This window comes from Amycolatopsis sp. NPDC051903 (assembly GCF_044452505.1).
Lineage (GTDB): Bacteria > Actinomycetota > Actinomycetes > Mycobacteriales > Pseudonocardiaceae > Amycolatopsis.
In genome coordinates, this window is the sequence record NZ_JBITBT010000024.1 from 110,839 (window position 1) to 152,365 (window position 41,527).

Sequence of the window (41,527 nt, forward strand, 5' to 3'; positions counted from 1 at the left end):
ATCGGACGTTCGCGGCTTCGCGGCCCGTCGTCGGAGTGGGAGGTGGGCTACCGCCTGGAAGACAAGGTGACCGGCGGGATCGCGGTCTACGCACCGACGCTGCCGAAGTGGGACGAGAAGTTCGCCGAGCAGGTGGCGTCGGCCGATTGCGTCTTCGTGGACGGCACCTTCTGGACGGACGACGAAATGGCCGCCCGGGGTGCGGGAAGCCGGACCGGGCGCTCCATGGGGCACATGCCGGTCAGCGGCGACGACGGTTCGGCCCGGGCACTGGCTGCGCTCCCGGCGAAGCGAAAGATCTACACCCACATCAACAACACGAACCCGATGCTCGACGAAGAGTCCCCGGAGCGGCGCCTTGTGACGGACTTGGGCATCGAGATCGGTCGAGCCGGCTTGGAGGTGGAAGTATGAACGCTAGGTCTGCTGAGGAGTTCGAGGCGCACCTGCGGTCCATCGGAGAAAAGCGGTACCACCATCTGCACCCGTTCAACGAACGGATGCACATGGGCACGCTGTCCGAGGACGAGTTCCGGGGATGGGTGCGGAACCGCTTCTACTACCAGATGAACTTGCCGAAGAAGGACGCGTTCATCCTGACCAAGCTCCCCGGCCGCGAGGACCGGCGCCAGTGGATCCAGCGCATCATCGACCACGACGGGCGGACGGGCGACGAAGGCGGTCTCGAGAAGTGGATCCGCCTCGGCGCCGCGGTCGGCTTGAGCCGCGAAGAACTGTTCGACGTCGACACGGTGCTGCCCGGTGTGCGGTTCGCCGTGGACGCCTACGTGGACTTCTGCCGCCAGAAGCCGTGGCTCGAAGCCGTGGCCTCGGCGCTCACCGAACTGTTCGCGCCGGACCTGCTCAGCCGGCGGATCACCGACGTCCAGCACCACTACCCGTGGATCGCCTCGGAAGGCCTGGAGTACTTCCGGGCGCGGCTCACCCAGCAGCCCAAGGACATCGCGCACTTGCTCGACCTGGTGATCAACCACGCGAAGACCCGGGAACAGCAAGACGCGTGCGCGCGGGCGCTGGAGTTCAAGTGCGACGTCCTCTGGAGCCTGCTGGATGCCGTGGAACTCGCGTACAGCAAGAGTTCGTGATGGACGAATCCGATTTGACGGCCATTCCCCGGCTGGCGACCAAGGCGATGCTCAAGCACGACAACGTGCGGAACGTGGAGCTGCTGCTGTTGCCCGAACGGGTCGTGCTCCTGAACACGTCCGGGGCCGCGATCTTGGGGTTGTGCGACGGCAGCCGGACGGTGCAGGACGTGGTGGCGCAGCTCGAGCAGGATTTCGAAACGGCTGATCTCGCGGGCGACGTGATGAAGTTCCTCGAGGACGCGTGCGGACGGGGTTGGGTGGTGGTCACATGAGCGGGATGCCGCAGCCGTACGGCCTGCTGGCCGAAGTCACGCACCAGTGCCCGTTGCACTGCGTGTATTGCTCGAACCCGTTGACGCTGCTGGACCGCGAGGACGAACTCGGCACCGAGGACTGGTTGCGGGTGATCCGCGACGCGGTCGGGCTCGGTGTCGTGCAGGTGCACTTTTCCGGCGGCGAACCGCTCGTCCGCGGCGATCTCGAGACGCTGGTCGCCGAGTGCCGTCAGCTCGGCCTGTACACGAACCTGATCACCAGCGGCCTCGGGCTCACCGAGAGCCGGGCGAAATCGCTCGTGTCGGCGGGGCTCAACAGCGCCCAGCTGAGCATCCAGGGCGACGCCGCCGAGTCGACGAACCTGGTTGCGGCGAGCAAGCGCTTCGACAAGAAGGAAGAAGCCGCGCGCATCATCCGCGAAGCCGGGCTGCCGTTGAACATGAACGTGGTCCTGCACCGGATGAACCTGTCCCGGTTGGACGCGATCATCGACGTCTGCGAGTCGTGGGGCGCCGAGCGGCTGGAGCTCGCCAACAGCCAGTACTACGGCTGGGCCCTGCGCAACCGCGAGCTGCTGATGCCGAGCAAGGCCCAGCTCGACGAGGCGGTGGGCGTTTACGAACGCCGGAAGGCGGAGCTGGGCGACCACATGGAAATCCTCTGGATCCTCCCGGACTACTACGAGCCGTACCCGAAGCCGTGCATGGGCGGGTGGGCGCAGAACGCGCTGACCGTCGCACCGGACGGCACCGTGTACCCGTGTCCGGTGGCCGCGGAGATCACGACGATGGAGTTCGATTCGGTGCGCGAGCACGACCTCGCGTGGATCTGGTCGAATTCCGAGGCGTTCCAAGCGTTCCGGGGCACGGAGTGGATGCCCGACCCGTGCCGCAGCTGCCCGCGCAAGGAGATCGACTTCGGTGGCTGCCGGTGCCAGGCCTTCGCGTTGACCGGCGACGCGGCGCGCACCGACCCGGTGTGCATGCACTCGCCCGACCACCACCTGGTGCAGGACGCTCTCGTCGCCGCCAACCAGGAGGACGTGGTCACCGACGGCGAACTGTTGCGGGACAAGCTGGTCTACCGCCGCCCGCACACGCCGGCGAGTCGCTGAGGGATGCCACTCGAAGGTCGTGTCGCCTCCGGGAGCAAGCTGACGGAGCGTGAGGCGGCAGCGCGTTCGGCCGAGATCTCCGACGTCCAGTACGCGGTGGAGCTCGACTTGACCGTCGGTGAGCGGGAGTTCGCGACGAGCACGGTCGTGTGCTTCCGGGCCCGCTCCGGCGAGGCGCCCGTTTTCCTCGACTTCGCGGGGACGGTCGAGTCGGTCGAGTGCAACGGCCGCGAGCTGGGGCCGGACGCGCACGACGGGACGCGCGTCCGGCTCGACGTGCGGCCCGGCGGGAACACGGTTCGAGTGGTCGGGTTCGCGGCGTATTCGCGAACGGGTGAGGGGCTGCACCGGTTCCGCGATCCGCTCGACGGCCAGGTGTACGTGCACACCAAATTCGAACCCTTCGCGGCGCACACGGTGTTCGCCTGTTTCGACCAGCCCGACCTGAAGGCGACGGTCGACCTGACCGTCACCGCCGACGCCGGCTGGGTCGTGGTTGCCAACACCGACCACGAGGAGCCGCTGCCGCCGGGGGGCGACGAGCGTTCGACGTGGCGCTTCGGCCGTACGCCGCCGCTGCCGCCGTACTTGGTTGCCTTCGCCGCCGGCCCGTTCCACCGGCTGCGCGCCGGCCACCGCGGAGTGCCGATGACGCTGTACGCGCGGGGTTCGCTCTTCCAGGACCTCGCCGGCTGCGCAGGCGAACTCTTCGACGTGATCAGCCGCGGCCTCGACTTCTACAGCCGGCTGTTCGACCTGCCGTACCCGTTCACCAAGTACGACCACGTGTTCGCGCCCGAGTACGCGTTCGGCGGAATGGAACACCCGGGCTGCGTGACGCTCAACGAACGGCTCCTGTTCCGGCACCGGGCCACGGAGGAAGCCCGGCGAAGACGGGCGGAAATCCTGCTGCACGAGATGGCGCACATGTGGTTCGGCGACTTCGTCACGATGCGCTGGTGGGACGACTTGTGGCTGAACGAGTCCTTCGCGACGATGATGGCGGTCGTCGCGCAGGCCGAAGCGACGCCGTACGGGGAGGGCTGGAGCGCCTTCGCGCACCACGCTCTACCGGTCGCTCGACACGCTGATCAGTTGCCCACCAGCCACGCGATCCGGGTCGAGACCGCCGACACCGACGCCGCGCGGTCGAACCTCGGCCCGATCGTCTACTTGAGAGGCGCGGCGGTGCTCCACGAGCTCGCCGAACGCGTCGGCTGGGAAACTTTCGTCGACGGCGTGCGGACCTTCCTGCGGGCGCACGCGTGGGGGAACGCCGGCCTCGCGGACTTCGTGGCGGCGCTGCGCCAGGTCTCGAACGAAGACGTGGACCGGTGGGTGGCCGAATGGTTGCTGCACAGGGGAGTCAACACCGTCGCGGTGTCTCGCCACGGGGCTGGAATCCGGGCGGAGCAGCTCCGCGATCCCGCTGTACCGCCGCGCCACCTGAAGCTGCGGCTCGCCGCGTTCGACGACCGCGAGGCCGGGCTGGTGCTCCGGCACCGCGCGCACGTGTCGCTCGGTCCCCGCGGGTGCGAGGGTGAACTCGCCGCGTTCGGCAGCCCGGATCTGCTGGTGCCCAACGACGATGCGGTGACCCACGTCAAGATCAGGCTGGACCCGCGATCGAGACGGACGGCGTTGCGCAGACTGTCCACACTGGACGATCGAAGAACGCGGGCAGTCGTCTGGGGAGCGTTATGGGACGACGTGCTCGACGCGCGCTTGCCCGCGCGCCGCTACGCTTCGGCGGTTCTCACGCACGGAGTGCTGGAGAGCGAAGCCGGTGTCCTGGAAGTACTCCTGGAGCGCGCGGTGCAGGCGGTGCGGGTCTACGCGGACCCGTCGAGCAGGTGCCGGACGCTCGGGTTCTTGGCGCGGCGAGTGCGTGAGCAATTGGCCGCCGCCGATCCGGGGAGTGATCGCCAGCTGGTCCTCGCCCGCACCCTCGTCGGCGTGGTCCAGGCCGACGGTCACGATCTGCTGAGCGAGCTGGTGCACGGGCGATCTCCGTGGGAACAACTGGAAGCGGATCGGGATCTGCGGTGGCGGGCCTTGCTCCGCCTCGCTTCGACCGGGGCCGAGATCGACGGGCTCCTGGACGTCGCGGTGGCAGCTGATCCGGGGGACCGCGCCCGCCGCAACGCCTTGACGGCAGAAGCCGCACGCCCCACCCGGGCCGCCAAGGAACAAGCGTGGACGCGGTTGTTCAGCGCCCGCTTTTCGCTCGCTGAACGGAAAGCCGTGATGGCGGGGCTGCGGCAGCCGGGGCAGGAGGTGGTGCTCACCCCCTACGCGGACCGCTACTTGCGCGAGCTGGAGAGCATGGCGGGAGCGGCTCAGACCGAGTTCGCGGTGGCGTTCGCCCGCGCCCTCTACCCGCGGTTCACCACCGCCGAGCCGAGCGTGCTGGCTGGTACGGACGACCTGCTGGAGACCAAGCAGCTTCCCGAAACGGTGCTGAAGGTCGTCAGGGATGAACGCACCGAGCTCGTGATCATGCGGGCGGCGCGGGCGTGCGACGCGGAGCACGGAACGCACTGACGCGGTCTGAACCGGAGAACCCGGTGGAGGGCGCAAGGCCCCGGTGCTCGGGGGCATCCCGGGGCCTTGCGCCGGCAGGGGGATCGGTCACCGGCCGCGGCCACGAAATGGGCAGCACGATGACGGAAATACGCATTTTCGAGAACGGGGCGGCGGCCCGGTCGCCGGGAAATTCACCGCTCGGTCGCAAACTATCCGCGATGCGCGGGAAGTGCGGCAACGTGGGTCGAACGAGCGGGGGTGAATGGGGGACGAACGGCGCCCGTGGTGTTACGAAGGGCGGTTTGGCGGCCGGCTGAGCGCAGATCGAGCCGGTGAACTCGAGGCGGCCGTTTCTCAGTACCGCCGTCCGATTTCGGAACCGGCCCGCAGGTGGCGCTGTGGCCGCCGTTCATGCCCGCACGGCGCGCGTTCGTGTCCAACAGATTGACCACGCGCACAGCTCCCGGGCAGTCTCATTACGCACCGCGAGTCACCGGTGTAGTCCACAACTGCCATCCGGCACCCTTCGCAAACCGAGCATTTCGACCGCAGATCACAGTAGGACCCAGTCTGGAGCGAGAGGTGAAATCGTGGTTCTTCCGTCAAAGATGCCTCAGCTCGCCGACCTCGATTTGCTGCTGTCGGTCGAAAGCTACGGCAGCGTGGGAAAGGCGGCTCAAGCGCACAGCCTGTCGCAGCCGGCCGCCAGCATCCGGATCAGCGCGATGGAACGTCGCCTGGGTCTCCGGCTGCTGGAGCGTTCTCCTACCGGTTCGAAGCTGACCGAGGAAGGGGAAATGCTGGCGAAGTACGCCCGCAACGTGATGCAGGCCGCGCGCGAGCTGCTGGAGTTCGGCTCCGGCTCGCAATCCGCTGATGCGAAACGACTTCGGGTTGCGGGCAGCCCGGCCATCTCGGAGCACTTGATCCCCGAATGGCTGAACCGGTCGGGGTTCTCGTTCGGCGAGGCCCGGGTGGAGGTGCAGACCGGGAGCGTCGACGAGCTCCGTCAGCTGATCCGGGCGAGCCACGTGGACCTCGCGTTCATCGACGGCTGGTGCCAGGCCGGAAGCCAGGTGCAGAAACAATTCGGCGACGACATGGTCACCCGGTACATCTGCGACGACCGGCTCGCCGTGGTGGTCGGCTCGAAGCACCCGTGGGCCCGGCGGCCCACAGCCGTCAGCGTGCGCGAGCTGGCAGGCTCCCAGCTCGTCCTGCGCGAGCGCGGCTCGGGGCTGCGGGAGTTCACGGACGACCTGCTGGGCACCGCTCGGGCCCCGCGGAGCTACGTCGAATTCCCGTCCAGCGCAGCGATCAAGCAAGCGGTCGCGACCAGCAAGCGGGTGACGGTGCTGAACCTCTCCACCGTGCGGTCCGAACTCGCGGAAGGCCGGCTGCACCTGGTGCCCGTCGACCAGGAGATGCCGGCGAAACCCATTTACGCGGCGTGGAGCGAGCGCCGGGATCTCCCGGAGTACGCGCAGGAACTGGTCGAGATCGCCGCGTCGAAGGGCAGTCCGATGCCGGTTGTCGTGCCCGGGCGGAAACTCCGGACCAGCCGGCTCGTGGAGGCGAAAACCACCACGAAGAACATCGCATGACGGTCGACGCCAGTTGTGCCCGAAGACCTGAACGCCGAACAGTCGCGAACAGCCCACACCGTCCGGTGTCGAGCGCGGGAGGATAACGATCGATGTCTGCTCTGAATAAAATTGCGCGAACCCTCGTCTCCAACAGGCGCGGAATCCTTGCTGCCGACGAGAGCATCGGAACGATGTCTTCCCGGCTGGAGAAGGTGGGCGTCGAGCCGACCGAGGAAAACCGCCGGGTCTACCGGGAGCTGATCGTCACGACGCCCCGGCTCGCGGAATCGATCAGCGGCGTGATCCTCGCGGACGAGACGTTCCACCAGAAGCTGAGCAACGGGCGCACGTTCCCGGAGTTCCTGGACGACCTCGGGATCCTCGCCGGGATCAAGGTCGACACCGGAGCGAAGGTGCTGGCGGGCGCCTCGGACGAGAAGATCACCGAGGGTCTCGACGGGCTGCGCGAACGCGTGGCGAACTACGAGCGCCTCGGAGCCACGTTCGCCAAGTGGCGTGCGGTGATCACGATTGGTGACAACCTTCCGTCGGACCGGGCGGTGCGGGCGAACGCGCACGCGCTGGCGCGGTACGCCGGCCTCTGCCAGGAAGGTGGCCTGGTGCCGATCGTCGAGCCCGAGGTGCTGATGGACGGCTCCCACTCGCTGGCGCAGTGCCGGCAGGTGACGGCTTCCGTGCTGGAGGTCGTGTTCGAGGAGCTCGACCTGATGCAGGTGCAGCTCGACGGCATCGTCCTCAAGCCCAACATGGTGGTCGCCGGAACCGGCAGCTCGGAGCAGCCCTCGGTGACGGACGTCGCCCGGGCCACGGTCGAAGCCCTGCGGGAGACCGTGCCGGCGTCCGTGCCGGGCATCGCCTTCCTCTCCGGTGGCCAGCACCCGGAAGTGGCTACGAAGCACCTCGGGGCGATGCAGAAGCTCGACCCGCTGCCCTGGGAGCTCACGTACTCCTTCGGCCGCGCGCTCGTCGGGCCGGCTCTGGAGACCTGGCGTGGCGACGAGGGCAAGCGGGCTGCGGCTCAGAAGGTGCTCTCCGATCGCGCCGTCGCGAACGCGGCCGCCCGCTGAGTGCTCGAGCTGGGGCCCGGCCGCGGTGCCGGCGGCCGGTGTCTCGATGAAGGGGCGACCGGATCGGCGAGCTGGGTTGCCGGTCCGGTCGCCTTTCGGTTCGGCGTCCGCGTCGCCGGCCGGCCACCCGGTCACGTGCCATCGTTCGTTCGAGGGGATAGATGTCGATGACAGCTCAGGAATGGGGCACCCGCGGGGTTTCCGGCCGCCACGCGGCGGAGGACCGCACCGATGGTGCGTTCGCGCCCGATCACAGCCTCGCTCTCGAACTGGTGCGGGTCACCGAGGCGGCCGCGATCGCGGCCGGCCGGTGGGTCGGGCACGGCGACGAGAACAGCGGCAAGACCGCCGCGGTCGACGCGATGCACCAAGTCGTCATGTCGGTGTCGATGCGCGGCGTCGTGGTGATCGGTGAGGGTGCGAAGCGGGATGCGCCGTTCCTGTTCACCGGTGAGGACGTCGGTGACGGCGAGGGGCCGTTCTGCGACGTCGGCATCAGCGCGGGCCACGGCACCCTGTCGAAGGCCGGGGACGTGCCCCACGCGATCGCGGCGATCGCGGTGGCCGAACGCGGCGCGATGTACGACCCGTCGCCGGTCCGGTCCATGGAGAAGCTGGCCGTCGGCCCCGAATGCGTCGACGTCGTCGACATCAGCCGCCCGGTGGCGGAGAACCTGCGGGCGGTCGCCACGGCCAAGGACATCCGGGTTTCGGACGTCGTCGTCGCCGTCCTCAACCGGCCCCGGCACCGCGAGCTCGTGCACGAAATCCGCGAAGCCGGCGCGCGCGTCCACTTGATCGAGGGCGGCGACCTCGCGGGTGCGCTCGCCGTGGCGCGTCCCGAGAGCCCGGTGGACCTGTTGATGGGCACCGGGGGAGCGGCGGAAGGGGTCATCGCCGCGGCCGGCCTGTCGTGTCTGGGCGGGGCGTTGCAGGCGCGCCTGCGGCCCGGCGATCCCGAGGACGGCGCGAACTCCGGCGACGTCGGGGAAGTCCTCCACACCGAGGACCTGGTGCGCGGGGAGAGCGTGTTGTTCTGCGCCACCGGGGTGACCGGCAGCGAGCTCCTGCGCGGCGTCCAGAACCACGCGGGCCGCACGACCACCCAGTCCATCGTGATGTGCTCGAAGCCGGACACGGTGCGGATCGTCAGGTCCGAACGCCGCCAGGCCAGGTGGCGCGAGCACCTCGGCATCGACTTCGAGTGAGCGGGAAACGGCTGAGTGCATGAGTGAGATCACCACGACGTCCGTCCGGACCGAGCCGCTCATCGCGCGTTATCGGGGCCTGATCTGCGATCTCGACGGCGTGGTCTACCGCGGTCCCCGTGCGGTTCCCCACGCGGTCGAGACCTTGAACCGGGTGACGGCGGACGACGTGCCGGTCGTGTTCGCGACCAACAACGCCTCCCGCCCGCCGGAGGACGTGGGCGATCACCTGCGGAGGCTGGGCGTCGCGCAGCGGGGCTGGTCGGTGGTCACGAGTTCTCAGGCGGCCGCGGCGCACCTGGCGCAGCGGCTGGCTCCCGGCGCGCCCGTGTGCGCGGTCGGCGGGCCGGGTGTCGCGCACGCGCTCGCCGAAGCCGGGTTGACGCCGGTCCGCGTCGCGGAGCTCGACGGCACCCCGGTCGAGGCGGTCGTGCAGGGACTGGGGTTCGACATCACGTGGCGCGAGCTCGCGGCGGTCGGCTACCTCGCCGAGGCCGGAGCCAGCTGGGTGGCCACGAACGTCGACCTCACGCTGCCCACGCCGTACGGGCGAGCGCCCGGCAACGGCGCGCTGGTCGCGCTGGTGCAGACCGCGACCAGCGCCTCGCCGCACGTCGTCGGCAAGCCGCAGCCCGCCTTGTTCGACCTGGCCCGAGCGCGGCTCGGCACCGAGCACTCGGACACCCTGGTGTGCGGCGATCTGCTGGGCACCGACATCGAGGGCGCCAATTCGGCCGGCCTCGACTCACTGTTCGTCCTGAGCGGGGCTTCGCGGCTGCGGGACCTGGCGTTCGCGGAACGGCCCGCGCGTCCGACGTATGTCGCCGCCGACCTGAGCGGACTGCTCGCGCCCGGGCTGCCGCTGCACGTCACCTCGTCCGAGCACCTCGTCGAACTCGGGCCGGACGCGGTACCCCGCATACCGAGCGAAGGGGACAACGGCAAGCTGCTGCAGTCCGTCGTCACCACGACGTGGGCCGCTCGCGACGGCGGTCGTGCGGTCTCCGACGACGCCGGCCTGTGGGAAGGGATCGAACGACAGCTCGGGCTCGGCGAGTCGGACCAAGACTCGCACTGAGGCCGTCTTTGTGAGTGGCTGCACCGGTTTTCGCTCCGGCGCAGCCACTCGCGGACGAGGGCTATTCGCCGGGCAGCGCGGGCGGCTCGCCGGTGCGCTCGTAGTCCGACAGCAGGTCGATCCGGCGCTGGTGGCGGCCGCCCTCGAACTCGGTGGTGAGGAACGCGTCCGCGATGCGCTCGGCCTCCTCGACCGTGTGCATCCGGGCGCCGATGCCGGCCAGCTGTGCGTTGTTGTGCTGACGCGCCAGCTTGGCCGTGTCCACGTTCCAGGTCAGCGCGGCGCGGGCGCCGGGCACCTTGTTCGCGGCGATCTGTTCGCCGTTCCCGGAACCGCCGATGACGAGGCCGAGGCTGCCGTCGTCGGCGACGACGCGCCGCGCCGCCTCGACGCAGAACGGTGGGTAGTCGTCGTTCGCGTCATAAGCGGCGGGGCCGACGTCGATCACTTCGTGACCGAGCTCGGTGAGCCGTTTGACGAAGTGGTTCTTGAGTTCGAGTCCGGCGTGATCGGAGCCCAGGTAGATTCGCACTCGAACAGTCTAATCCGGGATTCGTGAATTGGTGGCCGGCGTTCGCTGGGTGGGCATTTGAATATTTTATAGGCTCGGATAATCGGAGGCCTGATTCATTTTCTTGCGGGGTCGCCGTCTGGTGCCGGCGGTCTCGGGAACGGCGGTGCCGATCCGCCGTTCGAGGCGGTTGACGACGCGATCCGGCTGGCGCACCGGGTCACGCGCCGACGGCCACGGGGCCCCGCCGGGACCGTGCACAGCTGCCCGGCCAACGCGGTGTCCCCGGGCGATCTGACCGGAAAAACCACTGGTCAGAGCGGGGCGGGCCACTGGAACCGTTGACGTCGTCGCCCGCGGACTCGTACTGTGCCTTTGAGGCATGTCCGGGGAACGGGCCGCGACGCTGCGGGGCCCGCCGGCGGGAGCGAGGCGGTCTCCGCCGTCGCGCGGAACCGGTTCCCGTGGCTCGTCGCCGAGCCCTCCGTCTCCACGTTTTCCCAGGTCAGCCCTGGTTTCTGGGTCGGGCCGGTAGGTGGTCCCCGTGCCGTCGGTGACCGTGCCTCCCCCACTCGTAGGCCGCAGGGTGCCGTTCGGCACTGGTTCCCGACCACTGGTTCAAGGTCAGTTGCAACAACTGCGTTAAATCGAAGATGCTCGTTCATGACCGCGAAATTTCGGGATGCAGTCCTCGAAATTGCGCGGATCGCGAATGTCCGGTTTTCGCCCAGTCGCCGGGCGCAGCCAACAGCTAGGAGGAAAATATGAAGTGGGAAACTCCGGAGTACACGGTCGTCGAGGTGTGTGCTGAGGCCACGGGCTACTTCTACCGGGGCTGACAGCGGGGCTCCACGGCCCGTGTTGCTCGATTTCTCGTAGTCGCGGCAGATGGCTGAAATCTGCGACCGGACTACGTCTGCGTTGGCGCAAGGCCCCCGATCGAGTGAATCGACCGCGCAGGGGCCTTGCGTCACACGCTGAAAATTGTTCCGCCGGGTCGCGCGAAGGAAATCACCGGCGGGCCACGCCGAGTGGAATCACGCGCGAGTTCATCAGGACGGAACCGAGGCCGCGCCGGCGGATCGCCGGTAGGGGCCCCGATCGGCCGGGGCATCGAATCTTCGACGCCGGATCGCTCAGTACCGGCGATCGTCGTCACGGAAGCGCAGGACTCCAACAGGGAGGTCTGGTGAGGAGCCGGGAACGGCGAGATCCCGGCCGGGAATCGCGAATCCGCGCGAGCGGTGAGTCCTGACCACCCGAGAACCGACTCGTCTTCAAGTCTCCCTCCCCGTGAACCCTGGTAAATCTGTTGAGGTGGTTCAGGTGTCCCTTGAATTCCTTCCCCTGATCGCGCTCGCCTTCGGTCTCAGTCTCGACAACTTCCGCTCGTCGATCGCCATCGGAACCATTCCCTTCGGGTGGCGCCGGGCTCTGCAGGTCGCCCTCGTCTTCGGAGTGTGGGACGCCGTGAGTCCGCTGCTGGGCGGGTTGATCGGGCACTTCCTGGGTGACTTCCTCGGGGACTGGGCGGACTACGTCGGGGCGGCCGCGCTGGGGCTGTACGGCATCTACTTCATCGTCGGCGCCATCCGGCACCCGGAGCCGGAAGAGGAAGACCTGGACCACCCGTGGGTGACGCTCTTCGGTATGCCGCTTTCGCTGAGCATCGACAACTTCGTCGCCGGTGCCGGCCTGGGGATCGCCGGGTTCTCCCTCATCGTCCCGATGGCGACCTTCGGCATCATGACGGTGATCATGTCGTTCGCCGGGCTCTTCGTCGGGAAGATGGCCGCCAAGGTCATCCGGATCCGCGCCGACCTGCTCTGCGGCATCTCGCTCCTCGGCGCAGCGATCGTGCTGCCGCTGGTCTTCGACTGATCGGCGGGCGTCGTGAAGGCCGAATTCACAAGCAGCGCAAGGCTTCGGGCGATTCGGCAACGTTCGCCAGGCACTCTTTCGCGGGCTTCCTGCGGGTGCGGCGTCGCGGTATGCTTGGCCTGAGCCAGATCCTCGAGGTCGAGCTCCCGCGACAAGGGCGAATCGCAGTGGCCCCGGCGCATGCGGCCCGGCGCTCGAAATCTCAGGCTCGGCAACACCTGGGAGGTCACCTTTGCCCGAGAATCCCGACACCCACGTCTACCGCACCTACGACAAGGTCCTGGGTGAGATGCAGCCGGCGCGGCGGCGGAATCCTCCGGTGGCGAGCGGCAATCCCAACGATTGGTGGCCGCACCGGATCGATCTGAAGGTGTTGCGCCGGCACCAGCCCGCGGACAACCCGCTGGGCGCGGACTTCGACTACGCCGCGCACTTCGCGACGGTGGATCTCGACGAACTCGCGCGCGACGTCGACGAGGTGCTGACCACCTCGCAGGAGTGGTGGCCCGCCGATTTCGGCCACTACGGTCCCCTTGTGCTGCGCATGGCCTGGCACGCCGCGGGTACCTACCGCGTCCGCGACGGCCGCGGCGGCGCCAGCGCCGGCATGCAACGGTTCGCCCCGTTGAACAGCTGGCCGGACAACCGCAACCTGGACAAGGCGCGGCGCTTGCTCTGGCCGGTCAAGAAGAAGTACGGGCGCCGGATCTCCTGGGCGGACCTGATGGTCTTCGCGGGCAACCGCGCGCTGGAGTCCATGGGCTTCAAGACGTTCGGGTTCGGCGGCGGTCGCGCCGACGTGTGGGAGGCCGACGAAACGTACTGGGGTCCCGAACGCAAGTGGCTGTCCGACGAACGCTACAGCGGCCTGCGCGACCTCGACGAACCGCTGGCGGCTACCGAGATGGGGCTGATCTACGTCGATCCGCAGGGCCCGGCCACCAACCCCGACCCGCGACTCGCGGCCCGCGACATCCGGGCGACGTTCAAGCGGATGGGGCTGGACGACGAGGAAACGGTGGCGCTCATCGCCGGCGGGCACACCTTCGGCAAGACGCACGGCCCGGCGGATCCGAACGTGACGGCCGGCCCCGATCCCGAGGCCGCGCCGCTCACCGCGCAGGGCCTGGGCTGGGCCGGCGGGTACGGCAGCGGCATCGGGCCGGACGTGGTCACCACCGGGCTGGAAGGCATGTGGACGCGCACACCGGTCGATTGGGACCACACGTTCTTCGAAACGCTGTTCCAGTACAAGTGGGACGTCGAGCTCAGCCCGGCGGGCCTGTGGCAGTGGATCCCGAGCGGCGGCGAGGGCGAGGACACCGTGCCGGATCCCTTCGACCCGGACACGAAACACCACCCGGTCATGCTCACGACCGACCTGTCGTTGCAGGAGGACCGGCACTACGAGGTGATCTCGCGGCGGTTCCTCGAGCACCCGGACCAGTTCGAGGACGCGTTCGCGCGGGCCTGGTTCAAGCTGACGCACATCGACATGGGCCCGGTCCGGCGTTACCTGGGGCCGCTGGTCCCGGCCGAACGGCTGATCTGGCAAGACCCGGTGCCGGAGCCGGACCACGCACTCGTCGACACCGAAGACGTCGCCGCCCTCAAGCGCGAGATCCTCAGTTCGGGCTTGACGGTCGCGCAACTCGTCGCAACTGCGTGGGCGTCGGCTTCGACGTACCGCAACAGCGACAAACGCGGTGGGGCGAACGGGGCGCGGATCCGGCTCGAACCGCAGTGCGGCTGGTCGGTCAACGAGCCCGAGCAACTGGGCGCCGTCCTGCCCGTGCTGGAGGAGATCCAGCAGCGGTTCAACGCCGCCCAGCAGGGGGACAAGCGGATCTCGCTGGCCGACGTGATCGTGCTCGGCGGGTGTGCGGCGGTGGAACGGGCCGCCGCGGCAGCCGGCCACGTCCTCGAAGTTCCGTTCCACCCCGGGCGCACCGACGCGACCCAGGAGTGGACCGACGTCGAGTGGTTCGGCGCGTTGGAACCCGTGGCCGACGGCTTCCGCAACTACCTGGGCGACGGTTTTTGGATGACACCGGAGCACCTCCTGGTCGACCGCGCGAACCTGCTGACGTTGAGCGCGCCAGAGATGACCGTGCTGGTCGGCGGGCTGCGGGTGCTCGGGGCCAACCACCGGCGTTCGCCGCTGGGTGCGCTGACCTCGGCGCCGGGGTCGTTGACGAACGACTTCTTCGTCAACTTGCTGGACCTGGGGACGGAGTGGGTACCGAGGAAGAGCCCGGACCTCTGGACGACGGTCTACGAGGGCCGCGACCGGGCCACCGGTGAAGTCACGTGGATCGCGAGCCGGGTCGACCTCATCTTCGGGTCGAACTCCGAACTCAGGGCGCTCGCGGAGGTCTACGCGAGCGAGGACGCGGGTGGCAAGTTCGTCCGGGACTTCGTATCCGCATGGGTGAAAGTCATGGAACTCGACCGGTTCGACTTGCCCTGACCCCCGTCGTCTTACTCAGCCGCGAAGACCGCGCTCGAGCCGGTCTCCGCGGCTGATTTTTTGTTGCGCGGCTTGGGTTTCCGCGCGGAACGTCCGGTTCCCGGCGGGCGGCGGCCGGCCCACAACCTTAGCCACGCCAAGGATTCCCCCAAAACCCAGGCGCAGCAACAACATCAACTAACCCCACCACGGAGTGCAAGTTGCAGATTTGGCCTGGTCAGCATGACCGGCGTCTCAGTCCGGCCGGGCGCGAGCCCGCACGAACGGTACCTCTCGCCGGGGGAACGGCGGGGTCGGGCCCGTCGGTGGCGACGGATATCGGAATGGCTCACCCGCGTGTAGAGTCCAAACTCGTTACAGGATCAGAAATCGGTGCCGGGCAGTACATGTGAGATTGATCCGCACCTGTAATGGGGAGCGCCACGTCAAGCCCGGCTGTCGCGTAGCGCTTGGGAAAGTATGCGATTTCGTCGTCGTCGACGGCGCTGTCGTGTTCGTGATGTGTTCCGCGAAAATCTGTCAGAACGTTCATTTTTGCTGACGAGGAGGTGAAGTCCGATGACGATTGCCCAGGACCGAGAGGATCTCCTGGCCGAGCTCGGCGGACAGAACAAGGCAACCATCGGTGCCGTGCTCGGGACCGGCTCCATCGGCAAGGCGACCGAGCGGCCCGACGGGACGATGGAAGCCACCATCCGGATCCCTGAGGACGCGATGGCGTGGGAGCCGTCGATCTTGATCCTGCCGCACGCCGGCGTGGTCGAGCTGACGATCATCAACGACGACAAGAACACCCACGCCTGCCTGCTGCCGAGCAACGGCGACAAGCAGTTCATCGGTCTGCTGAACCACTCGAAGGGCAGCGCGACGCTCGAGCTGGACGGTCCCGGCTGCTACTGGTACGGCTCGCCGGCCGGTAACGACGAGGGGCGTGGCCTGACCGGCGCCATCGTCGTGACGGGCGAGGTGCCGCCGGAAGCCAAACTCGACCGACCCGCCCAGCCGCGGCCGTAGCAAGGGAGCTACCACCATGACCATCGAATACGTCGATGCCGGCAAGGCGTTCAACCACAACGAACTTTCGAACATGCCGCACAGCGCTCCGGACGTGACGAGCGGCATCAACTACGAGCGCATCCTCCAGGCCCGCAGCGAGTCGCAGAACTGGATCACGTACTACGGCGACTACGACGGCAAGCGGCACAGTCTGCTCGACCAGATCAACGTCGACAACGTGAAGAACCTGAAGGTCGCCTGGATCCACCAGGCGAGCTCCACCGGTCTGATCGCCTCCACCTCGACCTACGCGTTCGAGGCCTGCCCGATCGTCGTCGACGGCGTCGCGTTCGTCACCGGCTGGGACGGCTGGCTCTGGGCGCTCGACGCGAAGACCGGCGAGCAGCTGTGGCGTTACAAGCACGCGGTGCCGTTCGACGTGACCCTGTGCTGCGCCAACGTCAACCGCGGCTGCGCGGTGGCGAACGGCAAGGTCTACATGGTGACCCAGAACGCCCAGCTGGTGGCGATCGACGCCACCAACGGGCGCAAGGTCTGGCAGAAGACCATCGGCGACGTGCGCGCGGGTGAGAGCGCCTCGATCGCTCCGCTGGTCGTCAAGGACACGCTCATCACCGGTTCCGCCGGCGGCGAGTACGGCGTCCGCGGTCACATCGACTGCTGGGACCTGGAGACCGGCGAGCAGCGCTGGCGCACCTACACCGTGCCGAAGCCGGGCGAGCCCGGCGCCGAGACCTGGCCCGCCGACGGTGAGGCCTGGCAGCGCGGCGGTGCGAACCACTGGGTTACCGGCACCTTCGACCCGGAGCTGAACCTGTACTACGCGGGCACCGGTAACCCGGCTCCCGACTTCGACGGCGAGGTCCGTGAAGGGGACAACCTCTACACCGACAGCGTGGTCGCGCTGGACGTCGACACGGGCGAGATCCGGTGGCACTACCAGTTCACGCCGCACGACCTGTGGGACTACGACTCCACGATGGAGATGACCCTGTTCGAGCGGGACGGCAAGAAGCTGCTGGCCCACTTCGACAAGAACGGGTACATGTTCGTCATCGACCGCACCAACGGCGAGCTGCAGCACGCGACGCCGTTCGTCGACCGGATCGACTGGGGCACCATCTCCCGTGACGGCAAGTTCATGCCGCGGAAGTACCCGGACAAGGAAGGCGAGCCCTGCCACTTCTACCCCGGCCCCGCCGGTGCGAAGGAGTGGACGCACGCCTCGTACAACCCGAACCACGACCTGTTCTACGTGCCGGTCGCCGACGTGGGCGCCACCGCCACCCGGCGTCGCCGCGAGTTCAAGGAAGGCATGCCCTACTGGGGTGCCGCCGTCGAGGTCGACGTCGACAACATGGCCGGGTCGGTCAGCGCGTTCGACTCCCACGGTGAAGAGAAGTGGCGCTACCGGCTCCCCTTCCCGATGGCCGCGTCGACCCTCAGCACCGAGGGCAACCTGGTGTTCGCCGGCACGCCGGCGGGCGAGTTCATGGCGCTGCACGCCGAGACCGGCGAGAAGCTGTGGAGCTTCAACTGCGGTAGCGGTCACCACAGCAGCCCGTCGACCTACTTCCTCGACGGCAAGCAGTACATCACGGTGCCGGTCGGCTGGGGTGGCTGGCTGGAAGGCATCATCCCCGGGATGTCCGGTCAGGGCCACGGTGCCGCGCTGATCACGTTCTCCCTGTGACGGGGCAGCGCCACTGACGTGGTGCTGACGCGAGATTCGCGGTAGTTTTTCCACCCGCTCGGTGGTCGAGCCGTCCCGGCGACGGCTCGACCACCGGGCGGGTTCTTTTGCGTGGAAAGGCGAAGAGAGTCAGGACTTCGTACCCCGTGGCCCGGTCGGCGGTGGGTATTCCGGCCCCCGCGCTGGTACCTTTCCAGGAGCACCTCGGTCATGGGGAAGCGAGTGACGAAAACAAAAGGGTGATGTGATGAGCCAGTCGTCGGTGCCCCAGCAGGACAAGGGATTCGAGCGGCTGCCCTGCCTCTACTGCGGGGAGGCCTACGAGCCCGAAGACCACGAGCGGCACACCGAACCGGTGCACTGCGGGCCGTGTATCACGTGCGTCGACAAGCCCGCGTGCTTCGACTGCCGGCTCATGTACTGCGTCTGCGACGTGCACCGGTACCGCGGCTGACGAGCCGGGTTCACCGTCGCGAAATCCGCTTCCCGGCGTCGAAGTCGTTGTGCCGCAACGATGTCTGGCCACGCCGCCACGAGCCTTCGTGGCCCGTGGCGGCGGAGCGGTATGTGGTGCGAAAGCGAACAGTCCGGTGTGGACGAAGTCCACGCGCCGGTTTCCGGGTCCTCGAACGAGGCTGTCAGATCTCCAGCGCTCGGCGCACCGCCGGCGTGTTCCGCCGGGAAACCGGCACCATCGTCTTCGCCTTGTCGTCCATGACCAGGAACAATTCGCCTTTGTACCGGCGCTCGACTTCCCGGATGCGGCTGAGGTTCACCACGTACTGGCGGTGCACCCGCAGGAAACCGGAGTCGCACAGCTCGTTCTCGAGCTTGTCGAGGCCGGGCGAAGCGGATCGCAACCGCCCCTGATCGGTGGACAGCCACACGTCGTTGCCGTCCGATTGTGCGAACGAAACTTCGGGGAGCCGCAGCAGCACCATGCGGTTTTCGCGCGTCGCGACCATTCGGTGCGGCTGCGACCCGAGCGTGCTGTCCCCATTCGTCCGCGGAAGTGGATCCCCTTCGGAGACGCCGAACGAGACGATGTTGCCGACGAGGTGCCCGGAAAGGAACACCGGCCGGATGCTGATCGACGTCGGTTCGTTCGCGAGCCGGGTGAAGATCTGCGTCGAGCCGACCCAGTCGGGATTGCGCGCGGCCTGCTTGGCGGCGTACTTGGTGGCGCGGATGAATTCCGGCAGTTCCGGCTTCCACCGCACCGCGGGTTCGGACGCCGGCGTGGAGCCGGGGACGCCGAGGAGCACGCCCGCCGTGTCGTCGGCGAGTACGACCCGGCCCGCGGGGTCCACGGCCGCGAGCGCCCCGGTGAAGCGCGACCTGGCGTGGTTGAAGGCCGCGACCAGTTCGGCTCCGTCGTCCTGGGCGCGGCGCCTCAGGATGCGCTGCGTCATGGTGGCGGCGTTGCTCAGCCAAGCACCCGCGGTCGCGGGAAGCTCGCTGCGCCAGCACGAGATGTTGAGCACCGCGACCGGTTCCCGGGTCACCACGTCCCGTACCGCCACGCCGGCGCAGGTCCAGTCGTGAAAGGCCTGGCACCAGTGCTCGGCCCCGCGGATCAGCACGGGGGTGTAGGACTTCAGCGCGGTCCCCATGCCGTTCGTCCCGGTGGCGCCCTCGGCCCAGCAGAACCACGGCGCCAGATTGGCCTTTTCGGCGACGGTGCGCGTGGCCTGGTCGCCCCATTGGGCCAGCACCCGGCCGCTGGCGTCGGTGATGGTCACGATGCCGCCGAGGTTGCTGACTTCGTGCGCCAGCGAAGCGGCGCGGAAGCCCAGTTCGGCGATCACGACGTCGTGTTCCAGCGCGTGGTCGACCTCCGCCACGGCGACCGGAGCTTCGGTGAGGTACGGGTCGACCCCGTACTGGTCCCGGCACCGTTGCCAGGAAATCGCTATCTCGGGCCGTACGCCCCGGAGGTCGTCCTCGCCCCGCACGAACCGCTCCCAGGCCCCGTACACCGTCGCCTCGCCTCGGTGGGGAGAGGTCGCGTCGAGCCGGCGTAGTTCTGCCATATAAGACCGCCTTTGGTCTGTTGCCAACCCTGACGGCACCCGAGCGCTCGGTGCCGATGACCGCTCGGGTGCTGCCTGATGTATCGGGCCTGGTCGCGTCGCTGGGCCGTCGACGAACCTAAGCTCTTCCTCGTTTTGAGGGCAAGCGGAGAGGGATGGATGCGGGCGAACGACCTACGAACGGTCGTGAAGCGACCATTATCGGTCGCCATCCGCCCACCAGCGGTCACGCCTGCCGGGACCCGGTGATCGCGGACCGTGGCGAACGCCAAGATCATTTACGGTCTTTCGCCCGAAAGGCGCAACGCGGCTAGGTTGTGGATTTCCACAATCTGGGCAGACGAAACCAGTTTCCCCCAGCGCCGGCCCGCTCACCAGGGCCGACTGGCCCAACTGGGTCGCGCGGAACCCGTTCGGGGGCACGGCTTTCGGCCCACTCGACTTGACCACGGTGGCGTTGTGCTGGACCATGCTTGCGCAATTGGCCACGTGTTATCCGAGTTAACCGCTCTGGCCTGCTGTTTGGCCGGATTGCACTGTTTTTCGGCGTCGGCAGGCCAGTCCTGTATGTCTACAGGCAAGTGGCTGAACGACGCGGAGATGTCTTGAAAAGTCGCGCAGCATCGGGTTACTTTGTAACTTCTGTCACTGCCCGGTGGTCCCAGAGAACCCCGGTGCGCCCGGCGACAAGGAGGTCGCGATGACCGGGAGAGTGCCGCCGCTGGCGATCGCACCGAGCAGGCCCAGCGGAAGTGGCCAGGTGACGAACGGCGCCCTGGTGGCTACCTCGTCGGCAAAAGAGGTGGCTCGTGCGTGGGAGAGCTTCGCCGCGGGCGAGGACATCGAAACGGGCGTGCGGCCCGAGATCCTGGCTTCGTGGTACCGCTGCCGCGATCGGTACGAAGTGGACCGGACGCTGGACGTCGCACCGGGGGCCCGGGGCGACGAGGCCCAGCGCATCGACAACGGCGTGATCTTCACGTCGCTCGGCGGCCTCGGCGCGCTGGCCGGCCAGGAAGTGGAACGGGACGGCGCCGTCGTCACCGTCACGGACGGCGACGGGCGAGTCCTCGGGGCGTGGGGCGACCCCTCCGCGCAGCGACGGGCCGAGCTGCACAACCTCGCACCGTGGTCGTCGTGGTCGGAGGACAGCACCGGCACGAACGGGATGGGCACCTCGCTCGAGGTGTCCGGCCCGGTGACGGTGACGGGGCCGGAGCACTGGTGCGAGGCCTTCCACCAGTGGGCCTGCGCGGGCATCTCCATCCGCGACGTGGTGACCGGCTCGCCGGTCGCGTCGATCAACATCTCGCGGTGGAACGCGTCGCTGTCGAAGCTCGTGCCGGCGTGGCTGACGAAGGCGGTCGCGTGCGTCGAGCAGGAGATCTACCGGCGAGCCGTCTACGAGGCGGACAAGGTGATCTCCGAGTTCAACAAGAAGTGCACGCAGTCCAGCGGTCCGTTCATGGCGATGGACCGCGGCGGGAACGTGATCGCCGCGAACGAAGCGGCTGCCACCTTGCTCGGGCTGACCGGCGAGGCGCCCATCATCGCGGGCGCGATCGAACCGGCGGAACGCTGGATGCCGGACATCTCCGGACTGCCCGACGTGGTGCGGTGGGCCAAGGAGCGGGCGCAGGGAACCTCACAGTGGAGCGGCTACGCGTGCCTGCCGGTGAGCCCGGGGGAGGACGCCACTCCGCTGACCATGCGGCCCGTGGTCGACTCCAACCACGTGGTGGGCATGCTGTGCGTGTTCGGGGTGCAAGAGGGGGAACCCTACGAGAGCACTTCGGAAGCGGAGGTCGGTCCGCTGCCCCGCCGCGTCATCGGCATGCGCAACGACCGGCTGGTCCTGCTCGCTCCGTCGGAGATCCGCTACGCCGAGGCCGACCGCAACATCGTCTGGCTGGTCACGGAACGCGGTCGGATCCAGGCGGCGACCCGTGGCCTGGAGAACGTCGAGCGGTTGCTGACGCCCTACGGGTTCCGCCGGGTGCACCGGCGTTTTCTGGTCAACCTGCGCCGGGTGGCGGAACTGGAACGCGGCATCAAGGGGGAGCTTTTCCTGATCATGGATTCGCGGTCCCACGAGTTCGTTCCGGTTTCCCGGCGCCACGCCCCGGATCTGCGGCGAATGCTCGGAGTGTGATCGGTGCGGACCGGCCGGATTCTGCCGAACGCTGAAGTGCGGCAGAATCCGGCCGGTCTGAACGAAATCGAGCGGTTCGGCGAGGATCAATCCTCGGTGCGCGCGGAAAGGGCTTCCACCTGTCCGCGCAGCCCCTCCACGGCAGCGGCCGGATCCTGGGCGGCGTAGACGGCCGATCCCGCCACGAAGCAGTCGACGCCGGCCTCGGCGGCCTGTTCGATCGTGTCGGTGTTGATGCCGCCGTCGATCTCCACGACCAGGTTCAGGTGGCCGGTGTCGACCATCCTCCGGGCCCTGCGCACCTTGTCGAGCACCTCGGCGATGAACTTCTGTCCGCCGAAACCGGGCTCGACGGACATCACCAGCAGGGTGTCGTAGTGCTTGAGCACTTCGACGTAGGGCTCCAGCGGCGTCTTCGGCTTGATCGCCAGCCCCGCCTTCGCGCCGGCGGCCCGCAGGTCCTTCGCGAGCATGACCGGATCGTTGGCGGCCTCGACGTGCACGGTGACGTTGTAGGCACCCGCCTCCGCGTAATCGGTTGCCCAGCGATCCGGGTTCTCGATCATCAGGTGGCAGTCCAGCGGTAGGTCGGTGGTCGCCAGCAGCGATTGCACGACCGGCAGGCCCAGGGTCAGGTTCGGCACGAAATGCGCGTCCATGACGTCCACGTGCAGCCAATCTGCTCCCCGGCCCGGCTGCCCTTGCACGGCAGCCACTTCGTCGGCGAGCCGGGCGAAGTCGGCGGAGAGGATGGACGGAGCGATCATCGGCTGATTCGACACGAAGCCAAGCGTAATGCGGGCCGCGGTGGTGGGTGGGTATTTGTTGTGCGCATCGGGGGATTGTGGTTTTGCATGTGCTGGCTATTGCTGAATTTCGGCTGGGTCAGGAATTGTTGTAGGGGTTGATGGCTGGTCTGGTGTTGCCGGTGTGTGGGTGCCGCCGGTGGCGGGCCGCCGTGGTGATCGTTTCGACCTCGAGGAGATTCTGGTGAAGTTGCAGGTGGCGTTGGATGTGCTGGACCTTCCCGCGGCGTTGACGTTGGCGAATCAGGTGGCCGAGCATGTGGACATTCTGGAGTTGGGGACGCCGTTGGTGAAGTCGGCGGGGATTGCGGCGGTGTCGGCGATCAAGGCGGCGCATCCGGACAAGCTGGTGTTCGTGGATTTGAAGACGGCGGATGCGGGTGAGCTGGAGGCGGCGCTGGCGTTCGAGGCTGGTGCGGATCTGGTGACGGTGATGGGTGCGGCTGATGATGACACGGTGCGGGGTGCGGTCGCGGCGGGTCGTAAGTACGGCAAGCAGGTTGTGGCGGACATGATCACCGTGGTGGATGGTCGTGTGGCGCGGATTCGTGAGGTGTCGAAGCTGGGTGTGTCGTTCGTGGAGATCCACGCCGGGTTGGATGAGCAGGCTCGTCCGGGGTATTCGATCAACCAGTTGCTCGAGGACGGTCGTCAGGCCGGGGTGCCGTTCTCCATCGCCGGTGGCGTGAAGATCGACACCATCGCCTCGGTGCGGGACGCCGGTGCGACCGTCGCCGTGGCGGGTGGGGCGATCTACAACGCCAGCGACCCCGGCGCCGCCGCCAAGGAACTCAAAAAGCGCGCCACCGCCTGAAAAACAATTCCCGGCCGGAATCAACCGAAACCATCAGGAGTGCGCGCCCATGGCACCGAACGAATCACCTGACGAGGTCGTTCGCTTGACCACCAAGCGGCTCCCCGGAGACTGGACCGAGTTGGACCAGCGCGCGGTCGACACCGCCCGCGTGCTGGCCGCCGACGCCGTCGAGCACTGCGGGAGCGGACACCCCGGCACGGCCATGAGCCTCGCGCCCGTCGCCTACGCGCTGTTCCAGCGGGTCATGCGGCACGACCCCGCCGACGCGCAGTGGATCGGCCGGGACCGGTTCGTGCTTTCGGCTGGGCATTCGAGCCTCACCCTGTACATCCAGCTGTTCCTCTCGGGGTACGGGCTGGAGCTCGACGACCTGAAGGCCCTGCGCAAGTGGGATTCGCTGACCCCCGGTCACCCCGAGTACGGGCACACCAAGGGCGTGGAGACCACCACCGGCCCGCTCGGCCAGGGCCTGGCCAACGCGGTCGGGATGGCCATGGCCGCCCGCCGCGAGCGCGGCCTGTTCGACCCGGACGCCGAGCAGGGCAAGAGCGTGTTCGACCACCAGGTCTACGTGATCGCCTCGGACGGCGACATCGAGGAGGGCGTCACCTCCGAGGCGTCGTCGCTGGCCGGCACGCAGCAGCTCGGCAACCTCACGGTGATCTACGACAGCAACGAGATCTCCATCGAGGACGACACCCGCATCGCGCTGTCGGAGGACACCGCCAAGCGCTACGAAGCGTATGGCTGGCACGTCCTCACGGTCGACGGCGGTGAGAACGTGGCCGGGTTCCTGGACGCGATCGCGCAGGCCAAAGCCGAGACCGCCCGCCCGACGCTGATCGTGCTGCGCACGGTGATCGGCTTCCCGGCGCCGACCAAGATGAACACCGGCAAGGCACACGGTGCCGCGCTCGGCGCCGAGGAGCTCGCGGCGGTCAAGCGCGCCGTCGGCCTCGACCCGGAGCAGCACTTCCAGGTCGACGACGAGGTCCTGCGCCACGCCCGCGAGGTGGCCGGGCGCGGCCGGGCCGACCGCGAGAAGTGGCAGCTCGAGTTCGACGCCTGGGCGCAGGCCAACCCCGAGCGCAAGGCGCTGCTGGACCGCCTCAGCAAGCGCGCGCTGCCCGCCGGCTGGGCCGACGGGCTACCGAAGTGGGAGGCGGACGGCAGCGCGGTCGCCACCCGCAAGGCGTCGGCCGCGGTGCTGGCCGAGCTCGGCAAGGTGCTGCCCGAGCTCTGGGGCGGGTCCGCGGACCTGGCCGAGAGCAACAACACCACGATCAAGGGCGCGGACTCCTTCGGGCCGGCCGAGATCTCCACCGACGCCTGGCAGGCCAACCCGTACGGGCGCACGCTGCACTTCGGGATCCGCGAGCACGCGATGGGGTCGATCCTCAACGGCATCGCGCTGCACGGCGGAACCCGCCCGTACGGCGGCACCTTCCTGATCTTCAGCGACTACATGCGCCCGGCCGTGCGCCTGGCCGCGCTGATGAAGCTGCCGACCATCTACGTGTGGACGCACGACTCGATCGGCCTCGGCGAGGACGGTCCGACCCACCAGCCGGTGGAGCAGCTGGCCTCGCTGCGCGTCATCCCGGGGATGTCGGTGGTGCGCCCGGCCGACGCGAACGAGACCGCGCACGCCTGGAAAGCCGTGCTGGAGGACACCAGCGGCCCGGCCGGGCTGGCGCTGAGCCGCCAGAACCTGCCGACCCTGGAGGGCACGTCCGCCGACGGCGTGGCGCGCGGTGGCTACGTACTCGCCGAGGCGTCCTCGGGCAGTCCCGAGGTGGTGCTCATCGGCACGGGTTCCGAGGTCCAGCTGGCCGTGGAGGCCAGGAAGGTCCTCGAGTCCGAGGGGGTCGCCACCCGGGTGGTGTCGATGCCGTGCGTGGAGTGGTTCGACCGGCAGGACCGGTCCTACCGGGAACAGGTGCTGCCGCCTTCGGTGCGCGCCCGGGTGGTCGTCGAAGCGGGGACGGCGCAGCCGTGGCACCGGTTCGCCGGCGACGCGGGTGAGATCGTGTCGTTGGAGCACTTCGGTGCTTCGGCGGACTTCAAGACGCTGTTCAAGCAGTTCGGGATCACCACCGAGGCTGTGGTCGAAGCCGCCCGGCGGAGCGTGCAGTCCGCGCGTTGATCCGCGCCCGCCGGCGGATCAGTCCGTCGGCGGTGGCCGTTGGCACCGGCGGCCCCGGCGAACAGCCGGGGCCGCCTTCTCGTGCTTTCGATCCGTATTCGTTATCCCAATCACGGGATAGTGTTTCCCAATGTCGTAAGCCTTGCTGGTCAGCACGCAGGTGGACAATCATTTTGAGCTGAGTGGCTTATCGGAGCCACTGCGAAGATCCGGGATGGCTGTGTTCACCGCACCGGACAAAGTGACCAACGAATGCCATCCGCCCCGTGAGTGGAGGAAGATCTCGTTGACGCAGACGACTTCGAAGAAACTGGATGCCAGTCATTTCTCGACCGCGACCCGCACGGTTGTCGGCGAGGTGGACCGGGTGAGCGCGGCGGTGCAGTCGCCGGCCTGGGTCCGGGCCGGCGGGTTGCTGCTCAAGGCACCGGCGGTGTTCACCATCGGCACCGGGCGCAGCGGGCTCGCGCTGCAGATGGCCGCGATGCGGTTCATGCACCTCGGACTCCCCACCCACGTCGTCGGTGAGGTGACCGCTCCGGCGATCGGCGCGGGCGACGTACTGGTGGCGGCTTCGGGCTCGGGGTCGACGGCCCGGGTGGTGCGGGCCGCGCAGACCGCTCGTGACCAGGACGCGAACGTGATCGCGCTGACCACGAACCCCGACTCCGCGCTGGCCAAGATCGCGACCGAGGTGCTTGTCATCCCGGCCGCGGACAAGCAGGACTTCGACGGCAACGCCTCCGTGCAGTACGCGGGCAGCCTGTTCGAGCAGTCCGTGCTGCTGACCACCGACGCGTTGTTCCACACGCTGTGGCAGAGCAGCGGGTCGCAGGCCCGCGAGCTGTGGCGCCTGCACGCGAATCTCGAGTAACCGCAGGCGGAGTGCCGCGATCTCACTGTCCTGATGCTACAGACGAGAAGGGAAACCCGAGATGCAGTATCAGAGTGAGGTCGCGCCGCGGACTTCTACCGACATCCACACGTTGGAGGCGGTGGCGCTGGCCGCTACGCGCCGGGCCGCGGTGGCCAGTTTCGCCTGGGTCGGCCGCAACGACCAGAAGGGCGCCGACGCGGCGGCGACGGCGGCCATGCGGGAGGCGCTGGCCGACGCGCCCGGGCGGGGGAAAGTGGTCATCGGGGAAGGCGAAAAGGACGACGCCCCGATGTTGTTCAACGGCGAGATCGTGGGCACCGGCCACGGCCCGGACTTCGACATCGCCGTCGACCCCCTCGAAGGAACCTCGTTCTGCGCGCACGACCTGCCCGGCTCACTGGCGACGATCGCGTTCGCCGAATCGGGCACCTTCTGGTCACCCGGGCCCGGGTTCTACATGGACAAGATCGTGGTGGGACCGCAGGCGAAGGACGTCATCGACCTCGACGACCCGGCCGAGGAAACCTTGGCCAAGGTCGCCAAGGCGCTCGGCAAGCAGGTCAGCGAGCTGCGCGTGATGATCATGGACAAGCCGCGGCACAAGGAGCTGATCGCCCGGGTGGTGCGGGCGGGCGCGGCCGTGCAGACGCCGGCGGGCGGCGACGTCGGGGGCAGCCTGGCGGTGCTGCTGCCGACGCTCGACATCGACCTGCTCATCGGGGTCGGCGGCACGCCCGAGGGCGTGATGACCGCGGCGGCGGTCCGGGCACTGGGCGGCGGCATGCTGGGCCGGCTGGCTCCTCAGCGCAAAGAGGAAGCGGACAACATCCTGGCCGCGGGGATGTCCCTCGACCGCATCTACACCTGTGACGAACTCGTGTCCGGCGATGCGTTCTTCGTCGCCTCGGGTGTCAACGGCGGGCCTCTCGTCGGGCGTCCGCGGAAACACCAGGGCGCGACGATCACCGAATCGCTCCTGATCTCCCGGGGCGAGATCCGCCACATCACCCACACCACTTTCGACTAAATTCCCCCGATGGTTCGCGCTCGCGAATTCCGATCCTCCCCGGTGGCAATCCTCGAGCGGCTCCATCACGATCAAGGAGATTCGGTGACGTTGCACCTGGACGACCTCCGCGTTCGCCGTCTCGGCGAATGCCGTTACGATTCGCCGCTCTCCGAGATGCTCTCCACCAAGCAGACCTCTCCGCACTACGTCGCGGAGGGCGACCGGGTGCTGCTCGAGGACACCGTCTCGATGCTCGCCGAGCACGGTCTCCCGCCCGGTCAGGTGCCGAGCTTCGAATCCGCCGGACCCCGCCGGAAGATCTACTTCGACCCCGCCCGCGTGACCGCCGGTATCGTCACGTGCGGGGGGTTGTGCCCCGGCCTCAACAACGTCATCCGCGGTCTCGTCCAAGAACTTTCCGTGCACTACCAGGTCAAGCGGATCCTGGGCTTCCGCAACGGGCTCCAGGGGCTGACGGCCGAACACCGCCACGACACCATCGAACTGACGCCCGAGCGCGTCCGCGACATCCACAACTCCGGCGGCACCATCCTGGGCAGCTCCCGCGGCGGTCAGGACGCCGACGAAATGGTCGACAGCCTCGTGATGCGCGGCGTCGACATCATGTTCGTCATCGGTGGCGACGGCGGGATGCGCGCCGCGACGTTCCTCAGCAAGGCGATCAGGGCGCGCGGTCTCGACATCGCCGTCATCGGGGTCCCGAAGACGATCGACAACGACCTGCCCTTCACCGACCAGTCGTTCGGGTTCCAGAGCGCGTTCGCGCGGGCCACCGACTTCATCTCGGCGGTCTCCGTGGAAGCCGCGGCCAGCCCGAACGGCGTCGGGATCGTGAAGCTGATGGGCCGGCACTCCGGTTTCATCGCCAGCTACGCCGCGTTGGCCGCCAACGCCGCGGACATCGTCTTGATCCCCGAGATCCCGTTCGCCCTCGGGGGAGCGGACGGGCTGCTGGCGCACGTCGAGCAACGCGTGCGAGCGAAGGGTTACGTGGTCATCGTCCTCGCCGAGGGCGCGGGCCAGGACCTGCTCGAGGAACAAGGCCTGCCGCAGCAGAACGGCCGCGGCACCGACGCCTCGGGCAACGTCAAGCTCGGCAACATCGGCGAGCTGCTCAACGAGCGCATCGCGACGCACCTGTCCGCGGCCGGCCTCGCCCCCACGATGCGCTACATCGACCCGAGCTACTCGGTCCGCAGCATCGCCGCCAACGCGTACGACAGCGTCTACTGCCTGCGGCTGGCCCACGCCGCGGTCCACGCCGCCATGGCGGGCCACACCGAAGCCGCCGTCGCCCGCTGGCGCCGCCGCTTCGTCCACGTCCCGCTTTCACTGATGACCAGCCGCCGCAACCAGGTCGACCCCGACGGCGACCTGTGGATGTCCGTGCTCGAAACCACCTGCCAACCGGCGGAGTTCGGCCCGGCCCCGGTCCGTGAGCGAGTCTCGACGGGGTTTTGCTGAACCCCGGGACACCGACCACGTCTGATTGCGACGGCAACACCGGGAAACCCGCCGGAGACGGCGGGTTTCTCGGTGTCCGGGGTCCGTTGTGGACGTTCTGCGGTAGCGGGCCGGTGACCGGCGCGTCAGGCGACGCGTTCGAACAGGGCGGCGATGCCCTGGCCGCCGCCGATGCACATGGTTTCCAGGCCGTAGCGGGCTTCGCGACGGGCGAGTTCGCGGCTGAGCGTGGTGAGGATCCGGGTGCCGGTGGCGCCGACGGGGTGGCCGAGCGAGATGCCGGAGCCGTGCACGTTGACGCGGTCGAGGTCGTCGTCGGTGAGCTTCCACTCGCGCAGGCACGCGAGGACCTGCACGGCGAAGGCCTCGTTGATCTCGATCAGGTCCACGTCGGCCAGGTCGAGGCCCGCCCGCGCGAGCACGGCCGCGGTGGCGGGCACGGGCCCGATGCCCATGGTCTCCGGGGCGACCCCGGCCACCGCCCAGGTCACGAGGCGGACGAGCGGCGTGAGGCCGTGGGCTTCGGCTTGTTCGGGGGTGCAGACGATGCACAGGGCGGCGCCGTCGTTCTGCCCGCTGGAGTTGCCGGCGGTCACGGTCGCGTCGGGATCGTCCTTGCGCAGCACCGGTTTCAGCGCGGCGAGGGCCTCGGCGGTGGTGTCCGGGCGCGGGTGTTCGTCGACGTCGACGACCTGCTCGCCCCGCCGGGTGCGCACCGGCACCGGCACGATCTCGTCGGCGAACACGCCCGAACGCAGCGCGGCCGCGGCGCGGTGCTGGGAGCGCAGGGCGAACGCGTCCTGTTCCGCGCGGCCGATGCCGTACTCGCGGCGCAGGTTCTCCGCCGTCTCGAGCATCCCGCCCGGCACGGGGTGGTCGCGCCCGCCGGCGGTGACGCGGCCGCGGGCCAGCGAATCGTGCAGCGTGACGCCGGAACCCTTGACGCCCCAGCGCATCCCGGTCGCGTAGAACGGGGCGTCGCTCATGTTCTCGGCGCCTCCCGCGATCACCAGGTCGCTGATGCCGGTCTGCACCTGCATGGCCGCGTGCAGCACGGACTGCAGCCCGGAGCCGCAGCGGCGGTCGAGCTGGAGACCTCCGGTGCGCAGGCCCAGACCACCGTCGAGCGCGACCACGCGGCCGAGCGCCGGCGCCTCCGACGTGGGGTAGGCCTGTCCGAGCACGACGTCGTCGACGGCTTCCGGGTCGAGCCCGGTGCGCTCGAGCAGCGCACGCAGCACGGTCGAGGCGAGGTCGGCGGCGCTCACCCCCGCGAGCGCGCCGCCGAAGCGGCCGACGGGGGTGCGGAGGGGTGAGCAGATGAGGGCGGGGCGAAGCTCCATGACGGGTCCTCCCGGGGAACGTTCAGTCGGTGCCGGCGCGAAGCCTTCCGGCGTGCCGGATGTGGGCCGACATCAGCGCACCCGCCTGTTCGGCCTGGCCGGCGCGGATGGCGTCGATGATGTCGGCGTGGTCGGAGTCCAGCGCGGCCGCGTTGTGCTCCGTGTCCCACAGCGTCACGCTGGTCGGGAAGCGCGACCAGAGGCTGGCGATGTGGTCGAGCAGCACGGCGGCGCCGCCCTCGTAGATGGTGTAGTGCAGGTCCTTGTTGAGCCGCGAGAGGTCGGTGCCGTCGGCGCCCGCGGATTTCGCGGCCCGCAGCGCGGCGTGGGCCGCCTCGATCTTCTCCAGGCGGTCGGGCGTCAGGCGTTCGACGGCGATCTCCGTGGCGAGCCCTTCGACCGCGGCGCGAAGCCGGTACAGGTGCGTCGCCGTTTCCGGGTCGACGTCGCGGACGGTCGCGCCGCGGTGCGGGGAGTAGGCGATGGTGCCGTCGGCTTCGAGGATGCGCAACGCCTCCCGCACCGGGGTCACGCTGACGCCGTAGCGCTGCGCGATCTGCACCTGCCGCAACGCCTGCCCCGGCCGCAGGGTCCCGTTGGCGACCTCCTGCTTCAACCGCGTCACGACGTACTCGGTGCGGCTCTGCGGAGGTGCCGGAGTGCCGTCCGCGATCTCCGGTGCGCGTGCCATGGGCCAGCTCCCTCGATGCTTCACATTGTGCAAAGTGCAGACTACCTGCGCGTCGCCCGCGCCAAGCGCGAACGCGCCTCGTCGCTCTCGAAGCACAGCGCCTGCAGTGCGGCGTCGGCGATCCGCCGGTGGTCGCCGGGAGCGTGGACCGCCTCCTTCGCGTAGCGCACCGCCGTCATCGAGGCCTTGCCGAGTTCGTCGAGCAGCCGGTCGACCGCGGCGTCGAGGTCGTCGGCGACCTCGTCGACGAGCCCGATCGCCAGCGCCTCGTCCGCGCCGATCCGCTTGCCCGTGAAGATCAGCCGCTTGGCGGCGGACCACCCGACGACGCGGGGCAGGCGGAAGAGCCCGCCCGCGGACGGGATGATGCCGAGCCGGACTTCGGGCAGGCCCCACGTCGCCGTGGTCGACGAGAGCCGGAAGTCGCACGCCAGCGCGATCTCGCAGCCGCCGCCGAGCGCGTGTCCGCCGACGACCGCGATGGTCGGCCACGGGTACTCCTCGAGCGCGGTGAAGAGCCGGTGGTTCACGCGCTGCAGAGCTTCGCGCCGGGTGCGCTGAGCGAGTTCGGTCAGATCCGCGCCCGAGACGAACGTGCCCGGCACCGCGCTGCGGAGCACGAGCGGGCGCGCACTGTCCGCGAAACCGGCCAGCGCGCGGTCGATCCCGGCGCTCATCTCGAGGTCGAGCGCGTTGAGCTTGCCCGGCCGGTCGAGCCAGATCGTCGCCGCGCGGCCGGTGAGTTCGGTGCGCACGCTCATCGCGGGTTCTCCGATCCCGGGATCCGCGTGCCGTCCTCGGCGTAGCGGTAGACCCCCTGGCCGGTCTTGCGCCCGAGCCGGCCCGCCTGCACGAGGCTGACCAGCAGCGGGTCAGGGCGGAACCGCTCGCCCAGTGACGTGTGCAGCCCGCGCAGCACCGACAGCCGGGTGTCGAGCCCCACGAGATCGACCAGCTCGAACGGCCCCATCGGGTGGTTGAGCCCGTGCTTGAGGGCGAGGTCGATCTCGTCGGCGCTCGCGACTCCTTCGGACAGCATGTGGAACGCCTCGTTGCCGATGATCACGTTGACCCGGCTGGTCACGAACCCCGGCCGGTCGGCCACCCGCACCACGACCTTGCCCGCCGACTCGCACAGCTCACGAGCGGCCGCCTCGGTGGCGGGCGAGGTCTGCAGCCCGCAGACCATCTCGACCAGCCGCATCCGGTGCACGGGGTTGAAGAAGTGCAGGCCGACCACGCGCTGCGGGCCGGGCACCCCCGCGGCGATCGCGGTGATCGGCAGGGCCGAGGTGTTGCTCGCGAGCACCGCGTCCGGCCCGGTCACCGCGGCCACGTCGGTGAGCATCCGGTGCTTGAGCTCGAGGTCCTCGGGCACGGCTTCCACCACGAGATCGTTGCCCGCGAAGGCAGCCAGGTCCGCGGTCGCCGTGATCCGGTCGACGGTTTCGCCGACGGCGCCCGGCGTGCCCGCGCGCCGGGCCGCCCGTTCCAGTCCGGCGCGGATCGAGGCGCGCCCGCGTTCGGCCGTCTCCTGGTCGACGTCGCACAGGACCACCGGGTGCCCGGCGGCGGCGAAGACCTGGGCGATGCCCCGGCCCATGATCCCCGCGCCGAGCACCCCGACTGTCGAGTTCATCCGGTTCCTCCGATCTTCGGTGACGGATGCTCAGCGTATTGCATAGACAGCATTTTATAAAATGTGTAACCTCCGTCGCCAGGTGATCCCGCGAGGAAGCTGGAGGTACCGCGATGGACGACCAGGCGGCGGACTGGGTGTGCGCGCTGAGCGCCGTCTCCCCGGCTGACCTCGTGGAACGCGAGCGGCGGGCGGTCGAGGTGCTCATCGCCGACGCGCTCGGCACCGCGGCCGCGGGCCGGACCGCTCCGGGGGTCGGGGATGCGCTGTCCGGCTGGGAAGGTGATTTCGGCGAAGGGCCGGTGCGGCTGCCGTGGACGCGCGCGAGCCTGCCCGCCCCCGCGGCCGCGGCAGCCCTGTCCGCGCTGATCCACGCCTGGGACTTCGACGACACCCACGATTCCGCGGTGGTGCACACGAGTTGCGTCGCGCTGCCCGCGGCGCTGGCGGTGGCGTCGGCGCACGCCCGGTCCGGGCCGGACGTGTTCGCGGGTGTGCTCGTCGGGGTCCAGGTGCTGGCGAGGGTGTCGGCGGCCATCGGCGCGCAACGCGGCGTGATCCGCACCGCGGGTCTCGGTGCGCTGGGTGCGGCCGCCGCGGCGGCGAGAACGCTGGGCCTGCCGCCGGATCGGTTCGCCCACGCGCTCGGTCTCGCGCTGACCGCGACGGGTTCGGCGATGACCCGTCAGGTCGTCGCCGAGGGCTCGCCGGCCAAGCGGCTGCAGCCGTCGTTCGCCGTGCAGGCCGGGGTTTCCGCCGCGCTGCTGGCGGCGCGCGGAGTCCACGGGCCGGTCGGCTGGCTCGACGGCGAGTACGGCGTGCTCGCCCTGCGCGCGGACGGCGACCCGGCCGGCGCGCTGGCCGAGATCCGCGCGCCCGGCTGGGAAGTGACGGAGCTTTCGCTCAAGCCCTACCCCGCCTGCCGGTACACGCACGCCGCGATCGACGCGGTGGCCGGGGCGCGCGCCGGGGACCTCGACCGCGTGGTCGTGCACGTGCCGGCCGGGCCGGCCTACGCCTTGGTGGCGCGGCCGTTCCGGTGGCGCGGACAGCCGGTGGCCGACGTCCAGTTCTCGATCCCGTGGCTGGTGGCCGCCGCGCTGCGCACCGGCACCGTCGACCTCGCCAGCCTGCGTGAGCCCGTGCTCGGTGATCCCGGGATCGAACGGCTCGCCGCCCGGGTCCACGTGGCGCAGGACCTGCCGGCCCAGGTCGGCATGGCGCCCGCCGAGGTCGAGCTGATCCGCACCGACGGTTCGGTCGAGCGCCGCCGGGCCGACCTGCCCGGCTCGCCCGCCCACCCGTTGACGCTGGCGCAGGTCGAACAGAAAACCGCGGCGTGCGTGCGCGCCGGCGGTGGTGACCGCGGGGCCGTCCGCCGGATTTCGAGCTTCAGCACCGCACTCGCCGGGCCGGCCGCCGTGGACGTCCGCGCGGCACTGGCCACGATCGACACAGAGGAGAGTTGATGGATTTCTCGCTCACCCCCGAACAGCAGGCGCTGCGGGATTCGGCGGTCACGCTCGCCCGGCGCGAGTTCAGCGCCCGGGCCTTCCAGCACGATTCGTTCGCGTGGGACAGCCTGAAAACATTGGCGGACAACGGGTTCACGGGCCTGACCATCACGGAGGCCGACGGCGGCCAGGGGGCGTCGCTCCTCGAGGCGGTGCTGGTCATGCAGGCCGTCACCAAGGTGTGCCCGCACAGCGGCGACGCGGTGCAGGCGAGCAACTTCGGCGCGATCCGCCAGATCGCGAACTTCGGCACGAAGCGCGTCAAGGACGAGGTGCTGACCAAACTGCTGAAGGGCGAGGGCCTGGTCAGCGCGGGCATGAGCGAGCCGGAGGCGGGCTCGGCGCTCACCGACCTGCGCACCACCGCGCGCTACGACGGTGATTCGGTGGTCCTCAACGGACAGAAGTGCTGGAACTCGCACGGCCCGGAGATCACGCACTCCGTCGTGTGGTGCCGGTTCGGCCCGCGGACGCGCGACATCGGCGCCGTCGTCGTGCCCGTGGACGCGCCGGGGTTCAGCAAGGGCCGTCCCGAGCGCTACATGTCCGGGGAACAGCACTGCACGCTCACCTTCGACGACTGCCGCGTGCCGCGTGACTACGTGCTGGCCGACGCGGACGCGGTGAAGAACATGCTGTCGATCTTCGGCGTCGAGCGGCTCGGCAACGCTTCGCGTGCGCTGGCGCTCGCCGAAACGGCGTACGAGCGGGCTGTGGAGCACGTCAAGCAGCGCAAGCAGTTCGGCCGTCCGCTGATGGAGTTCCAGGGCCTGCAGTGGAAGTTCGCGGACATGCGCATCAAGCTGGACTCGGCGAAGCTGCTCATCTTCCGCGCGGTCGCGAACGCGGCGGGCGAGGCACCGGACCCCATCGAGGCCGCGATCGCGAAGGCGCACACCAACGAGGTCGCCTTCGCCGTCGCCAACGACGCCCTCCAGGCGTTCGGCGCCGCGGGCTATTCGACCGACCTGCCGATGGAGTACTTCGTGCGCCGCATCCGCGGCTGGATGATCGCGGGCGGCTCGGTGGAGATCCTGCGCAACACCATCGCCCAGGACGTGTTCGGCACGCGGTTCAGCCAGCGCCGCCCCGAGGCGGTGCGCTGATGGCCACTGCGGAGATCGCGGCCTGGGCCGCGCGGCACCGGGACGAGCCGCTGCCCGCCGAGGTCGAAACCCACGTCAAACGCCTGCTGCTGGACCACCTGGGCGGCGTCATCGCCGCCGCGCGGTTCCCGGTGGCGAAGCTGGTGGCCGGCTACGCCGCGGTCGCCAACCCCGGTGCGGAGGCGACGGCCGTCGGGTTCGGCTGGCTGTCCGCCGACGGTGCCGCGCTGGTCAACGGCACCGCCGCGCACAGCCTCGAGGTCGACGACGGCTACACGCCGGGCAGCGTGCACCCGAGCGCGGTCGCGTTCCCAGCGGTGCTGGCGGCGGCGCAGCGCCACGGCGCGCCGCCCGGACGGCTGCTCGCCGGCGCCGCGGTCGCACTGGAGCTGACCTGCCGGCTCGCCGCGGCCGGGCACCCCGCGACGTGGCGCAACGGTTTCCACAACACCCCGCTCGCCGGTGTCGTCGCCGCGGCCGCCGGAGTGTCCACGGTGCTGGGTTCCGACGCCGCGCAGACCGAGCACGCCCTCGGCATTGCCGCTTCCCACGCGGGCGGGCTGTTCGCGTTCCTCGGCCAGGACGCCGAGGTGAAGCGGCTCCACGCCGGAAAAGCCGCGCGCGACGCGTTGGCCAGCGCGGAGCTCGCCGCGCGCGGGCTCACCGGGCCGTCCGGGGTGCTGGAAGGGAAGAAGGGCTACTTCGAGGCCTTCGCGCACAACGACCACGACCCCCGCGTTGTCGTCGACGGCCTGGGCAGCGACTGGGCGTTGCTGCGCACGTACGTCAAGCCGTACCCGTGCTGCCGGCACCTGCACGGCCCGATCGACGCGGCGCTGGAGCTGCGCGCGGAACCCGGGTTCGACGCCGCGCGGATCACCCGGGTCACCGTCGGCACCTACGCGGTCGCGGCGCACCACAACGCGACCACAGTGGACAGTTTTCTCGGCGCGCAGATGAGCATTCCGCACGCCGTCGCGGTCGCGCTGCTGCGGGGCGAGGTCGGCCTGACCGAGTTCGAGGCCGCGGCCTATTCCCGGGAGGACGTCCGCGCGCTGGCGGCCAAGGTCGAGGTCGGGCCCGACCCCGAGGCCGAGGCGGTGTACCCGGTGGAACGCCCGGCGCGCGTGACGATCGAACTCGACGGCGCCGAGCCGCTGAGCCTGCGCGTCGCCCAGCCCTACGGCGAGCCGGACAACCCCGTCTCCGACGCGGCGCTGGAGGAGAAGTTCCGCCGGCTGTCCACGCCGTCGCTCGGTGCGGACCGGACGGCGAAGATCATCGCTGCCGTCCGTGCCCTCGACGACCTGTCGTTCCTGCAGGAGCTGGCGTGAAACCGTTGCGAGGACAGCGCGTCGTGGAGGTGGCGACGTACGTCGCGGCGCCGTCGGGCGGGCTCGCGCTCGCGCGGCTCGGTGCCGACGTCATCCGGGTCGACCCGCTCGGCGGGGGGGGGGCCCCCCCCCCCCCGGCCCCCCCCCCCCCCCCCCGCCGCCCGGGGGGGGGGCCGGGGCCCCCCAGCCCCACAACCCCCACCCCCGGCCCGCCCGCCCGCCCCGGCCGCCCGACGCGGAGCGGCGGGCGGGCGCCCGCGGGGCGCGGGGCCGCCGCAACCGGGGTCGCCCCGCCGGGCGGCGCGCCCCACCCCCCCGGGGGGCCGCCCGCCCCCGGCGGCGGCAGCTTGTACTGGACCGGGCTCAACAAGGGCAAGAAATCCGTCACCGTGGACCTCCGTTCGCCCCGGGGACAAGAGCTCGTGACGGCGCTCGTCACGGAACGCGGCACGTTGCTGGACAACACCGTCGGCTGGGACTGGCTCGCCGACGAACGGCTGCGGGCGCTGCGCCCCGACCTCGTGCACGTCCGCGTGCAGGGCCGGCCGGACGGTGGCCCGGCTCTCGACTACACGGTCAACGCCGCGGTCGGCGTCCCGCAGCTGACCGGGCCCGCCGGACTCGACGGGCCCGTGAACCACCAGCTCCCGGCGTGGGACCTGCTCACCGGCAGCCAGGCCGTGAACGCCGTGCTCGCCGGCCTCCTGCACCGCGCCACGACGGGCGAAGGCAGCTACGCGGAGGTCGCGCTGTCCGACGTGGCGCTCGGCGCGGTCGCCGATCTCGGGTGGCTGGGTGAGGCGCGGTTGACCGGGCGGGACCGGCCCAAGCAGGGCAACCACATCTACGGCAGCTTCGGCACCTCGTTCCGCACCGCCGACGGCCGCCACGTGATCGTGGTGGCGATGACGCGGCGGCAGTGGCGGGCGCTGCAGGAGGCGACCGGCACGACCGAGCAGCTGTCCCGCCTCGGCGAGCGCGCCGGGATCGACCTCGACGTCGAGGAGAACCGGTACCGGCTGCGGGAAGAGCTGGTCGCGGTGCTGGCGCCCTGGTTCGCCGAGCGGGACGTCGAAACCGTCACCATGGCCTTCGCGGACACGCCGGTGCTGTGGCAGCGCTACCGCTCGCTCACCGAAGTAGCCGCCGACGGTGGTGAGCCGTTGCTCGACGAAGTCGACCAGCCCGGCATCGGGCCGGTGCCGGCCGCTCGCAGCGCGGTGCGCTGGGCGAGCGCGCCGGCCGAAGCCGTCGAGCCCGCGCCGGCGCTCGGCGCGGACACCGAGGCGGTGCTGACCGGTGAGCTCGGGCTCGGGCAGAAGGAGCTCGCGGCTCTCGTGGACGAGGGAGTGATCCGCTGATGACGGTGACCACCGGTGAACTGGCCGGAGCGCTCCTGTGGCCGCGCAGCATCGCGCTGGTCGGTGCGTCCGACGATCCCGCGAAGACGAGCTCCCGCCCGCTGCGGTACCTGCGTTCGGCCGGCTTCACGGGCCGGGTTTACCCGGTGAACCCGCGCCGCGAGCAGGTGGGCGGCGAACGGGCGTGGCCTTCGCTCGCGGACCTGCCCGAAGTCCCCGACCACGTCTACGTGATGACCGGTGCCGAGCAGGCGATCGAGGCGGTGGGCGAATGCGGGCGCCTCGGCGTGCCCGTCGCGACGGTGCTCGCGAGTGGCTTCGGCGAAGAAGGAGAGCAGGGACGGGAGCGGGAAGCGCGGCTGCGCGCGGCGGCGGGCCCGACGCGCGTGCTCGGCCCGAGCAGCCTGGGGGTGGTCAACCCCCGCAACGGGCTGCTGCTCACCGCCAACGCGGCGTTCGCCGAAACCGACCTCGCGCCCGGTGGCGTGTTCGTCGCCTCCCACTCCGGCAGCGTCATCGGCGCGCTGGTCTCCCGGGGCAAGCAGCGCGGGATCTCCTTCGCGGGGCTGGTGTCCACGGGCGGGGAGGCCAACCTGAGCCTCGGTGAGATCTGTCTATCCACAGTGGACGACGACGGGATCGCTTCGTACGCGTTGTTCCTGGAGTCCCTGCACCACAGCGATCAGCTCGCCGAGTTCGCGCTGGCCGCGGCCGAACGCGGCAAGCCCGTGGTGGTCTACAAGCTCGGCCGCTCGGCGCAGGGCGCGCAGCTCTCGGTGTCGCACACGGGTGCGCTCGCCGGCTCCGACGAGGAGGCCGACGCCTTCTTCCGGGCGTGCCGCATCAGCCGGGTCGACAACCTGGAGGCGCTGATCGAGGCTCCCGCGCTGCTGGAGCGCGTGCCGGCCGGCAAGGGCGCCGCGGACTTCTCCGTCGCCGTGCTCACCACGACGGGTGGCGGCGCGGCGCTCATCGTCGACCAGCTGGGCTTGCGGGGCATCGGGGTGCGGGCGCCGTCGGCGCCGCTGCGGCAGCGGATCCAGGCGCTGGGTGCGCCGATCACCGACAGCATCGTCCTGGACCTCACCCTCGCCGGGGCGAAGCACGAGATCGTCAGCGGTGCGCTCGACGAGCTGCAACGCAGCGGCGAGTTCGACCTCGTGGTGATGGTGGTCGGCTCGTCGGCCCGGTTCCACCCCGAGCTCGCGGTGCGGGCGGTGGCCGAGCGCGCCGGCGGCCCGACGCCGCTGGCCGCGTTCGCGGTGCCGGACGCGCCCGAGGCGCTCGCCGCGCTCGCCGAAGCCGGGGTGCCGGCCTTCCGCACGCCGGAGGCGATCGTGGAGGCCATCACCGCGGCGGCTTCGCGGCCGGGAGCACTGGCGTACCGGCCGTCGACCGGCGGCCCTCGAGGCACCCCGAAGGTGCTCGACGAGCTCGACTCCTACCGGGTGCTGCGGGAGGTGGGCATCTCCGCGCCGCCCGCTGTCGAGGTGCCGGTCGACGAGGTGCTGCGCGGTCGGGTGCCCGCCGGGCTCCCGTATCCGGTGGCGGTCAAGGTGCTTTCGGCCGAGATCGCGCACAAGACCGACGCCGGCGGTGTCGTGCTCGGCGTTTCCGGCGAAGCGGAGCTCGTCGAAGCCGCCCGGGCGATCGCCTCGGCCGTGGGCCGATCCGGTGGTGTGGCCGAGCGTCTGCTGGTGACCGGGATGGCACCGTCCGGAGTGGACGCGCTGGTCGGCTACCGGGTCAGCGCCGAGGTCGGACCGCTGGTCGTGGTGGCGGCCGGTGGCCTCACCGCCGAGCTGTACCGCGATTCGAGCCTGCGGCTCGCGCCGGTGGACCTCCCCACCGCGCACGAGATGATCCGCGAGGTCAAGGGGCTCGCCCCGGTGGTCGGGTACCGCGGGTCCAGCGGCGACGTGGCCGCGCTCGCCGCGGCCGTCGTCGCACTGTCCACATTGGCCGAATCGGCACCGGAGGTGCTGGAAGCCGAGGTCAACCCGTTGCGCGTCTTCGGCCCGGGCGAGGGTGCCACGGCGCTCGACGCCCTGGTGTGCGTCACCGGACGGGGCTAGCCCGGTCCGCAGTTCTCCCACGTGTCTCAACGTCGAGCCGGAGGTAAGTTCGTGATGTCCGATTCCCGTCGTGGCCCCACCCCCGTCGGTGTTCACCTCGACCGCGCCCGGGTGGGGCGCCCGCACCTGAAACAGCTGGCTCTGCTCGGCGGGGGCGGCTTCTTCGACGCCTTCGACATCTACCTGTCGGGTTCCGTGCTGGCCGCCATGCTCGCCACGAAGTTCTCGACGGTGGGCCAGAACGCCCTCCTGCTTTCGGCGACGTCGTTCGGCCTGCTGGTCGGCACCCTGGTCGCCGGCTACCTCGGTGACCGGTTCGGCCGGCGCTCGACCTACCTGTACTCGCTGGCGCTCTACAGCCTGGCCACCCTGCTCACCGCGATCGCGCCCAGCCACGGGCTGATCACGGTGCTGCGCGTGGCCACGGGACTCGGGCTCGGGGCCGTGCTGATCACGGGTTACGGCACGTGGAACGAGTTCGTGCCCCACCGCCGGCGAGCTTCGTGGGCCGGGGTGCTCGCGATGGTCGTGAACCTCGCGCTGCCGGCGTCGGCGATCGCCGGCCTGCTGGTGATCCCGTCGCTGGGCTGGCGGGCCATGTTCGTGGTGTGCGGTGTGCCCGCGGCGCTGATCTGGGTGCTGCAGGTGAAGTTCCTCGACGAATCGCCTCGCTGGCTCGAGTCCCGGGGCCGCCACGAAGAGGCTTACCGGATCGCCCGCAAGTACAACCCCGACCTGCCCGAGCAGCCGCCGGCCGGCTTCCCCGATCCGCGGCCGGTGTCGGCGCGGCCCGACTTCCGCGCCCTGTTCCGGAAACCGCTGGGCCGGATCACGGCGGCGTGCATCCTGATCGCCGTGTGCAACCAGATCGCGTTCTACACGTTCCAGTCGTGGGTGCCGACGTACCTGGTCGGCCAGGGACTATCGGTGGAGAAGAGCCTCACCATCACGGTGTTCATGCAGCTGGGTGCCGTTCCCGGCTGCCTGATCGGCGGACTCGTGGGCGACCGGCTCGGGCGCAAGTGGATCAACGCGGTGCTGTTCGTCGTCATGGGGCTGGTCGGGATCTGGTACGGCTACTCGCGGTCGACCACCGAGCTGATCGTCTCGGGGATCGCGTGGGTCTTCCTCGCGAGCTTCGCGATCTCCGTGCAGATCGCGAGTTACATCCCCGAGCTGTTCCCGACCGAGCTGCGCATCCAAGGCTCGGCACTGGCCAACGCCTGTGCGCGCGGCGCTGTGATCGTCACGCCGTTCCTCGTCAGCTCCACCTTCTCCGGGGCCGGCGTGCAGGGGGTGTTCCTCGGGGTGCTCGGGGTCTGCCTGATCGGCGCGATCGCCGTGGTGGTGCTCGCGCCGGAGACGCGGCGGCGCAGCCTCGAGGACATCGCGCAGACCACTACCGGCCAGGTGGCCGGGGCCGAACTGGAAAGGAAGCTGTCGTGACCCGTCTGGCTCAGACCGCAGGTTTGACCGATGTGCAGTCGGAGATTTTGGCGACGGTGCGGTCGTTCGTGGATCGGGAGGTGATTCCGCATGCGCAGGCGCTGGAGCGTGCGGATGTGTATCCGGTGGAGATCGT

At 69.8% G+C, this 41,527-nt stretch carries 34 protein-coding genes (1 of these 34 cut by a window edge); 27 read left to right on the forward strand and 7 right to left on the reverse strand.

Translation table 11 applies throughout. The features are described from left to right. From pqqB to ACIA77_RS35590, 9 genes are all read left to right on the forward strand, one after another. A protein-coding gene (pqqB, locus tag ACIA77_RS35550; RefSeq protein WP_395890443.1) for a pyrroloquinoline quinone biosynthesis protein PqqB crosses the window boundary here: on the forward strand, positions 1–414 show its 3' portion. Its footprint begins 558 nt before the window's first position; 414 of the gene's 972 nt are visible here — the last part of the coding sequence; its start codon lies beyond the left edge, outside the window; it ends in the stop codon at positions 412–414. Continuing rightward, a complete protein-coding gene (pqqC, locus tag ACIA77_RS35555) occupies positions 411–1,106 on the forward strand; it encodes a pyrroloquinoline-quinone synthase PqqC (protein WP_395890444.1) in 696 nt (231 codons plus the stop codon). The genes pqqB and pqqC overlap by 4 nt, the downstream gene beginning before the upstream one ends. Beyond that, entirely contained in the window at positions 1,106–1,381 is a 276-nt protein-coding gene (pqqD, locus tag ACIA77_RS35560; RefSeq protein WP_395890445.1) for a pyrroloquinoline quinone biosynthesis peptide chaperone PqqD, read from the forward strand. Before pqqC ends, pqqD begins: the two co-directional genes overlap by 1 nt. A gap of 5 nt (positions 1,382–1,386) precedes the next feature. Then, positions 1,387–2,499, forward strand: coding sequence for a pyrroloquinoline quinone biosynthesis protein PqqE (gene pqqE / locus ACIA77_RS35565; protein WP_395890481.1), 1,113 nt, complete (start codon positions 1,387–1,389; stop codon positions 2,497–2,499). 3 nt (positions 2,500–2,502) lie between these two features. Further along, entirely contained in the window at positions 2,503–5,043 is a 2,541-nt protein-coding gene (pepN, locus tag ACIA77_RS35570; RefSeq protein ID WP_395890446.1) for an aminopeptidase N, read from the forward strand. 572 nt (positions 5,044–5,615) lie between these two features. Continuing rightward, positions 5,616–6,629 (forward strand): LysR substrate-binding domain-containing protein, encoded by a 1,014-nt coding sequence (locus ACIA77_RS35575; protein WP_395890447.1) that lies wholly within the window; start codon positions 5,616–5,618, stop codon positions 6,627–6,629. A 92-nt stretch (positions 6,630–6,721) separates the two neighbouring features. After that, positions 6,722–7,699, forward strand: a complete 978-nt coding sequence (locus tag ACIA77_RS35580; RefSeq protein ID WP_395890448.1) for a class I fructose-bisphosphate aldolase — start codon at positions 6,722–6,724, stop codon at positions 7,697–7,699. Positions 7,700–7,866: 167 nt separating this feature from the next. Further along, positions 7,867–8,907: a class II fructose-bisphosphatase gene (glpX, locus tag ACIA77_RS35585; protein ID WP_395890450.1), complete on the forward strand. Its 1,041-nt coding sequence runs from the start codon at positions 7,867–7,869 to the stop codon at positions 8,905–8,907. A 19-nt stretch (positions 8,908–8,926) separates the two neighbouring features. Continuing rightward, positions 8,927–9,985 (forward strand): HAD-IIA family hydrolase, encoded by a 1,059-nt coding sequence (locus ACIA77_RS35590; RefSeq protein WP_395890451.1) that lies wholly within the window; start codon positions 8,927–8,929, stop codon positions 9,983–9,985. A gap of 61 nt (positions 9,986–10,046) precedes the next feature. Here ACIA77_RS35590 and ACIA77_RS35595 read toward each other — a convergent pair whose 3' ends face one another. Then, complete coding sequence (locus tag ACIA77_RS35595; protein ID WP_395890452.1) at positions 10,047–10,517, reverse strand: ribose-5-phosphate isomerase; 471 nt, start codon at positions 10,515–10,517, stop codon at positions 10,047–10,049. 1,305 nt (positions 10,518–11,822) lie between these two features. Between ACIA77_RS35595 and ACIA77_RS35600 the strand changes: the two genes are divergently transcribed. From ACIA77_RS35600 to ACIA77_RS35620, 5 genes are all read left to right on the forward strand, one after another. Then, a complete protein-coding gene (locus tag ACIA77_RS35600; RefSeq protein WP_395890453.1) occupies positions 11,823–12,377 on the forward strand; it encodes a manganese efflux pump MntP family protein in 555 nt (184 codons plus the stop codon). 232 nt (positions 12,378–12,609) lie between these two features. Next, positions 12,610–14,847 carry a catalase/peroxidase HPI gene (katG, locus tag ACIA77_RS35605; protein WP_395890454.1) on the forward strand — a complete coding sequence of 746 codons (2,238 nt, stop codon included), beginning with the start codon at positions 12,610–12,612 and terminating at the stop codon, positions 14,845–14,847. Positions 14,848–15,405: 558 nt separating this feature from the next. Next, positions 15,406–15,861: an MSMEG_3727 family PQQ-associated protein gene (locus tag ACIA77_RS35610; protein ID WP_395890455.1), complete on the forward strand. Its 456-nt coding sequence runs from the start codon at positions 15,406–15,408 to the stop codon at positions 15,859–15,861. Between the two features lie 16 nt (positions 15,862–15,877). After that, on the forward strand, positions 15,878–17,557 hold the full coding sequence (locus tag ACIA77_RS35615; RefSeq protein ID WP_395890456.1) for a PQQ-dependent dehydrogenase, methanol/ethanol family: 1,680 nt from the start codon (positions 15,878–15,880) through the stop codon (positions 17,555–17,557). Between the two features lie 247 nt (positions 17,558–17,804). After that, positions 17,805–18,011, forward strand: a complete 207-nt coding sequence (locus tag ACIA77_RS35620; protein ID WP_395890457.1) for a recombination activating protein 1 — start codon at positions 17,805–17,807, stop codon at positions 18,009–18,011. A 184-nt stretch (positions 18,012–18,195) separates the two neighbouring features. Here ACIA77_RS35620 and ACIA77_RS35625 read toward each other — a convergent pair whose 3' ends face one another. Further along, a complete protein-coding gene (locus tag ACIA77_RS35625) occupies positions 18,196–19,590 on the reverse strand; it encodes a LytTR family transcriptional regulator DNA-binding domain-containing protein (RefSeq protein WP_395890458.1) in 1,395 nt (464 codons plus the stop codon). Positions 19,591–20,290: 700 nt separating this feature from the next. On the opposite strand from ACIA77_RS35625, the gene ACIA77_RS35630 reads away from it, so the two are divergent. After that, on the forward strand, positions 20,291–21,742 hold the full coding sequence (locus ACIA77_RS35630; RefSeq protein WP_395890459.1) for a LytTR family transcriptional regulator DNA-binding domain-containing protein: 1,452 nt from the start codon (positions 20,291–20,293) through the stop codon (positions 21,740–21,742). Positions 21,743–21,828: 86 nt separating this feature from the next. Here the strand turns inward: ACIA77_RS35630 and rpe are convergent, their stop codons facing one another. Further along, positions 21,829–22,509, reverse strand: a complete 681-nt coding sequence (gene rpe, locus ACIA77_RS35635; RefSeq protein WP_395890482.1) for a ribulose-phosphate 3-epimerase — start codon at positions 22,507–22,509, stop codon at positions 21,829–21,831. Between the two features lie 223 nt (positions 22,510–22,732). Between rpe and hxlA the strand changes: the two genes are divergently transcribed. From hxlA to ACIA77_RS35660, 5 genes are all read left to right on the forward strand, one after another. Then, on the forward strand, positions 22,733–23,362 hold the full coding sequence (gene hxlA, locus ACIA77_RS35640) for a 3-hexulose-6-phosphate synthase (protein ID WP_395890460.1): 630 nt from the start codon (positions 22,733–22,735) through the stop codon (positions 23,360–23,362). A gap of 49 nt (positions 23,363–23,411) precedes the next feature. Then, complete coding sequence (gene tkt / locus ACIA77_RS35645; RefSeq protein ID WP_395890462.1) at positions 23,412–25,511, forward strand: transketolase; 2,100 nt, start codon at positions 23,412–23,414, stop codon at positions 25,509–25,511. 241 nt (positions 25,512–25,752) lie between these two features. Then, positions 25,753–26,385, forward strand: a complete 633-nt coding sequence (gene hxlB / locus ACIA77_RS35650; protein ID WP_395890483.1) for a 6-phospho-3-hexuloisomerase — start codon at positions 25,753–25,755, stop codon at positions 26,383–26,385. Positions 26,386–26,446: 61 nt separating this feature from the next. Further along, entirely contained in the window at positions 26,447–27,415 is a 969-nt protein-coding gene (glpX, locus tag ACIA77_RS35655) for a class II fructose-bisphosphatase (protein ID WP_395890463.1), read from the forward strand. Between the two features lie 84 nt (positions 27,416–27,499). Then, positions 27,500–28,882 (forward strand): ATP-dependent 6-phosphofructokinase, encoded by a 1,383-nt coding sequence (locus ACIA77_RS35660; RefSeq protein WP_395890464.1) that lies wholly within the window; start codon positions 27,500–27,502, stop codon positions 28,880–28,882. A 125-nt stretch (positions 28,883–29,007) separates the two neighbouring features. Here the strand turns inward: ACIA77_RS35660 and ACIA77_RS35665 are convergent, their stop codons facing one another. From ACIA77_RS35665 to ACIA77_RS35680, 4 genes are read right to left on the reverse strand one after another with little or no spacing between them, the layout of a single operon-like run. Continuing rightward, entirely contained in the window at positions 29,008–30,225 is a 1,218-nt protein-coding gene (locus tag ACIA77_RS35665) for an acetyl-CoA C-acetyltransferase (RefSeq protein ID WP_395890465.1), read from the reverse strand. A gap of 22 nt (positions 30,226–30,247) precedes the next feature. Continuing rightward, on the reverse strand, positions 30,248–30,916 hold the full coding sequence (locus tag ACIA77_RS35670; RefSeq protein ID WP_395890466.1) for a GntR family transcriptional regulator: 669 nt from the start codon (positions 30,914–30,916) through the stop codon (positions 30,248–30,250). 41 nt (positions 30,917–30,957) lie between these two features. After that, positions 30,958–31,677 carry an enoyl-CoA hydratase/isomerase family protein gene (locus ACIA77_RS35675; RefSeq protein WP_395890467.1) on the reverse strand — a complete coding sequence of 240 codons (720 nt, stop codon included), beginning with the start codon at positions 31,675–31,677 and terminating at the stop codon, positions 30,958–30,960. After that, positions 31,674–32,555 (reverse strand): 3-hydroxyacyl-CoA dehydrogenase family protein, encoded by an 882-nt coding sequence (locus tag ACIA77_RS35680; RefSeq protein WP_395890469.1) that lies wholly within the window; start codon positions 32,553–32,555, stop codon positions 31,674–31,676. Before ACIA77_RS35680 ends, ACIA77_RS35675 begins: the two co-directional genes overlap by 4 nt. Positions 32,556–32,668: 113 nt before the next feature. Here ACIA77_RS35680 and ACIA77_RS35685 point away from each other — a divergent pair, with 113 nt between their 5' ends. From ACIA77_RS35685 to ACIA77_RS35715, 7 genes are all read left to right on the forward strand, one after another. Next, positions 32,669–34,024, forward strand: a complete 1,356-nt coding sequence (locus ACIA77_RS35685) for an MmgE/PrpD family protein (RefSeq protein ID WP_395890470.1) — start codon at positions 32,669–32,671, stop codon at positions 34,022–34,024. Next, positions 34,024–35,175, forward strand: a complete 1,152-nt coding sequence (locus tag ACIA77_RS35690) for an acyl-CoA dehydrogenase family protein (protein WP_395890472.1) — start codon at positions 34,024–34,026, stop codon at positions 35,173–35,175. Before ACIA77_RS35685 ends, ACIA77_RS35690 begins: the two co-directional genes overlap by 1 nt. Beyond that, positions 35,175–36,509, forward strand: a complete 1,335-nt coding sequence (locus tag ACIA77_RS35695; RefSeq protein WP_395890473.1) for an MmgE/PrpD family protein — start codon at positions 35,175–35,177, stop codon at positions 36,507–36,509. The genes ACIA77_RS35690 and ACIA77_RS35695 overlap by 1 nt, the downstream gene beginning before the upstream one ends. Continuing rightward, entirely contained in the window at positions 36,506–37,870 is a 1,365-nt protein-coding gene (locus ACIA77_RS35700; RefSeq protein ID WP_395890474.1) for a CoA transferase, read from the forward strand. Before ACIA77_RS35695 ends, ACIA77_RS35700 begins: the two co-directional genes overlap by 4 nt. Continuing rightward, positions 37,870–39,945: an acetate--CoA ligase family protein gene (locus ACIA77_RS35705; RefSeq protein WP_395890475.1), complete on the forward strand. Its 2,076-nt coding sequence runs from the start codon at positions 37,870–37,872 to the stop codon at positions 39,943–39,945. The genes ACIA77_RS35700 and ACIA77_RS35705 overlap by 1 nt, the downstream gene beginning before the upstream one ends. A gap of 54 nt (positions 39,946–39,999) precedes the next feature. Further along, positions 40,000–41,391, forward strand: a complete 1,392-nt coding sequence (locus ACIA77_RS35710) for an MFS transporter (protein ID WP_395890476.1) — start codon at positions 40,000–40,002, stop codon at positions 41,389–41,391. Continuing rightward, on the forward strand, positions 41,388–41,527 hold a 140-nt coding region (locus ACIA77_RS35715), incomplete at its 3' end, for an acyl-CoA dehydrogenase family protein (protein WP_395890484.1). The genes ACIA77_RS35710 and ACIA77_RS35715, both read left to right, overlap by 4 nt.

Bases quoted from the DNA above. Each gene is read 5' to 3' on its own strand.
- ACIA77_RS35690 (WP_395890472.1), top strand. From the start codon at position 34,024: ATGGATTTCTCGCTCACCCCCGAACAGCAGGCGCTGCGGGATTCGGCG.
- pepN (WP_395890446.1), top strand. From the start codon at position 2,503: ATGCCACTCGAAGGTCGTGTCGCCTCCGGGAGCAAGCTGACGGAGCGT.
- pqqE (WP_395890481.1), top strand. From the start codon at position 1,387: ATGCCGCAGCCGTACGGCCTGCTGGCCGAAGTCACGCACCAGTGCCCG.
- ACIA77_RS35695 (WP_395890473.1), top strand. From the start codon at position 35,175: ATGGCCACTGCGGAGATCGCGGCCTGGGCCGCGCGGCACCGGGACGAG.
- ACIA77_RS35630 (WP_395890459.1), top strand. From the start codon at position 20,291: ATGACCGGGAGAGTGCCGCCGCTGGCGATCGCACCGAGCAGGCCCAGC.
- glpX (WP_395890450.1), top strand. From the start codon at position 7,867: ATGACAGCTCAGGAATGGGGCACCCGCGGGGTTTCCGGCCGCCACGCG.
- glpX (WP_395890463.1), top strand. From the start codon at position 26,447: ATGCAGTATCAGAGTGAGGTCGCGCCGCGGACTTCTACCGACATCCAC.
- rpe (WP_395890482.1), bottom strand. From the start codon at position 22,509: ATGATCGCTCCGTCCATCCTCTCCGCCGACTTCGCCCGGCTCGCCGAC.
- ACIA77_RS35625 (WP_395890458.1), bottom strand. From the start codon at position 19,590: ATGGCAGAACTACGCCGGCTCGACGCGACCTCTCCCCACCGAGGCGAG.
- ACIA77_RS35675 (WP_395890467.1), bottom strand. From the start codon at position 31,677: ATGAGCGTGCGCACCGAACTCACCGGCCGCGCGGCGACGATCTGGCTC.
- ACIA77_RS35710 (WP_395890476.1), top strand. From the start codon at position 40,000: ATGTCCGATTCCCGTCGTGGCCCCACCCCCGTCGGTGTTCACCTCGAC.
- pqqD (WP_395890445.1), top strand. From the start codon at position 1,106: ATGGACGAATCCGATTTGACGGCCATTCCCCGGCTGGCGACCAAGGCG.
- ACIA77_RS35615 (WP_395890456.1), top strand. From the start codon at position 15,878: ATGACCATCGAATACGTCGATGCCGGCAAGGCGTTCAACCACAACGAA.
- ACIA77_RS35705 (WP_395890475.1), top strand. From the start codon at position 37,870: ATGACGGTGACCACCGGTGAACTGGCCGGAGCGCTCCTGTGGCCGCGC.
- ACIA77_RS35610 (WP_395890455.1), top strand. From the start codon at position 15,406: ATGACGATTGCCCAGGACCGAGAGGATCTCCTGGCCGAGCTCGGCGGA.
- tkt (WP_395890462.1), top strand. From the start codon at position 23,412: ATGGCACCGAACGAATCACCTGACGAGGTCGTTCGCTTGACCACCAAG.
- ACIA77_RS35580 (WP_395890448.1), top strand. From the start codon at position 6,722: ATGTCTGCTCTGAATAAAATTGCGCGAACCCTCGTCTCCAACAGGCGC.
- ACIA77_RS35620 (WP_395890457.1), top strand. From the start codon at position 17,805: ATGAGCCAGTCGTCGGTGCCCCAGCAGGACAAGGGATTCGAGCGGCTG.
- ACIA77_RS35670 (WP_395890466.1), bottom strand. From the start codon at position 30,916: ATGGCACGCGCACCGGAGATCGCGGACGGCACTCCGGCACCTCCGCAG.
- ACIA77_RS35685 (WP_395890470.1), top strand. From the start codon at position 32,669: ATGGACGACCAGGCGGCGGACTGGGTGTGCGCGCTGAGCGCCGTCTCC.
- ACIA77_RS35680 (WP_395890469.1), bottom strand. From the start codon at position 32,555: ATGAACTCGACAGTCGGGGTGCTCGGCGCGGGGATCATGGGCCGGGGC.
- ACIA77_RS35590 (WP_395890451.1), top strand. From the start codon at position 8,927: ATGAGTGAGATCACCACGACGTCCGTCCGGACCGAGCCGCTCATCGCG.
- pqqC (WP_395890444.1), top strand. From the start codon at position 411: ATGAACGCTAGGTCTGCTGAGGAGTTCGAGGCGCACCTGCGGTCCATC.
- ACIA77_RS35665 (WP_395890465.1), bottom strand. From the start codon at position 30,225: ATGGAGCTTCGCCCCGCCCTCATCTGCTCACCCCTCCGCACCCCCGTC.